Raw genomic sequence first — 45958 nt, 5'->3', positions numbered from 1 at the left:
CCTGTCTGTCCTAACATGGTTAAAAGGGCAAAGTTTTGAATATTTCTCGCTCCTACTTGGAACATATCAGTGTATTTGTAAACAAGATCTACATCTTTTGGATTTACTACTTCTGTGACCACTGGTAATCCCGTAATATCTCTTGCTTTGGCTAAAAGTTTTAGACCTTCTTCACCTAAGCCTTGAAAAGCATAGGGAGAGGTTCTTGGTTTGAATGCACCTCCTCTAAGCATTTTTGCACCGGCGGCTTTTACATATTCAGCAGTTTTTACTATTTGTTCTTCAGATTCTACAGAACATGGTCCTGCTATTACAACGATCTCTTCGCCTCCGAATTTTACATCACCTACTTCAACGATACTGGACTCTTTTTTAACTTCTCTGCTTGATAATTTGTATGGTTTTGTAATGGGGACAACTCTATCTACACCAGGTAAATCTTCAATTATTCTAACGTTTTCTCTATCTCCAAGGCCCACCAGTCCCACTACGTTGCGCTCTTTTCCATAAATAATATGTGGGGTAAAACCTAAAGACTCTGCTTTTTTGCAAACTTCATTTAACTCATTTTCTTTTGAACCAATTTGCATTACAACAATCATATATAATACCTCCTATAAGTTTATAGATATAAAAAAAAGAGCCGCAAGTGGGGATCTCCCGCCTGCGGCTCCTGTTTTCCAATGTAAACAGGTATCACCTCAAGCGGTATCCTCCAAAAAAGAAAAAGTAAAAGAAGAAGAAAAAGTAAGAATAGATATCTGAGTAACAGGGATTAATTTTACAGATTTTTGTTTTATGGGCTATATTCCAATTCATAGGCTACTTATATACAGTTTTGTCACTAAAGTCAATATCTATGTTGTTTAAAAAACGATAGACTTTTTGAATTTTTTATATAATATTTTCGTGGAAGTAAAATAGGGGGTAGCTCATGATGGATTATGGTATAAAAATCTGGTCTGATGAGGACTTTAAGATAGAAAAAGGTAAGATTGTGGTTAATTATGGGAAAAAACCGGCTATCATAGATATTGTAAAGGAGATAAGGGATGAAGGTTATAAAGGACCTTTACTAATTAGGTTCCCACATCTTGTGAAAGAGCAGATAGATATGCTTTTTAAAACATTTAAAAAGTCTATGAAGGAGTATGGTTATCAAGGTTCTTTTAATGCCCTTTTTCCTCTAAAGGTCAATCAGTTTCCAAATTTTGTGATTCCCCTAATGGAGATGACAAAAGGTATGCCTTATGGTTTGGAAGCTGGTAGTAAACCGGAGTTGATAATCGCTATGGCTTATAATAACAGTGGTTGTCCCATTATGGTAAACGGTTTTAAGGACAAAGAGATGATCTCACTTGGGTTTATCGCAGCAAAGATGGGGCACGATATAACCATTACAATTGAAGGATTAAACGAACTTGAGACCATTTTAACTGTAGCAAAAGAGATGGGCAAACCCTATCCAAAAATAGGCCTTAGAATAAGACTTCATAGTTCTGGTATAGGAATCTGGGCAAAAAGTGGTGGTATAAATTCTAAGTTTGGGCTTACATCCACAGAGTTGTTGGAAGCTATGAACATGCTGAAAAATGGTAATATGCTGGAATATTTTACAATGATACATTTCCATATTGGATCACAAATCAGTGAGATTTCACCTTTAAAGAAAGCTTTGAGGGAAGCTGGTAATATTCATGCAGAGCTATACAAGATGGGAGCCCACAATCTAAAAGCTATCGATCTTGGTGGAGGCCTTGCCGTGGAGTATGCTCAACACGAAGGATTGGCCCATAGACACTATACATTAGAAGAATATGCTAGTGACGTAGTTTTCCTATTAAAAACCATTGCCCATAACAAGCATGTCCCAGATCCAGATATTTTTATTGAAGCTGGTAGGTTTGTGGCTGCAAAGCATGCGGTATTGGTTGCTCCGGTTTTGGAGCTTTTTTCGCAGGAATATGACCAACGAGAACTTCAGCTGAAGCCAAAAAATCCGCCTTTGATTGATGAGCTTTATGAGCTTTACAATCTTATGAATGAAAAAAATGCGATAGAGTATCTGCACGACAGTTTGGATCATATGGAATCGTTGCTTACACTTTTTGATTTAGGTTACATCGATTTATTGGATAGAAGTAATACGGAGATATTGGTTCATCTTATTATCAAGAAAGCTGTAGATTTACTAAAAAATAAAAAATATGATGAGATACTCACTATCCAAAATATGATACAGGAAAAATATTTATTAAACTGCTCATTTTTTCAAAGTTTACCGGACTATTGGGGATTGGGTCAGACTTTTCCTGTTGCACCCCTTGATAGACTAAATGAAAAACCGACAAGGTCTGCTAGTTTGTGGGATATAACTTGTGATAGTGATGGAGAGATAGCATTTGATATACGCAAACCATTATTTTTACATGATGTGGATGTAAACAAAGAGGAGTATTTTTTGGCTTTCTTTCTTGTTGGTGCTTATCAGGAGATATTGGGTATGCAACACAATCTTTTTACGCACCCCACTGAGTTTTCTGTTGTATTCGATGATGAGGGTAATTACGAGGTAACCAATCTTTTGGAGGCTCAGAATATTTTAGATATACTTGACGATCTTGACTATGATATTAAGGACATAGAAAGAAGGCTTAAACAATTGATTGAAGAGTCTGACTATATAAGTGACGATAAAAGGAAGGATGTCTTGGGCAGGCTATATCTTTATTTAAGTGAGAATGCTTATCTAAAAACATTAGTAAGTTACAAAGAACAGAACTGATGTTAGACGATTTGAATCAGTCTCAAAAAGATGCAGTTCTTTATAATGATGGGCCATTGTTGGTTATTGCTGGTGCAGGTACAGGCAAAACTAAAGTAATTACTCATAAGATTGCTTATATTATCAAAGAGTTAAACATTGCTCCAGAAAATATTTTGGCTATGACATTCACAAACAAAGCTGCTGATGAAATGTCCAAAAGGGTAACAAATTTGACGGGAAACAGGAGTAGGGGTATCTGGATAGGAACTTTTCATTCAATAGCTTTAAAGATGTTAAGAAGGGATGGTTATCTTATAGATTTACCGCCTAATTTTGGGATAATAGATCAGGATGATAGAATTTCTATTTTAAGGGACATTCTTAAAAATCTTAATATAGATTCTAAAAAATACCCACCAAAAATATATCTCAGTTCGATCAGTAACTTTAAAAATACTATGGAATTTGTTAACGAAGTTAATTTATCTTTTGATGAGTACAAATTTGATGAAGTATTTGCTAACTATCAATCTGTTTTGAAATCTATGTCTATGATAGATTTCGATGATATGCTTTCCTTAGCCCTAAGAATATTAAAAAGATTTCCTGAGGTGAAGTACTTTTACAAAACACTTTTTAAATATATACTGGTGGATGAGTTTCAGGATACGAATGGGATTCAATTGGAATTTCTCATAAATCTATCCGATAGTGATGGAAGGGTTACTGCTGTTGGAGATGATGATCAATCTATTTATGGTTGGCGAGGTGCTGAAATAAAGAATATTTTGAACTTTGATCAGTATTTCCCAAGTGTAAAAATTGTAAAATTAGTAGATAATTACAGAAGCGGATTTAATATACTTCATGCAGCCAACTGTCTGATTTCTAATAATCGGTATAGAAGGGTTAAAGAGCTACAATCCTATAAAAAGGAGATGGGGCATGTGGTAATACAATGTTTTGAGAATGAAATTGAGGAAGCTGCTTTTGTTGCCAATAAAATTCAAGAGCTTGTTAACTTGGGAGTAGAACTCAACGATATTGCTATTCTCTATAGAGCAAATGCCCAATCGAGAAACTTTGAAGTGGAGCTAAACAATAAAAGATTACCCTATAAAGTAATAGGAAGCGTAGGTTTTTATGGAAGAAAAGAGATAAAGGATATACTTGCTTTTTTAAGGTTTTACTCAAACCCTTATGATATTCAGTCTTTTAAAAGGGCTATAAAGATACCACCAAGACACATCGGTGATGCAACCATTGAAAAGGTATCTGCTTTCACCTTAGAAAATGGTGTAGATATTTTGACATCTATAAAAGAGCTTTATAATACATTTACAGACAGGGTTAAAAAAAGTTTTGATGAGTTTATCGTTCTGTTTGACGGATTTGAACATTTAAAAGTTTCTGAGATGATCAAAAATATTGTGGACAAAATAGAGTATGAAAATTTTTTATCTCAGTATGAAGATATGTACGAAGTTGAAAGAAGGATGGACAATATAAATGAACTTATAAATGCTGCTGTGCAAAAAGAGGAAGATGGGGAACTTACACTAAAAGATTTTCTTTCGGATGCCACTTTGTATACAAGTAATGATGAGGATGCTACAGGTTTTATTAAATTGATGACGATTCATTCTGCTAAGGGATTGGAGTTTCATACAGTTTTCCTCACTGGGTTAGAAGAAGGTGTTTTCCCTCTATATAAGGCAATAGACAACGATTTGGAAATGGAAGAGGAGAGAAGACTGTGTTATGTAGGTATTACGAGATCGAAAGAAATGCTTTTTATAAGCCATGTAAATAGAAGGCTTTTTTATGGAAAACCCCAGATACTAAAACCGTCACCTTTCATTTTTGAGATCAAACATAATATGATAAAAAGCGATATCGGTTATGATAGGGTTTCCCATGAAAAATTTGGAGATGGGAAAATAATTAAAATTGAAGGTAGTGGTGAAAACTCTAAGGTAACTGTAAACTTTGAACATTTTGGGATAAAAACAATTATTGCAAAGTTTCTAAAATTTTATTCATCTCGTTAAAAATCTTTAGACATACCCAAGCATCGGTAGCTGCATATAATTTTTGTTTTTCTGTGAGGGGATGCCTATCCCAGTTGGATGTTTGGGATGATTTTATGATTCTTCTATTTAAAAAAACTGCGGTTAAATATTTTAGATTAGATTTTGGTAAATGTAATTTTTTTGCTAATTTTTGTATATCTAAAAATGAGATTTTATTTAAATTGGGTATGGCTTTGTTGTTTAGTTTTCTTAAATCATCATCTATTCCTGCACCTATTTTAGTTATACTGGTGTCTCTGAGGTAATCAAAGATCTTTTTATTGTTTTTAATTTTGGAGATATGAAAAAGAAAGGCTTCCTCATCAGTAGCTATTTGGATTAATGATATATCGTAGTGAAGGTTTTTCTTAAAGGAAGGTCTTGTTTCTGTATCAAAACCTACATGTTTTACAAGGGGTAAGGCACAAAGGTCTAATTTTTCATCGGTATCGATGTAATGAATAATACCTTCAAACCTTATTACATCAAGTCGATTTATATCTTCTGTAGATAGAAGGTGGTTATTATTTATTGGCTGTGTTAATGGATATGTCATTTAGATAGGTTTTTGCTCCCACATAGCGTTTTTTATAATAAGGTAGGTCCAGATCTTCTACTCTCACTTTTTGGTTTACTCTTGGGGCATGGATAAATTTACCATCACCAATATATATGCCAACATGGGATATGTTTTTCCCATTAATTTTAAAAAAAACTAAATCTCCACGTCTGAGTTCATCTCTTATGGTATCACCTTTGGCAAATTGTTCTTTGGATGTTCTGGGTAATTCTATACCGTTTAACCTAAATACAGTTTGGACAAAACCACTACAATCAAATCCATCTTCACTATTACCACCTCTCATATAGGGTGTACCTAAATAGTTCATGGCGGTATTTATGATCTGTTCCCTCAAGTCATTGTTATCTATCTTTTGATATCTAAAACTATCGGGTGTAACTATAACGTATTCCTCAATTACCAAATCTTCTTTTAATTTTTCAGCAGTCCATTTTGCAGCTTCTAATGTGTAAAAATTACCAAATCTTACCTTATATAAGCCATTGTCATCTTTAAAATAATAGGGGTCTAACCCTTTTGCAGCGAGCTTATCCATAAATTTTTGAACGTTGTCAAAATTAGAAAATGCTCCAGCTTGTATGGTATATTGAATCTTATCAGCTTTGACAAAACCTTTAGTGGAACAACCTGTACTTAAAAATATCAACAAAACAAAACTAAATAAAACCAAAACCTTAGTTTTCAATATTTACTCCAAGGTGTATTTAAAAAAATCCCGGCAAGCTTCTTAAAGGGGAGGATTATGAAGCATTAGATAGCCGGGCTATATTTTGAATATAACGCAATTTTATTTTAAATGCAAGAGTTTTTTGTATTTTATTGTTATGTAATGATTTTGTTTGTTATGATAGATGGTAGTAGTGTGGGTTTCTTTTTTTTATTATCAAAGGCGACCAATGTGGTTTCAGCGGAAGCGTAACTTACCCCTTTTCCATCGTGTATGTGGTATTGAAGTGTGAAAGATGTTTTTTTTATCTCTTTAGTCCAAAAAGAAACGAAAACATCATTCCCGAGATGTATAGGCTTTTTATAGTCACAGCTTGCACTTACTATTATGAGATGGATATCATTTTTAAGTAATTCTTCGAATTCATTGATAAAAATATTTGTCCTTACAGTTTCTAAATAGGTAAAGTAGGTAGCATGGTTTACGTGGCCATAAGCGTCCAAATCGGAGTATCTTACTTCAATCTTTCCAGTATATTGATATTGTGTCATAGCTTTTTATTACTTTTTATGGGCCTTTTAGTCAATAGGATTTTATGTAAAAAAAATTTCTTGCTAAAAGACTTAATTTCATTTAATTTGTTATGGGGGTAAAGATGTTAGGAAAGATCTTTAAAGCAAAGTCGATGTTTTCCCACAAGGATCCGATTATTAACTATGTTGTAAAAATATGTAATGTATACAACAAATCAGATTTTATGAATAAATCGCTGTTTGATGCCGAGTTTTGTGTGGTGGATACTGAGACTACTGGGCTGGATATAGCTACTGCAAAGATTATTAATCTGGCAGCTGTAAAAATAAGGAATTTTAAAATCATTGATTATTATAATGTTTTTATAAATCCAGGCAAAGAAATTGATAAAGAGTCGATAAAATGGCATGGTATAACGGATGAAATGGTAAGAAATAAGCCATTTGTTGTAGAGGTTATGCCTGAGTTTATGAAATTTATAAGGAAATCTATTCTGGTTGGTCACCATATAAAGTTTGATATCGATATGATATCCAAAGAGCTAATGGAGACCTTTGGTTGCGGCCTCAAACAAAAGTACCTCGATACTATGTTTATTTATACAAGGGGGATAGCAAGGAGAAATGATCACGTTAGCCTTGATTTCCTATTGGAGTTCTACAAAGTAAAATGCAATGGAAGGCACACAGCCTTGGGTGATGCCATGGCAACAGCTGAGGTCTTTAACAAGATGATTATTCAACTTTCTGATACTTATAGGACTGTGAGGGACCTTTATGCTTTACACAAGGAGCAGCTTCAGTGAACAAATTAAGTTTTATAGATCGTTTATTTAAAGATATTGAAAATACTATAGAAAAAGGTGATCTTGAAAAAGCAAACGATGAAATAACAAAAATGTTTGTTAGATTTGGTGAGGATGAGGAATTTCTTAAAAAGGTTTGTAGAGTATTAGGAAAATATCATCTTTTTAAAGGTGATCGGAGTAAATCCATTGATTATTTCGTTGCTTATGAAAAGGCGTTTTCCGATGACATAGAGGTAGTTTTTTTGATAGCTGATAGTCTTTTAGATGTGGGTAAAACAGAAACTGCTTTTAAATATATAGTAAAGCTTATGCAGTATGATGGGTATCAAAATGTTGCTCAAACATTATATATAACCTATAAAGTAATGATGGCCGATTTTGATAATGCATTGATGCTTTATAAAGAACAGCATTCTAAACATGCATTACGATATAAAGATTATATGCGTATTGCTTATGAGCTTTTATTGCACAAAAGGTTTGCTAATGCCAAAGAGATTCTGTTAAACGGTTTGTCAGTCTATCAGGGTAATACTGAACTTCAGGATGAATATGAGTTTATTTTAGATATTGAAAATTTTTATAAAGAAAATATTAAAAAGTATTATTTTTCTAATATACCCAGATTATCTTTCAAGCCTAAGGTATATTCAAATGCTTTAAGACACTTGGTTGAGATTCTGACACTTAGAAATTATGATGAGGAAGAGATAAAGCTATTTTCTGAAATCCTTATCGATTTGAATAAGTTTCAGTACTCTGCTTCTGATAAGGTATTAGCTGCTATTCCTGACACCTATTTTATGTTGCATCTCATAGGTGATGAGGACCTTTCGATCATTCTTGAGAGGTATTATAGTGTTAAATTAAAGACTGTTAAACATCATATTTCTACCCTTGAGAGCTCAGGTTTTTTTGATTATTATTTAAATAGCATAGATAATCTTTTAAAAGATAAATATTATATAGAGGATGAGCATGGCTAATAGAAATTTGGGTGTGATCTTAAAGGAGATGGGTTTGATAACAGATACAGATTTGGAAGAGGGGTTGGAATTTCAAAAAAAAGAGAAAATAAGGCTTGGAGAAGCATTGGTTAGGCTGGGTAAGATAACTCAGTCTCAGTTGGATTACGTTATAAGCAAACAGATAGATTTACCTTTTGTAATAATAAATAGGGAGCAGGTTGACTTAGAACTTATAAACAGATTTTCTTACTCTTTTATGAAAAAACATAAAGCTATACCTATTTTTGTTGATGATAAAACTATTACGGTGGTTACTGATGATCCCTTTGATAACGAGATTTTAGAATATTTCAATAAGTATTCAGGAAAACATGTTACCCTTGCTGTGGGATCTGCTGAAAATATAATGGAGATTTTAGATACCCTTAGAGATGTTCAGTTTGAGGAGGCTGTAGGTATTTTGTCAAACCTTAATTTTCAACTGAATACAAGGTACGACTTTTTTGTTGATGAACAAGGGTATTTAGCGATATATAGGTGGGCTCCATCGGGAAAAGAAAGGATTTTTTTAGATAAACACATAGACACTTTTGAGTCTATTCGTCATTGCTTAGCAAAGGATTGGGATCTTTTTTATGAGGAATATCATGGTAGTAATTGTTCATTTATGGTTATGATCATGGTTAGGCCGGAAAAAGGGTTAATTTTCACAAATATGAAGCATTGTGGTCCAAGTTATGTTTTTTATAGAGAAGAAAAGTTGTATGGTTATCCCTATGTAAGATTTGATGGTACAAATTTGGTTTTTGAGTAGGTGGCTTATGGCGAAGATAGATGCTTTTTTTAAGTATATGATGGAAAATAATTGTAGCGATTTACACTTGAGCAGTGGGTGTAAGCCATTAGTGAGAAAACATGGTGAGCTTGAAGAGATAAAGTATCAGGAACTAACAAATGAAATTCTACAAATGTTATTATTTGAGATCATCACAGAAGAACAAAAACAATATTTTTTAAAGAAAAAGGATCTTGATTTTGCCTATGAGATACCTGGATTAGCAAGGTTTAGGGCCAACTATTTTTATCAAAAAAGGGGTATAGCTGCTGTATTTAGGCTTATTCCGTCTAAGATTCTTTCAGCAGAGGATCTTGGTCTTCCACCTCAGGTTTTAAAATTTGCAAATCTATCAAGGGGTCTGGTATTAGTGACTGGACCTACAGGTAGTGGAAAATCCACAACGCTTGCTGCAATCATTGATTACATTAACAGAAATAGAAAAGATCATATTTTAACTATTGAGGATCCAGTAGAGTTTGTCCATGAAAGTAAAGGCTGTCTTGTAAACCATAGGGAAGTTGGGACAATGACAGAGTCGTTTGCATCAGCATTAAGGGCTGCATTGAGAGAGGATCCAGATGTTATTTTAGTGGGTGAGATGAGGGACCTTGAGACCATTGAGCTTGCAATAACAGCAGCCGAAACTGGTCACCTTGTGTTTGGCACACTACATACAAACTCAGCGCCTAAAACGGTGGATCGTATAATAGATGCTTTTCCGGCAGGTCAGCAAGCACAAATAAGAACAATGCTCTCTGAATCTTTGAAAGGGGTCATATCCCAACAACTTCTTAAAAGGTGTGATAAGCCTGGAAGAATTGCTGCTTTGGAGATTATGGTGGTGAACAGTGCTATATCAAACCTTATAAGGGAGGGGAAAATATTTCAGATCCCTTCAATTATGCAAACGGGGAAAGCAGATGGAATGCAGATGATGGATCAGGTAATATTGGACTATTTGATGAATAAAATAATATCACCAGAAGAAGCTTATTTAAAAGCTAATGATAAAAAGATGTTTGAAAAGTTTTTACAGCAGAAGTAATCTCTGAGTCAATTAAAAACTCTTTTTCTTTTATGATTAATATTTACAGGTGATTTGAGATGGATGGTTTATTGTTGTTCAAATTTATAAATTTTTTGAAGAAAAAAAATATAGAAAGTTTAAACAAGGTGCTTTTAAACCATAATATGCTCTGTCTAATATTTTATGTACGTTCAGAGAAGATTTATTTGGTTTTTGATGTTTCTTATGGGTGGATTTTTTTTAAAAAAGAGTTTGATGGTAAAGAGATATTTTCTAAAGTCAATTCCTCAAAGATAGTTGAAATAAAGCAGAAGGGTTATGATAGACTATTCTATATCAAGGTTGCAAAGCAGAAGATTTCTGGAGATTATGAGGTCTATAAATTGGTGTTTGAAGTGGTAGGTGGGAACTCCAATTTTTTTATTTTAGATGAAAAAAATATAATTTTATTCAATTTAACCGGAAAAAATATTGATGCAGACAGGGTGATAAATATTGGCACAAAATATCAACCTTTTAAGTCAAACAAAAGATTTAGTCTTGATAACACTGGTAATGAAAAAGATTTTAGTAAGTATGAAGGTTTTTACAAGAAAACTACAGATTTTGCTAATAAATTAGTGGAAGTGGTGGGGGATTTTGATGATGCTGTTGATTTGATGAAGTTGTATCTACATGAAGATACAATTTATCTGGATGAATTTGGCAAAGCCTATCCCTTTAATCTTACAGGGGATTTATTGGCTGTAAAAATAGATGAGTACATACCGCCTACTTCTACGAATGAGTCAAAAGATGCTCAACAACTTTTAAAACAGATAAAAAATAAGATCTCGCAAAAATTGTCTACCTTATCGAAGGTAGAGAAGGAGCTGGAAGCAGCAGAATGTTTTCAACATTTTCTTGATCAAGCTGAAATGATAAAAAATAATCTATATAGGATAGATGAGGCTTTAAAGAGCGGTGAATTTTTCATGTTTGATGAGGAGTTAATCTATAAAGTTAAGCTAGAACTTGAAGTGAAAGTCCCTATTCAAAAATACATTGAAGAGCTCTATAATGAAGGGAAAAGACTTGAGAGAGCCTTACCGATAATTCAAAAGAGGATAACATCAGTAAAACAGGAAATAGATTATTTAAATGAGTTAATCTACTTCATTGAAAATGGCCTAATAGATCATAATGCTGTTAATTCCATTTTAAAACCATCACAAAAGAAGGAGAAAATCCCTATTACAAGAGCAAAAAATTACTACAAATATAGAAGCAATGATTGGATACTTTTAGTTGGTAAAAATAGTTTGGGTAATGATGAAATATTAAAATTATCGGATAAGGATGATTTATGGTTTCATGTAAAAGATGCACCTTCTTCCCATGTGGTTCTCAAAATCACTAACAGTGTACCTACGGATGATTTAATAAAAACTGTGTGTAGTATTACTGCTTTTTTTAGTAAGTTTAAGAGTGAAAAAAATGTTCTTGTAGATTGGACTGAGAAGAGGTATGTTAGAAAAGTTAAAGGTGGAGCACCTGGTTTTGTAATATATGATAGGTTTAAAACAATGGCAGTTTCACCTACAGCACCAGAGGACTTGGGTTTTTATAGGGAGGATATTAGGTGAAAAGAAGAAGTTTTTTTCATTATTTTTTAAAATCTTCAGCAGGTATTTTGACCAGCCGATTGTTGGGACTTATAAGGGATTTGGTTGTGGCAGCTGTTTTTGGGGCAAATAAGGTTACCGATGCTTTTTTTGTTGCCTTTGCTGTACCAAATCTATTCAGAGCACTTTTTGCAGAGGGAGCTTTAAGTTCGGCATATATTCCTGTTTTGGCTGATAAATACAAGCATGATAAGGATGTTGCAATAAGGTATGTTAATCAACTTATAGTTGTTATTTCTACGATTATACTTTTTCTTATCGGAATTATTTATGTATTCCCTGAATTCATTCTTGGTTTGTTTATGCCTGGTAATGTAGATGATAAATATCTGATGGGTTTGGGAGCTATAATGCTTGCAATTGTTATGCCATACCTTCTTTTTGTAACTGCTGTGGCTATCCTTACTGGTTATCTAAACCTTTTGGGAAGCTACTATATCCCTTATTCATCCACAGCTATGTTGAATATATTTATGATATTAGGTGCTGTGGCTGGTTATTATAATGGTTGTAACATCTTATATTTAGCTTGGGGCGTATTTTTGGGTGGGGTGTTTCAATTTGTGTATGTTTTTTTATATTCTTTTAAGAAAGATTTTCGATTGGTTAGGTTTGGAGATAACGATCCAGATCTTAAAAAAACGTTTCTTCTTATTCTACCATCTATAGCAGGTCTTGGAATAAGCCAGATAAATTTTGTTGTAGATAGGATTTTTGCATCTTTTTTATCTTCGGGAAGCATATCTTTTTTATATTATGCTAATAGGTTATTTCAATTTCCATTAGGGGTTTTTTCTGTTGCTCTCAGTTCAGTATCTCTTACCGAAATGAGCAAAGCTCTTGCTGATGGGGATAATAAGAGAGCATATAAAATTATAGATAAGTCTATTATTTCTTTGTGTTTTATAGTCATTCCTGCTACTGTTGGTCTTATGTCGTTATCCTATGAGATCTCTGCCTTGATATACAAAAGAAAATCTTTTGGAGAGATGGAGACTATTTATACCTCGGAAGCCCTAAAAATGTATGCTGTGGGGCTTTTGTTTTATTCATTAGTAGGACTTTTTACGAGGGTTTATTACTCTAAAAAAGATACCAAAACACCTGTTAAAATAGCCTTTTTTATGATGTTTTTAAATGCACTTTTAAACTATTTGCTTATGATGAAATATAAACATGCTGGTATTGCACTTTCTTCTTCAATTGTTGCTATGGTGAATGCTTTTCTTCTTTATAAGATGATAGATGGGTATGTTTTTTCTTTTAAGGTATATGGTGGAATCCTTATAAGAATATTTTTGTCATCGGTTCTTATGTATCTTATGATAATCCTTTTTAGGTATTTTCATGTTCACGTTCTTATAACAGTGGTTATATCTGGAGCTTGTTACTTTTTATTTATAAGGTTAAGTGGTTTGAAAATCATGGAGGTTTTGAGATGATAGCGGTTGTTCAAAGGGTTATTGAGAGTGCTGTTTGGGTAGATGGTAAAATGGTTGCCAAGATAGGTAAAGGTTTAAATATCCTTATCGGTATGGAGAATATGGATGAGGAATCAAAATTAGAAAAAATGGCTAAAAAATGTATAGAACTGAGGATTTTTGAGGATGAACAAGGGAAGATGTCAAAATCTGTGATCGATGTTGATGGTGAGGTTATTATAATTAGTCAGTTCACCCTTGCTGGTGATGTCAGTAAAGGTAGACGTCCAGATTTTACTAATGCTTTAAAACCAGAAAAGGCTAAGCTTTTTTATGATAGCTTTATCACCTATTGTAAAAGGATAATAGGGGAAGATAATGTAAAAAGTGGTGTTTTCGGCGCTGATATGAAAGTGAGTATTTTTAATGATGGACCTGTTACAATGATAATAAAATTGTGAGGAGGTTATTATGGATTTTGCGGTTATACCCTCTGGGCCATTACAGGTAAATTGCATAATAATTTATAAAGATAAATATGCCCTTATTTTTGATCCAGGTGGTAGTTTTGAGAAGATAGATGAGTTTTTGTCCTCAAAAAATCTGATACCTGTAATGATATTGAATACCCATGGCCATTTCGATCATATAGGTGCAGTTAAAGAACTGAAAGATCGGTACAGTGTAAAATTTGCCATGAGTAAAAAAGATGAGTTTTTAGTCAATCAGGCATCTGCTCATGCCAGTTATTTTGGTTTACCATCTGTGGCATCACCGGAGATAGATATCGATTTAAATGGGGATGTTGTCCTAAATAATATTGTCACAGATATTGAGATTATTAGTACTCCTGGGCATACACCTGGTGGTCTGTCTTTTTTTGTAAAGAGTTTGAATTTGTTGATAACTGGTGATACTCTTTTTGCTGGTTCAGTTGGTAGAACTGATTTCCCTTATAGTAGCTTTCGCTTATTGGAAATTTCTGTAAAAAAGCTTTATAATTTAGCAGATGATGTAATGGTTATTCCTGGGCATGGTGAATTGACAACAATAGGTGACGAAAAAAAGTATAATCCTTTTATAAAAGGTTAGTTATCAGTGAAGATATTTTTAATTGAGGATGATACAACATTAGCTGAATCCTTGAAAGAATATTTAGACTTAGAAGGGTTTTACTGTGACATAATTAAGGATCTGGATCTAATAGACTATTATGAGTTAGATGGTTATGATCTGATTTTATTGGATCTGATGTTAAAGGATAAAAAGGGGGAGCATATACTTTGTGAAATAAGAAAACGGGGCATAAAACAACCAATCTTGATAATCACAGCAAAAAACGACATAACAACAAAAGAGGTCTGTTTCAGGTATGGAGCCGATGATTACCTGGTAAAACCCTTTGATCCAAAAGAACTGGCTTTAAGGATAAATGCTTTATTGAGGAGAACTTATTGTTGGGATAGATTAATCATAGATAATGTTGAAATAGATTTCTCTGCAAAATCTCTTAAGGTGGATGGAGTGGAGATAATTTTGTCTAAAATAGAATGGGAGCTTTTGTGTTTATTAGCTCAGCATAGGGGAAAAATAGTGACTATGGAAAAGATTTTAAACTATATCTGGAAAGATAAAAGTGTTGGTACCGACTCTATTAGGACTTATATAAAAAACTTAAGAAGGGTTTTGCCGGAAGGTTTTATTGTAACTTATAAAGGAAGAGGGTATAAGTTGAAATGAAAAATATAAGTTTTGAGACAAAAACGTTTGTTTTAATTCTTTTCATACTTATGCTTGGCTTATCAATGATAAATTTTATATTTATTCAATCGATAAAGATTCAGACAGAAGAGTTATTGCGTCAGGAGATCATATATTACAAAAGACTTTCTAAAAATAACATCCCTTTTGAATACCCAGATTACCTTAAAATATCTAAAAACGAGGTATCTGTTAGAAACTTTATCCTTTTTGAAGTGGATAAACCTAACTACTTTTATGTAAAAAAAGATTTTTTTGTTGAAAGGATTAGAAATAAGGTTTATTTGATGATCTATTGGGATTTCTTTATATTATTAGCCATATCTTTACTCTACTATTTTACAGTACATAAAATGCTGTTAAAACAAAAAAGACTTGCAAATAGCTTTGAGACAATATTGATGATTTTTTCCCATAAACTTAGAAATTTTCTTTCGATTCAAAAAATAAATATAGAATTGATTAAATCTTCAAACCTTAATGCAGCCAAAAGAATAGAAGAAAGCTGTAAAAGTTTAGGAACTGATTTGGAGGGTATGGAAAAATATATAAAGAAAATAAATCTATATTCTGAGAACGTTCAAGAGGTAGATCTTAAAACATTCATTTCTGGATTCATTAAAACATTTTTTACCAAAGAGTTGGTTATAAAAGATAGATTAAAAGATTTAAAAATAGAGGTAAATATTTATGATTTAGAGTTTTTGGTGTTTTTACTTTTTGATAACATATCTAAATATTCGGGAAAATTTTTCTTGGTAAAAAATGGTGTTTTCAGAGGGAAAAAATATTTAATCTTGGTAAATGATTATGGTGAAAATAACAGTAGTGGGTTAGGGGTTGGTTTATCCGTTGCTGAGATGCTGTGTAAAAAAAACAACTTTAAAATAAAGTGGAGAAAAAAGGAGAGTGTTTTTGTGGTGGTGATATTTTTAGGGAAATGAAAGTTGACAAAAGTTAGCTTAATGATTATTTTACTACCTTGTGATAGAAAAAAATTTAAGGAGAGTTATGTCGATTGGTGTCTTTGATTCAGGTGTTGGTGGTTTGACGGTTTTTAAATCGATATCTGATAGATTTAAAACGGTGGATATGTATTATATCGGTGACACAGCAAGGGTACCTTATGGTAACAAATCGATGGATACAATTATTCGTTATAGCAAGGAATTGACTGAGTTTTTGGTTAATAATTTTCATGTGGATTTAGTAGTGGTAGCTTGTAACACTGCCTCTTCTTATGCTTATGATTACCTAAGAAATAATTTTGATATACCTATCATTGGTGTTGTGGAACCTGGCTGTTTATCTGCATTAAACTCCACTAAAAATGGCAAAATAGGGGTGATAGGGACACAAGCCACCATTAGGAGTAGTTCTTATGCAAACACATTAAGGGCTTTGTCAAATGGTTCTGTAAACGTTTTTCAGAAGGCATGTCCCCTTTTAGTACCGTTAGTGGAAGAGGGGAAGATTGAGCACAAAGTAACGGAAATTATTATTAGGGAGTATTTAGATGATGTAATATCTGAGGGTATAGATACACTTATACTGGGTTGTACTCATTATCCTGTATTAAAGCCTTTACTAAAAAGATTGTATCCAGAAATTAAGCTTGTGGATTCTTCTGAGGCCATAATAGATTATATACTTAAACTTCATTTGAATACAAATGAAAAGGGGATAAGAAACATCTTCGTAACTGATGAATCATCATCCTTTGAAAACTTAAAAAATCTTATCATAGGAGACATACCAACATTTAAGATAGATCTAAATAGTATCAGTAAAGATTAACAACTCCCTGGGCGTAGATCTCTGCATCCTTGTTAAAATAGAAAAAATATCTTTTTTCTGTGGCCTTTAAAATAGAAACACTAATTTCATTGCTATCATAGACTATCTCTTTTTTAAAGGAGATATAGTATTCTTTGATCCTACTGTTTGTTCCACTGTTTTTTATTGTATCTTCAAGCATATTCAAATATGCTACATTGTTAAGATGTCCATTGCTATCTATATCACTGTACCTTATTATATGGTTTTTTTCAAAGAAAAAATCATCGATATTTGTAGGTTCCGAGTCATCAATTATAACACCTGTGGTGATGTCATGGTAACCGTACATTTTTTGCACTTCTTCCGGTACTTTTATGACTCTTTTTTTAGTTGTATCAATAAAAAACCAATACGATGTTGCATGGGCTATGAGCTTATCACCTTTAAACACCTCAAAATCTCTGAAAGCTCTAAAAGATTTTAGACCCCTTGACCAGGTTTTTATAGTTATTTGATCCCTAAGAAATGGGTATTCATAAATTACTATGGCAAACTTATTCAGCATCCAGGCGCAGCTATGTTTGTACATATAATCAGCATCAAAACCAATAAGTTCTGAATGTAGGATTGCTGACTCCTGTAGAAGGGAAACAAGAGCATCTATTCTTAAATATCTTGAAGCATCTGCATCCCTGTAGTTTACGGAGTAATTGAACTCATAGATCATATAAACCTCTCCACTTCGAGATGATCATCCATTACCGGAGAATTATCAAGTTTTACTCTATAGGAGACAAAATCTGTTTCTGTTGCTTTGGCTGGCAGATAATCATTCATAGAGTCACCTATAAACAAAGCATCTTTGTTGGTTAAGCTAAAGAAACTATATATTTTAAAAAGACCTTCCGGATCTGGTTTTGGTTTTTCCAAATCAATGGAGTTCACGGTGTAATCGAAGTATTGCTGCATTTCAAAATGTTTTAAAAGATAGTTAAGGGATGTGCCCCTGTTTGTAAAAACAGCAAGTTTGATACCTTTTGATTTTAATAGTTTCAAAGCTTTGTATATATTAGGCATTGGTACCATGAGATCTAAAAATTTCATAAAATTTTGTTTTTTAGCGTACTCTAAAATTTGAGCAACCTTTTCTTTATCATCTGTCAAAAGCCTAATGATCTCTTCATTGGTTTTTGTCATGGCTGCTTCGACCAAAATTTTATCATTACGGTCGATTTTCTTTACACCAAATACTTCACAGATGAAATCATAGTAAGCCATTACAGCATTATAACTATCAAATAGGACACCATCGCAGTCATAAATGACTAATTTCTTGTTCATTGGCATAATCTTAGACAATTTTTTCAAAATGGCAAGTTTTTTCTAAAGTTTTTTTTGGTGGAGTCGATTTAGAAAGTAACTAACAGGGAGGTTAGTTATGGACGCATTGAGGATTGGCGGCGCGATATCAGGGATGGATACAAACTCTATAGTTGAAAAACTTGTTAACCAGGCACGAATACCCCTTGATAATTTAGAAGCTAAATACAATCTTAAAAACCTTGAAAAAAACTTGTACAAAGAGATTTCAGATAAATTGAATACTATCAGAACTGACCTCTTTAATCTTAGATTAGAATCCACATTTAAAAATAAGAAAATAGAGTCTTCAGATCCAGCTTCTGTTTCAGCTACTGTTACACCCAATGCAAAAGTGGGTAGTTATTCTGTTCAAGTTTTACAAACAGCTAAAAATTCATATTCGTATAGCCAATACACAAGAGCAAAGTTACAACTGAACAATGTTGGTGTAAGTTCTATATCTGGTAAACCAACTGATTTTATAGAAGGAGTGCATAATGTAAAATTATACGACAATGGTACTACATTTATTTCTGAAGATAGTTTTAAATTCAATGAACTTAGTCAGCTTAAAAAGGTTACCGGTGGTAATATTGGTGTTGTTGATTCCTTAGGTAATTTTACTTCTTCATTATCTGGAACATTGCAGGTCACAGTAGATTCCACAAATTTTAATATAAATATTTCTATAAACAGCGGTGATGATATAAACAAGGTTACAAAGCAGATAGAAAACTCTTTAAATCAGCAGTTAAATGCTGAATATGAAACGTCAAATATACAATACTTTTCTGTTAGAGCTGATTATGCTGGCGGTAACTGGAAATTAGCATTCTACAGTACGTCAGCAGAACAATTGAATCTTGCAGTAACAGGTGGTACTTTGCAAACAGGTTTGGGTTTGAATACAACATCTACAAGTACGGTAACTGAAATGAAAAAATATCATGTAGATAGCTCCTATTCATCACTGTTGACAAAAATTAACAACTCAACAGGGGGGCTCATCCCGGGAGTAACTTTTAATGCTACATCTTTGACTTCAGGAATTATGACTATTGCTCAAGACTCAAGTTTGAATGTATCTGCTGCTACATATACAACCATATATGGAGCCCAAGTAACATCTGGTACTTTAAACACAAGTGTTGTTGGATTACAAAATGCGGGATTTTCCACTGTACCTTCCAGTTCCACAAATGGTACTTTTACAATAAATGGTAAGAAGATAACTATTTCAGACTATACCCAAATCTCTGTAAACTCTTTAATAGCTCAGATCAATTCCTCTGGTGCTGGAGTTGTTGCAAGTTACAATGCCACAACAAAAAGTTTTGAACTAAGGTCAACGACTACAGGTAATAACACTATCACCTTAGGAGACTTTTCTGATACGAGTAACATCCTTTCAATCATGAAATTAACGGTATTATCAGGTGCACAAACAGTTCCCGGAAAGACTGCGGGTAACATCGATCCATCTGCTAAACTTACTCAGTCTGGCATGACAGCATCCGTGACCAAAGGGATCTTTACAATAAATGGGATATCAATATACGTTGACCCAGCTGTGGATTCCCTGAACGATGTCATCAATAAGATAAATAATTCAGGAGCAGGTGTATCAATTAGTTATGAGCAGACAAGGGATAAAATCCATATTATCTCAAATAATAGTATCCAAAAAATTAAGTTTGGATCTACTTCTGATACAAGTAACTTTTTAGAAGCATTAAATCTTACCGATAATACCCAAATCGAGCAGTCTATAGGTTATGCTGGTCAGAACGCTATTGTGGAAGTAAATGGGGTTCAATATGTAAGAAACAAAAATCAGATTGACGATATAATAGAAGGTGTTTCTTTAAACCTGAAATCGGCTTCTAATCAACCAATAACTTTAGATGTAAAAGTGGATACCACAAAAGCTGTAGAATATACTGCTGTACTAATAAAGCACTACAATGAGTTACTTGAAAGGTTGAATCCACCAGAACTTTCAAAGGATGATAAAAAATATTTAGAAGCACTTTCTACTGAGAAGAAAAATAAAATGTCGGAAACGGAGGTGAAAAATTACGAGGAGAAATGGAAAAAATTTAACGAGTATGAATTAATAAGAAAAAGCGCCGAATTTAGAAATTTAAAAAACTCCCTGAGAGCCAACCTATTTTCAGATTTGATCGGAATAACCGGCAAATATACCAATCTCTCCCAGATTGGCCTAAAGATAGCAGGTAGTGGAGATTTAGAACTGCTTAAGAAAGGTTATTTAGTTAAGGATACTACAGATATCGATGCCATAAAATCAGAACTGCAGTCCAATTATACTTTTATCAATGCAATTACTAACAATCCCGATGATGTGTTTAAACTCTTTGCTGAAAATAGTTCATCTGCTCAAGGATGGACAAGAAGGTATGAAAATGTTATCAAGAGTTATACTGCTGTGGATGGTATAATCTATAACAAAGTTAAATCTTATGGTACTTTTGATAGACAGTTGCTTACTATAGCTAAGTCGATGGAAAGCACCCAGAGAAGAGTAGATAACTATTTTGAAAGACTTTGGCAGGCTTTTAGTAATATGGAATCTAATATAGCTAAACTACAGGCAAGAGGTAATGCCTTATCAAGCATTATATCTTCTATTACTGGTGGTAATAAATAAGATGGAGGTGATCTGTTATGTACCATCAAGCACAGAAAACATATCTCAAAAATGAAATAGAAGGTGCAACCAAAGGTAAGCTGGTATTACTCCTTTATGATGGTGCAATAAAATTTGTAAATATGGCGATAAAAGGGATTGAAGAAAAAAATATTGTTGCAGCTCATGAAAATATCATAAAGGCTGAGAATATAATATATGAGCTACTTAGCACCCTCAATATGGAAGCTGGAGAAATAGCTGAAAACCTTTTTAAGCTATACGATTTTATGATCTGGCAATTAGTGGAAGCTAATAAAACCAAAGATGTGGAAAAGTTAACTCCAGTATTAGGTATTTTGAAAACTTTGAGGGATGCATGGAAAGAGGTTGTGACAAAAGAAGAACAGGAAAGAAACAATGTAGGGCAAATTCAGGAAAACATAAAACTTAACGTGGCAGGTTAAATTATGGTCATAGGTGACGGTGGCCCCATAATTAATCTGAAGGATAGATTACAGAAGCTTGAAAAAAAGGAATCTCCTTCTAAGCACTCATCAGAGGGAGCAAAATCTTCTTCTGAAGGATCTGTCAAAAAAACAGATCTATCTTTAATAAATTTTTTAAAGGTGCGCGAGGAGAACATATTAGCTTCTAAAAGCGGTTTTATAAGGGATCAGAAAGAAGCTTATAGGTATATTGATGAGCTTAAAACGCTAATTGATAAAGATATATCTAAAGCTATCAATGCACATCGTAAAGCTGATCCCAATAAGGTGCTGAGATTCTATCCTTTTGAATAGTATGGAGGTTTTATGAATATTGAGCAGATCAGTAACTTTAAAATGTCTCAGTATCAGTATGCGTATGGAATAAATGTGGCAAAAAAGGCTCTTGACCTACAAAAGCAAGATGGTGACAATCTCTTGAGATTGATACAGTCTGTACCAAAACCTGTAGCTCAAAAAAATCTCATTGACCTTTACGCATAATAGTTGTAATACCGGGGCATGGAAAAGGAAGCAGAGATCATTTTAAAACAACTCAGTGATGTTGCGACCAAAATCATAAATACAAACTCTATAGAGATAATCGAGGAACTTATCCCTATCTATGACAACTTTTTTGATCAACTTATCACCATCATAACATCCAATCAAGTAATTACAAAAGAGCTCTTAGCTGGTAAAATGGAAGAACTGAACAGGAATGTAATAGAACATCTATCCATCATAAAAGGGGATATCCAACAAGATATGGTTAAAGAAAGGGGGAAAAAAGATATTGCTGAAAAGTTTAAGTTGATTAAAAATGATCTCAATTTATTTGATAAGAAAGCTTAATTTGTAATAGTTTCCATATTTTTTATTGTTTTTTTAGCTTTTTCTGTTAAGATTTACAAAAATAGAGCATTAAGGAGGTTATTTTGAAAAGATTATATCCAATCTATATCAATAAATTAAGTCCCTGCTATTCAAAAGACCATTTGGGTAACAACGGATGTCCTGCTAAAAACGATATTCCACGATTTCTTTATCTTGTTTCCTTGAAAAGATTTGAGGAGGCTTTTTATATATTAAAGGAGACAAACCCTTTTTCAGCTGGTTGTGGTCGATTTTGTGACCATCCTTGTGAGAAGGCATGTAATAGGGCTAAATTTGACTATCCAGTGGATATAAAATCTCTTGAAAGGTTTGTTGCTGATTGGGGGTATTCAAAAGGGCTAAAACCTAAAAATATTAAAAGCCCGAACGGTAAACAGGTTGCAATCATAGGATCAGGACCTGCTGGACTTAGCTGTGGGTACTTCTTAGCTAAGGAGGGTTACAGAATAGACATATTTGAAAGACATGCAGTAGCTGGTGGAATGCTTTCTGAAGGGATACCTGCTTATAGATATCCTAAAAATATTTTCCAAAAAGAACTGGATTATATTAAAGAAACAGGTGTGAATATATATCTGAACAGAAACATCGATAGAAATAGTTTTTTAAATCTCTCCGAAGAGTATGATGCAGTTATAGTGGCAACTGGTGCACAAAAACCGGGAATTATGAATATACCAGGAGAAACCTTAGATGGGGTGATAAATGGTATTGAATTTTTAAGGGAGGTAAACACAGGTGATATTGGGACCTTGGGGGTGATGAAGGGTGAAAGTATTGGGGTTATTGGGGGAGGATATACAGCTTTTGATGTGGCAAGATCTGGAGTAAGGTTAGGTTTAAAAAGTACAATAGTATACCGAAGAACAGTTTCAGAGATGACAGCCCATCCCGGTGAAGTAAAGGAATGTGAGGAAGAGGGCATTAAATTTGAATTTTTGATGCAACCTATCAAAATAGAAAAGGAGAATAACAAGCTCAAGCTTATCTGTCAGGTTATGAAATTGGGTCCGGTTGATGAAACGGGTAGATCCAGACCCATTCCCATAAAAGGTAAAACAAAAGATTTCTATTTTGATAAGATAATATTAGCTGTAGGGGATAAACCTGATCTTGAGTTTGTGGGGGACCGTTTTGTAAATGAATTCCCCAAATTAAGTTGTCACGATATACCAGAAAGAGATAGAAACAAAATATTTATCTCTGGTGATGCTGCAATGGGTAGTTCCGAACTAGTGGGGATGGTTGTAAGGGCGGTTGGTTCTGCTCAGAGAACGGTTTTGGCTGTTAGGGAGTTTTTAGGGGAAGATGTAAAACATCTTCACGAAAAAAATATAGCTTTTTACAACGATCTAAATACAAAATATTTTCAAAAAAGATTTAGGTATGTAGAGGAAAAGTTATCAGCAAAAGAGCGGGTGAAAGGTTTTGATGAAATAATTTCTACTATGGATGAAGATACGGCAGTTTATTTTGCTTCGAGATGTTTTTATTGTGGTATCTGTGTACAGTGTGATTGGTGCTATTTTTATAGTGATGGTTCAATTGTTAAGTTGAGCAAACAATGGGATAAAGCTGTTGACGTTTATTTTTATAAGTTTGATGTTAAAAAACTGAGTGGCTCCACATTTAAAAGTGTGGAAGCCTGTCCAAGATCTGCATTGTCAGTGGTTTCTGAAGATTCAAACCTTAAAGATCTCATCGGTATCCAGTATGAAAAATTCGATAAGGAGTCTTTATGAATAACATAGAGTTATCTGTTAGAGATTTTTGTGGTGGTGAAGAGGGTTTACCTTTCGGAGCATGTGGTCTTTTGGCTGCTGCAGGTGAATTTAAACTTAGTGCGCTATTGAAAAGTGCAAGATGTTTGCAATATAGAGGTAGAACTGGAGCCGGCGTTACCTTAAAAGGGTTGTATAAAGGTAATCATTTTTACGTATTCCATATAATGTATAGAAGTCATTCGAAGGTCAAGGAGTTAGAGTCAGTAATTGAAAGCTGGGGAGTCCATATCATCGAAGAACATGATATGATACCGAAAAGATACTATTATGAATATGATCTGCCAATAATTAAAAGATATTTTGTTACTCCACCTTCTGTTGAAGAGATGATGTATAGGGAAAGGATAAGGGATGATTACGAATTTATCTTAAAGAACGTTTCTAGGTTCAATAAAACTTTCATGGAGGATGCCAGAATATTCTCAAGCTCAAAAGAGAATGGGACATTCCTTACAGCATTTGAGCTTCATGATACAATTAAAATATATGATCTTCTCCAATATGAAAACCACTATTACGAAGCTTGTTTAATTCACCTTAGATGGCCTACCAGTTCTGGCAGAGGCTTATGGTGGGGGCCACAGCCCATATCATTAGGTGAGATAGCAGGTATTCACAATGGACACCTTTCCAGTGACAAATCCAATGCCATAGCCCTTGAGCAATTGGGTATCCATCTACATGTTGGTACCGATTCAGAAGCTATTTTTAGAGAGGTAGACTATCTACTAAGAAACGGATTTTCAGTTAATGACATCGAATGGATTATTGCAAGAAGATTTCCCCAAGAGGTTGAAAATATGCCTAAAGAAGATAGAGAAAGATATGATAAGATAATGAAAAACCCTATCTTAAGGAGAATGAATATAAGTGGTCCGGCAACAGCGATAGTATTGGTGGGGGACTATCTGTTGGGGTTTACAGATAGGGATCATTTGAGATCTTTTAGTGTTGGATATAATGATAGAATTGTTTTGATGGGTAGTGAACAGAGGGCTATTGTTTCCGCAGCTTATTTTATGGAAGAGGAACTTGACAATCTCTACGACCCAGATGCTGGAAAGGTCTTAGGCTTTAAGATAGATAACAAAAGTATAAAAAGGCTTCATTGAGAGGTTAGATATGACAAAAGAAAAGTGTGAGATTACTATAAAAAGAACTATAAAATATACCGAACCAACCCAAACAGGTATCTATGCAAAAGGAGCAAAGTATTGGGTAAAAGTGACCGATGAGCAGGAGGAGCCTGGTAGGGGTTGTGTCCATTGTGCTACTTGTGTGGAGGCATGTACCCATAATATTTCAAATCCTGAAGCTGGGTTTGGTGTTTTTAGGATGGAGGTAGTTTATTACGATAAAGATGGCTTCAGAGTATCTAAAGATAATGATGATGAAATATCCCTTATTGAAAAAATATTGTGGATCAATCCAGATGAGTGTTGTAATTGTAAACGTTGTGTTAAAATGTGTCCCCAAAGAGCTATCAAAGTTTATAAAAATCCCGATTATCATGATATAGGTGTAAAACTAACTAATGTTGAAGTTATTAACAACTGTCTTATTAGGGCTGAAGGGCAATCAACCTTGAGTAGTGCCCATTTGGGTGGATCACCATCCAAACTTAGTGAAGATTGGCTTATAGATGCTGCAGAGATATTATCTCCACAAAGAGATCACTTACATGAGTATGCTGGTAACTTAGATAATATTTTTTTGGGTAAGAAAACAGCAAGGTATCTTTGCCATTCTCCAATATTTGACTGCCATATGAGCTATGGTTCTAATAGTCATGAGGCATTTTTGGCAAGATTAATGGCTTCCATAAAATTGGGTAGACCTTTCTTTACTGGAGAAGGTTATATCCATCCAGATATGATGGCAGCAGCAAAGCATTGCATAATTCAATTTGGTTCCGGTGGGTATGGGCCTTGGGTTGAACTTGATAAATTTGCAGGGGTATCGATGAAATATGGTCAAGATGCAAAAAAAGGAAAAGGAGGGAGACTACAGGCCAAAAAAAATGACCTTGAGATAGCTCTTTTGCGATGTGTGGAAGCATTGAGAAATCTTACAGCACCTAATCCCCAACATTTGCAGTATTCTATCGAAGAACTTCCAATGAGGGTAGAGTCCCTTAGGGCCCTTTTGGGTGATGAAAAACTTATAGGTGCTGATGTTTATGGAACAGCTTGGAATTTTCCTGAGATAGTTGTTGCCCTTGCCAAGGCAGGCTTTGATTACATTACAATAAAGGCTGGAGATGGTTCCACCGGTGCAGCACATCTGGTTGATCTTCAAAATAGAGGTCTAAATGTTGTTTATCTCACCCATATGGCAGATTTAGCACTCAGAAAGGAAGGGTTGAGGGAATATGTTTCGTTGATTGCAGAAGGTGGCGTTTTGGATAGTTTTCAAGCGTTTTTAGTGCTCATGGCAGGTGCAGATTTTGTGGGGATGGGTATGAGGACTCTCCACCCACTTGGATGTACCCTTTGTCAACGTTGTCACACAGGTCAATGTGCGTGGGGGATAACATCGAGAAAATATGGTGAAAGAATTGATCCAGAGGTAGGTAGTGAATATATAGTGAGTATGGTAAAAAGCTTCATTAAAGATATGGAAGGGTTTGCTGCTGGACTTGGGATGAGCACTCATTCGGATGTGGTAGGTTCAAGAAGATTTAGATATCATGGTAGTGATCCTCTTTTATTTGAAACATTTGGTAGGATGGAAATAGAAAAGCAGGTCCCCCATGTTAAATTAGGGGAGGCAAATCACAAGCTATTCAAGTCTCTTGTTCAGATCAAGCAAGATAACATAAAATTTTTTAATAAGACATTAGAAAATATAAACGGTGATACCCTTACAATAGATGTAGGAGTAGATCAGATAGACAGTATAGGCTTAAATACCCTCATGAAAGAAGCTGCATCAAAAGGGGTAAAAAGGTTTATATTAGAAAATGTGGTGGGGCAACGAATAATAGGTACAGGTGTGAAGTGTGAGGAGATCATTGTAAAAGGTCTTGTGGGTAATCATTCCTTTGCATTTGTGAATGGGACAAAGATTACCGTTTTACCCAATCACTCTTTAAAGACAACGATTCCAGCCAATGCTCAGGTTGGGGTTGCTAATACTTCCAATCCTTCGGAGATTAATATTGCAGGCTCAGTGGGAGATCTTTTTGCAGCTTATTCTGTCAGTGGTAAGTTCAGGGTGGCCAAAAGTGGTGGTGAGAGGAATCTTCTATTGATGAAAGCTGGCTTACCAGATGAATGGAAAAATATAGATTATGAAAAATATTTAGAGATGAAAGATGAGGAGATTCTCAATGATCTTAGGATTAAGTATCAAAAAAGGATATCAAAGATGAAAAGTATGGGTTGGGTAAGATTTATAAAAACATTTGAAGAAAAGATCAAGAAAAGGATGCCACCCGTTGCTATATATGGTCTTTGCGCTGAAAAAGGGTTGGGGGATTACTTTATGGAATATGCTCAGGGAGGCATTGGTATTGTTTTAAATATAGCTGATTTGAAAAATCCTATAGGGTATTATATCTGTAGTGGTATGACAGCCGGTGCTGCATTTATAAGGGGTGACATAAAGAAAAATCAATTGGGAGTTGGAGTTAAAATGCTGGATTATATTACCCAAGAGGATGAGGAATTTTTAGATAAGGAAATCAAGGATTTTATCGCTGTTTTTGAAAAAATAGATATTGATAAAAATTATAATGATATGTTAAAAGAGTTTAAAAATAAGTATACAAAGCATAGAGATAATATTTTAGAAGGTTTTAAGAAGATTATCCCAATAACTAATGTTTGAGGAAACAGATGAGTGAGTTAAGTCCTAATGCACTGATACTAAAAGATATTATTAAACCAGACAAAATAATAGAGACGCATATCTCATATGTCTTTGTGAAAGATGATTTTGTATACAAGCTTAAAAAGGCTGTAAACTTTGGATTTTTAGATTTTACCCTTGCCCAGTATAGAAGAAGCTATTGTTATCTGGAAAAGGAATTGAATGAGAGATTTTCCAAAGGTATTTATCTGGATCTTTTAAAAATTGTTAGAAAGAACAAATCCTTCGATCTTGTTCCTATTACTAGTACGTTACCTACGGTGGATTATGTATTAAAGATGAAGAGGATAGATAACAAAAATTTTTTCTCAACAAGATTAAAGAACAATGAGATAAGCGAAGAATTAGCCTTTGATATTGGTAAACAGATTGCTTTACTTTTTAAAAATATCAATACCAACAGTCAAGCAGCAGGGGAAAACGGCTCCTATGAGATTATAAAGAAAAACTGCCTGGAAAACTTTGAACAAACTGAAAAATATATCGACAAATATATTAGCAGATCAGATTACGATTTTATCAAGCAAAGTACGATAAGATTTTTAGAAGAAAATAGAGAACTTTTTGAAAAAAGGTTAAAAGAAGGATTTATTATAGACGGACATGGAGATCTAAGGACTGAGCATGTTTATTTTGATGGAGACAAAATAGGGTTGATCGATTGTATTGAGTTTAATAAAAGGTTTAGGTACAATGATGTGGTTTCAGATTTTGTTTTTTTATGTATGGAAACTGATTATGATGGTAGAATAGATATATCTGATGCTTTATTAAAGGGTTTTTTAACAGTTTATGATGATAATAATACTAAAAAACTTATCAATTTTTATAAGTGCTATAGAGCTTATGTCAGATTTAAGGTAGGTTGCTTTATGCTTGATGATAAAGACGAATCCTGGGAGTTTTATACAGATAAGTTAAATGAAGTAAAGAAAATGTCAAACCTATCTCTCTCTTATGCCTTAAATATGTTTGAAACCAAAGCTATAATTTTCTATGGTACGATTGCTTCAGGTAAGAGCAAAAATAGTAAATTTTTTTCAGATAGATTTGCTTCTAAATATGTTAATAGTGATATTTTAAGGAAAAGATTAGCTGGTATTGAACCCTATGAAAGAGTATTAGACGATTACAATCAAGGTTTATATTCAAAGGAGATGTCTTTTAAGGTCTACAAAAATATGGGGGAGCTTGCTAAAGATGCTGTGAACATCTCTAGAATGATAGTAGTGGATGCAAGTTTTGCAAAAAAAGAATTTTTAGAAATCTTTTCCAGATCTTATGGAGGTCAGTATTTCAAGGTGAAATGTTTTGCTCCAGAGAATATAGTGTATGAAAGGATGAAAAAAAGATTTGAAAAAGACTCTGCTTCAGATGGTCGACCTGAGATTTATGAAAAACAGAAAAAAGAGTTTCAGGATATTGGAGCAGATATAGAGATAGAAACAATTGGTGATCTGGAGGATAATATTCAGATTATTGTGGAAAAATTAAAGCAAAAAATCAGAAATGAAGCATAATTATATAATAAAAAGAGTTAATTCTCCATTTGACGATACAGCATTTTTTGTTAGAAATATTTATAAAAAGGATGCAATCCTTTTTGATTGTGGCAGATTAGGGGAGTTGACGAATAGTGAGATGCTCGATGTGAGGGATATTTTCATATCCCATACCCATATAGACCATTTTTACGGATTTGATAGAATATTAAGAAGTACATTAAGGTCAGAAAAACCTATCAGATTCTACGGTCCCCCTAATTTTATTAAAAATGTTATGGGTAAGCTTGCTTCTTATACTTGGAATCTTATAAAAAGTTATCCTTTAGTCCTTGAGGCTTATGAACTCTCTCCTGATGGTATTAAAAAAGCTCTTTTCTCTGCTTCGGATGGCTTTAACCCAGTCTTTTATGAAAATGTCAGCAATAAGGAGCTATTAAGTGATAGATTTGAGTTTGAATATGAATTCTTTGATCATAAAACTATCTCTGTTGGTTATCGTATTAAAGAGCCTATTCATGTAAACATTAAGAAAGGGGTTTTGGAAGAGATGGGGCTTAAAGCTGGACCATGGTTGACCCAATTGAAAGATAAGTTATTAAAGGGTGAGAGGGAAGGGGAGATTAGGATTGATGAAAAGATTTTTTCAATAAAGTTTTTGGAAGAAAAACTTGTTATGTACTCAGAACCTCAAGACATCACCTTTATTACAGACATAGCGCCTAACTATGAAAACTTTAAGAGAGCAATAAAATTTGCAGAAAAAAGCTATATCCTTTTGATAGAGTCGATGTTTATGAAAAGTGATATTATACATGCAATAGATAAGAATCATCTTACAATCCCTCTAGCCAAAGAGATCTTTTGGCAATCTGGTTCTAAATTTGTAAAATTTTTTCACTTTGCACCGAAGTATGAGTCATGTAAAGATATTTTTTTTCAGGAGCTTGAAGAGGGAATAAAAGAAAAAATTATTTGATAAAATCATGTTTTTGTAGTATCTCAATACTAAAAAATATTGGAGATTTTTAGATGGATGAATTAACAAAGAGTCTCGAGGATTACCTTGAGATGATACTAATACTCCAGGGCAATGGAGGAACAGCAAGGGTAACAGATATTGCAGAAAAGCTTAATGTCAAAAAGCCGGCGGTTACAAGTGCATTAAAAATACTATCTGAAAAAGACTTAGTAGTATATGCCCCCTATAAAGAAGTTAAACTTACAAGTAAAGGGATCGAAATTGCTACAGCAGTGTTAGAAAAGCATAATATAATAAAAGATTTTTTTATAAATGTATTAAATTTGGATCCACAAAAAGCTGAAGAAGATGCATGTAGAGTAGAACATGTGATAAGTGAGGAAACATACAAAAGATTTTCATCTTTTTTAAAATTTTTGCTGGAATCAGATTTAAAATGTCTTAATATTGAAAAATTCAAGAAAGATTATTGCCATTAGATGAGTAACAAAAAGGCTATTTTAAAATGGTTTTTAATACCATGGGTATTCTTTTTGATAATAATTTTTGCGGTAATTATAATGAATAAAAAACCACCATATAAATTGGAAAGATACCCTGAACTGTCAAATGTAAGAATAGATGAGTTGATATCCATTGATTTTAAAAGGTCGATTTCAGAAGGTGTCACAAACGAGAAAAATCATCCTAAATATCTCAAAGGTATCAACAAAACAGGAATACTTTTAATACACGGCTTCACAGCTTCACCTTTTGAAATGCAGGAGCTTGCTGAATATTTAAACAAGAAAGGATATCATGTGTACAATGCCAGGATTGTTGGTCATGGATCTAAATCTGAGCATCTTAATAAATTATCCTATAGAGATTGGTACGATTCTTTGAAATACGGATATTACACACTTAAAAATGTCTGTGACAAGGTTTTTATTGTCGGGCAATCAACAGGTGCATTGTTGGGACTAAATATTGCATATTATAATAAAGTGGATGGTCTCGTATTGCTTTCACCTGCATTTAAGATTCTGGATGAGAGATTTAATTTAGTTCCGATTGTTCAATATTTTGTTAACAGTATAGACAAAGAATACTCAGACACAACAAACCTTAAAGAGTTTTATTACAATGAGAGATCAGTTAAAGGGATGGTAAATCTTAAATACCTCATAGACTACACTTGGGATAATGTTAAGTTATTAAATACGCCTATTTTTATTGTACAGTCTAAATATGATGATGTAGTGGATTACAATGGAGCCTTAAAATTTTATAATATCTATCATGGAAGTAAAGAGCTCTATCTAATCGATAACCCGTCAGTAAAACATATCTTATCCAATTTTTTAAATAGAGATCGAGACATCGTGTTTGAAAAGATATATAAATGGTTGGAGGCAGGTGATGCTAAAAAATAAAAAGATAGGTTTTATAGGTTCAGGTAATATGGCAACAGCACTGATTAAAGGGCTCCTTAAATCTGAAATGATCCCAGCTGAAAATATCTATGCCAGTGATGTGGATATGGAGAAATTGGAAAGTTTGAGCAATGAATATGGGATAAATATAATCTACAAAAACAACAAAAAGTTGGTGGATGATTCTGATATAGTAATACTTGCTGTCAAACCTCAGATCATGGGAAAAGTTCTAAAAGAGATATCAGATAGGATAAATGATAATAAGCTACTTATATCCATAGCAGCTGGGATATCCTCGGAATATGTAGAAGAGATGCTTGGTAAAAAAGTAAGGTTTATAAGAACGATGCCAAATACTCCTGCACTTGTATTGGAAGGAGCTACTGGTATAGCTGCAGGAGAATATGCTACTGAGGATGATTTAAAGATAGCGCAGGAGATCTTTTCTGCTGTTGGAATTTCTGTGATTGTGGATGAATATCAGATGGATGCTGTTACAGGTTTGTCTGGTAGTGGTCCAGCTTATATCTTTATGATAATAGAAGCTTTAAGTGATGCAGGTGTGAAGGTGGGGTTATCAAGAGATATTGCCATGAAGTTGGCTGCCCAAACAGTTTTGGGTGCAGCAAAATTACAGATCGAAACTAAAATGCATCCAGGTACTTTAAAAGATATGGTTACTTCTCCAGGTGGAACTGCAATCGCTGGGATACATACATTAGAACAAGGTGGGTTAAGGACTACGCTAATAAATGCTGTAGAAACGGCCACAAAAAGATCTATTGAATTGGGCAAAAAGAAATAGAGATGTTATCTATTTTTGAAATATTTCTAATAGCCTTTGCTATGAGTGCAGATGCTTTTAGTGTTGCTTTTGGTATTGGCTGTAGCTTTCATACACCAAGACATTACTTTAGACTTGGTTGGCACTTTGGGCTATTTCAATTTTTGATGCCGGTTATTGGAGCCTTTATAGGGAAAGTTGTAATGAAATGGACAAACCATCTGGATTTAATTGCTGCAATCATCCTTTTTTATATAGCTTATCATATGATAAAGGAGGCACTAAAAAAGGAGGAGGAGAGATGTTCCCTTGCAGATCCCACAAAGGGTTTATCCCTTGTAATACTTTCTCTGGCGACAAGTATGGATGCTTTAGGTGTAGGGGTTTCGTTAGCATTGTATAATGGTAACATATTGTTACCTGCATCTATTATAGGTGTTGTCTGTGGTATTGCAACTGTTGTCGGTGTATATTTCGGGAAGATAAGTAAAAAGTTTACTGGTAGATTTGCTGAGATGGCAGGAGCTTTGGTACTTATAGGTATTGGATTTAAATTTATTTTGGTGTGATCATGCTTACAATAGGGGAGATTCAATACGCAAACGTTTACCCTATTTTTCATTATCTAAAGAAATTAAACAAACCTGATTATCATTTTATAAAAGGTGTTCCTTCCTATTTGAACAAGATGATGTTGGAGGGTTGTCTTGATACATCTGTGTTAAGCAGTATTGTATATGCAAAAAATCCTGATAGTTTTTTAGTTATTCCGGACATATCCATCAGTTCCGTGGGAAAAGTTAAAAGTGTCTTGTTGTTAACCGATCATGAGTTAACATCATTAAATGGAAAAACTGTCTTTGTGACAGAAGAATCAGGCACAAGTGTTATCTTATTGAAGATAATTCTTAATAAATTTTATAATATTGGTGTGAATTTTACAAATGAGGAAAAAGCAGCAGATGCGTTTATGTATATTGGGGATAAGGCACTATTTAGCTACTATAACAACAGATTTAAATATCTGTATGATCTCGGAGAAATATGGTATAGATTTACAGGATACCCTTTTGTATATGCCCTTTGGTTGTTGAGAAAAGAAAAGGTGAATAATGCGTACCAATTTATAAACGACCTTCTTTTAATTAAAAATCTTTCAAAAGAAAATCTTTCTGTCCTTATAGAGAAATATATTTTTGAAGGGCTTAGTGCATATCAGATAATAGATTATTGGGAGATAATAGATTATAACCTCACCAACAAGCATATAGAAGGGCTATTACTATTTTACAGATATGCCTATGAGATGAGTTTTATAAAAAGAGTACCAATGTTGGAGTTTACAGGTCAATAAAAAACGTCCCCGACACGATTCGAACGTGCGACCTACAGATTAGGAATCTGTTGCTCTATCCTGCTGAGCTACGGGGACAACGGGGTGATTTTATAATACATTTTCTGACAAAAGTAAATATTTTTTTAAATATTTTATGCTTAATTATTTCACTTATTGCCTTCCGATAATAATTGATATACAATTATTTTATGAATATGAAAGACTGTGGTTCTGATCTGCAATCTTCAGTACTTAAACTTTCTATTGTTAGTTCCTTTATGACACCATTTATGATTTCTGCGGTAAATGTTGCTTTACCATCTATTGCAAAAGAGCTACACTGTAATAGTATTATTTTAAGCTGGATAGCTGCCTCTTATCTTTTAACAACTGCAATGTTTCTCCTGCCATCAGGTAAATTGGCAGATATAAAAGGTAGAAAAAGGGTCTTCAAGTATGGGATCATGATCTTTACTTTTTTTTCATTACTGTCTTCGGTGGCTATTAATAGCTCTATGCTTATACTTTTTAGAATGTTACAAGGTATTGGTGGGGCTATGATCTTTAGTACAGCTACTGCGATATTAACAGCCGTTTTCCCCCCTGATGAAAGAGGGAAGGTTTTAGGTTTTACTGTTTCATCGGTTTATATAGGGTTGTCTGTTGGACCTTTTTTTGGTGGGTATATCTCCCAAATATTGAGTTGGAGAATGATCTTTTTAATCATTGTGCCGTTGGGTGTATACCTTTTATATTTAATTGATAGAAGAGTAGATATTGAATGGATCTTTAACAATGAAAATAGTTTCGATTTAATAGGTTCCATACTTTATGGAATTGCTATTTTCATGGTTATGTCAGGTCTAAGTATGATAACAGATATAATTGGAAAAATGTTCCTCATAGCTGGATTAGTAGTATTGGTTATATTTTTATTTTACGAAAGGGGTCATAGCAACCCAGTTTTAAACATAGATCTGTTCTTAAAGAACAAAACATTCTTTTTATCTAATATTTCTGCGTTGATTAATTATTCTGCAACATTTTCTGTAACTTTTTTGTTGAGCCTTTACTTGCAATACATAAAAGGGGTATCATCTACTGAAGCAGGGTTAATATTACTATTTCAACCTGTTGTTATGGCTACAGTTTCCCCGATAGCTGGAAAATTATCAGATAAGATAAATCCTGGTTTGTTAGCATCCTTAGGAATGGTAATAACTTCTTTGGCACTTTTTCTTTTTTCCTTGTTAAGTTTTAGAACCCATGTATTATATATTTTGTTGGTATTAATGTTTTTAGGGCTTGGCTTTGCTTTTTTTTCATCTCCCAATGCCAATGCTATTATGAGTTCTGTGGAAAAAAATATGTATGGAACTGCTTCTGCCATGATGGGTACAATGAGACTTTTGGGACAGATGTTTAGCATGGGAATGGCTACATTTTTTATTTCTATTTTCTTAGGTGACAAAAGGATAATCGATAATCCATACATATACCTTCAAGTTATGAATTATAACTTTATTGTGGTATCTATACTTGCCTTTATAGGCATTTTCACATCTATTTTTAGAGGGAATTTAAAGAAATCAGAGTAAACCTTGTTGTTTTAAAAACTCATCCCTTGCTTGCCAATCTTCTTTAACTTTTACAAAAAGATCAAGATATATCTTAACACCAAAAAAATTTTCTAGTGTTTTTCTGGCGTTTTGACCTATCTTTTTTATCGTTGATCCCCTTTTACCAATAATGATTGCTTTTTGGGACTCACGTTTTACAAATATGCTTGCAGCTATGAAAAGTAGATTATCAGATCTATCCTCTACCATTTCGCATTCAACAAAAGAATCATAAGGGACTTCATCTTTAAGTATTTCAAAAACCTGTTCCCTTATAAACTCTGCAATTATAAATCTTTCACCGGCGTCAACCAACTCGTCGGTAGGGTAGAGGGGGTCACCTTCGGGAAGTAGTTTTTTTGTCTCTTCGATTAATAGATCGATGTTTATTTTTTTAACCGATGATATTGGTAATACGAGATCAAATTGATGATCATCAAAGACTTTTTTAGCTGTTTCATAAACCTTCTTTTTATCGAAAATATCTATTTTGGTTATTATCAAAATCTTTTTTGCAGTTTCTTTTTTTATAATTTCCAGTATCTTGTTATATTCAGGTCCTCTTATTTCACCTGGTTCTACTAAAAAGTAGATAACATCTACCATAGCGATGGCTTCTATAGCCTTTTCTACCATTAGCTTGTTGATCTGATCCCGGGCATTATGTATTCCTGGGGTATCTATGAATATTATCTGGCAATCTTCTGAGTTATAGATACCTTTTATTTGGGTTCTTGTAGTATTTGGTTTGTTTGAAGTTATAGTGATTTTTTCCCCTAAGATGGCGTTTAACAATGTAGATTTACCTACATTTGGTCTTCCAATTATAGCAACAAAACCGGTTTTAAAACTCAACTAACAAACTCCTTTATCAGTCCTGTTTTGGTTCAATTTTTATCATTTTTATCTTTTGTATCTTTCGACCATCCTTTTCTACAACGATATATTTATAGCCATCATAAACATATTCTTCTCCAACTTCAGGTATTTTATCAGCCAGATCGTATATTAGCCCACTAATGGTTTCATACTGTTCCATATCTTCTGTTTTTTGAATACTAAAATACTCACAGAAATCGTCTATATTTAGCCTTCCCTTTATAATATACTGACCTTCCCCTATCTGTTTTATATCTTCTTCTTCCTCTTTGTCGTATTCATCCCGGATTTCACCAACTATTTCTTCCAGAATATCTTCCAGTGTGATAAGTCCATCTATGCTCCCATACTCATCTACTACCAGAGCAAGGTGTATCCTATTTATCTGAAACTCCCTGAGTAGATCATCTATTCTTTTAGTTGATGGAACAAAATAGGGTTTTTTAAGAATATTTTTAATATTGATCTTGTCTAAGCCCTTGTTCACGTATTTTATGATGTCTTTTGAATACAATATACCTATTACATTGTCAGTGTTGTCTTCATATACAGGTATTCTGGAGTATTCGGTTTTGGCTATTACGTTTATTATTTCATCAATGGGTGTTGAAAGTTCAATCATTGTAACATCATTCAAAGGTACCATAATCTCTTTCACCGACGTTTCACTTATTTCAAATATATTATGAAGCATCTCTTTTTTCTGATTTTCCAAGACACCTTCTTTTTCACCTATAGAGATTAGAAATTCTAACTCGTCTTCGGTTATTTTAGGTCCTTCATTTTCCACTTTACCACCAAATAATTTTATGAGTGCCTTAACAACCTTGTTTAACGTCCAGGAAAAGGGGTAAAAGAGCCAAAAAAATATTTTAAGAATATACATAGTAAAGATGCTGAATTTTTCAGCGTTATGTTTTGCATAGGTTTTGGGGAATATTTCTCCAAAAAATATTATCAAAACTGTCATTATTCCTGTAACAATAGCAATGGAGCTATCTTTAAATATCTTGTAAGCTACATCAGCTGCTAATACTGAACTCAATATATTTACTATATTATTACCAATTAAAAGGGTGTACAGAACTTTATTAGGATGTAAAAGCCACAACTCTAAAATTTTACCCCTTTCCCCCATCTCCTGTATCATGTGTTTTGCTTTAAGTTCGCTTAATGAGGTTAGGGCAGTTTCACTAGCAGAAAAGTATGCAGATAGTAGTAAACACAAGAATATTGCTATAAAATAACCCGAGCCTACGTCCACTTTTTTTCACCTCACAATATAATTTTAAATATAGCAAAAGTTACACCAGCTCCCAATATGCCACCAATGATTACTTCTGCTGTACTATGTACTTTTAATCTGACTCTTGATTCAGCAACCAATACACATAGTAAAAATACCAGAAGGGACACTGCTACATCTTTCGTTAGATAAATTATCGAAATAAGTATTGAAAAGGATACCGCTGCATGTCCCGAAGGCATACCACCATGTAATGGTTCCCCTCTACCTAATATAGATTTTATTACAACCACTAAAGCAACAGTTATTACAAGGGAAACTACCGCTATGTGATGTGGAAGGTTAGGTAGTTTTTGTAGGTTAAAGCTTAAAGCACTTTTAATTCTCTCGAAAAGCACAAAATATCCAACAAATACTGCTCCAAAAGCTGTAATCAATACTGCCCCAGCACTAACATCCTTGACCCTTTTTGCAAGATCAGATTTTTCTTTGATTAAAGCATCCACTAAATATTCAAGGGCAGTGTTAAATAACTCGGCTGCAATAACTAATGATATAGTGATGGTAAGTATGATATATTCCAAAAATTTTAGATTGAAGAACAAAGCTAAAAATAGTATGGCTATTGATATAGATATATGAATTTTTAGATTTTTTTCTGTCTTGGTGGCGTATAAAACCCCTTCGATGGCATAGCCCAGGGACCTCCACCAGCTTTTAGACTTCATACTATGCGGTTCTATTAACTTCCTCCTTGATTAAATATTAACATATTTTTCAAGAAATTCTATAATATTTTTATGAAAAATATTTATCGAAGAAGTAGTCTTGAAGTTCAAACATCTCCTCTTCATCCTTTTCGCTCACCTCATGGTCATAACCCAATAGGTGCAAAAGCCCATGAATAAAAAGGAACGCAAGCTCCTCTTTTTCTGTACAATCATTTTCTATTGCCTGACTTTTAACTTTGTCCATAGAGATCACTATGTCACCTAAAATTTGAGAGCTTAGTTTTTTTGATTCATTTATTGGGAAAGATAACACATCAGTGGGTTTGTCCATTTTTCTATAGAGTCTATTTATTTCTTGGATCTCGCTATCATCTGTTAGGACAAGTGATATTTCAGCTGTATTGTAAGGGTAATTTATTTTTTCATCCTTCAAAATAGTGTATGCAATATCGTGAAACATATCTTCATCATAAGAATAATTTTTTTCGTTGTCTATAAATATTACAATATCCATCTTTAATCCATTCTACGGTTTATTTTCATATATTTCATAAGCTTTTATAATTTTCTGTACTATCGGGTTTCTCACCACATCTACCTTTGTAAATTCAACGAAATCTATGCCTTTAATATTTTTTAGCACATCTTTAACCAAAACAAGACCAGATTTTTTTTCCTGGGGCAGATCTATTTGGGTGATATCCCCTGTGATAACTGCCTTTGAATTAAATCCTAACCTTGTTAAAAACATCTTCATCTGTTCCATAGTGGTATTTTGGGCTTCATCCAGAATTATGAATGCATCATCAAGCGTCCTACCCCTCATAAAGGCAAGGGGTGCAAGTTCTATTACCCCTTTTTCTATTAAAGCTGATACCCTTTCAAAATCCAACATGTAGTAAAGAGCATCGTAAAGTGGCCTCAAATAAGGATTAATCTTATCAGCAATATCACCGGGTAGAAAGCCTAATTTTTCACCTGCTTCCACAGCGGGTCTTGTTAATATAATCCTATTTACTTTTTTTGTAATATAATAATTAACTGCCATGGCAACTGCGAGATAAGTTTTACCAGTACCTGCAGGGCCAATACCAAAAACAATATCGTTCTGTCTTATGGATTCTATGTATTTTTTTTGGTTTTTCGTTTTTGCAGTAACTTCTTTGGCTCTACCAGAAACTTTTATTTTCTCAGTTAAAACTTCTTTTATAACAGATGTATCATCTGCATCTGCCATATTGATGGCATGTTCAATGTCAGATATTGTGATAGCTTTTGCTAAGGCCATATCTTTAATCTGAAGCAAAAGATCTATTGTTTTTTTGGTTTTGTCTGTATCACCAGTTACAGCAACTTCATCACTCCTAATAAAAATTTCAACCCCCATTTTTGACATAATCTTTCTGATATACTCATCTCCCGGCCCTGTAATTTGGGGTATTATAGACTCATCAACGTAAATTTTCTTTGTTACCATTTTATTTTTCCTCGTAAATTTGCTTGGCAAACTTTAGTTCATCTTCTTTACTTTTTATTATTCCATCAAGCTTCATAATTGTCAATCTTTTAAATATCTCTTGGAACTTTTTAGATGGTTTGAGTCCTATGTTTATCAGATCATTACCATTTATCTCAAGCCTTATGTTTCTAATCTCAGTTAAATAATCTCTAATATGATGTTCATATTCATCACCTAACACAGATGCCATAAATAAAATATATTCATCTTTTAAACCGTCAAGTAAATGATACAGGTCTGATTTTTTTAGGTTTGATGATTTCTTAATTTTATTTGCAATATACTTGCTTCTGGAAAAACCGTTACAAATCTCTTTTTTAAAGTCTTTTGGCATATCAAACCTATCACATATCTTTTCAAACTCTGAAAGTTTGAGATCTGAGAAAAGTATTAGTAATCTCACAAGGTAGGGCTCTATAGATTTTTGGCATTGAACAGAATACCAAATATAGTATTTTTCAAAGTTTTCAAAGGTTTGTATCTTTAAGTCATCTAACTTAAATTTTTCTATATAAAATTTCATAATTCCATAATTATTCAACATTTTCACACCGTCTAAGTAGTTGTCTTCACTAAGGATATATTTAGTTTCTAGGAAGAATCTGCTACCAATTATTTTATCAAAAAGTTTCAAATGAACAGCATGTTTTAAAAGTTTATTAGTGTGGGGACCTATCTCAAAACCATATCTGACGGCAAATCTTATCGCCCTTAATCCCCTTGAAGGATCGTCGATAAAGCTCAAATTGTGAAGTACTCGTATCTTTTTATCGATAATATCCCTTTGTCCACCATAAAAATCAAGAAGTGTACCAAAAGATTTATGATTTATCTTTATTGCCATAGCATTTATGGTAAAATCCCTTCTAAACAGATCATTTTTAATTGAAGATATCTCTATTTCCGGTGCAGAAGCTGGCATGTTATAATATTCGGTTCTTGCGGTTGCAAAATCTATTCGTATTTTGTCGGGTAGAATAACAACAGCAGTTTTGAATTTTTCATGAACAGAGACTCTACCATTTTTCTTTTTGGCAAACTCCTTAGCAAGGTGTATGGCATTTATTTCCACTACGATATCTATATCGAAATTTTCATTTTTCATAAGTAGATCCCTTACGAACCCTCCCACAACATAGGCATTTAAACCTAACTCGTCTGCGATGATCCCTATCTCATTTAAAATATTGAAGTATACCTCTGGTAGCCTATCTTTTAAAAGCTCACTTACATTTCTGGTTTTAAAAAAACCTGCAATTTCAGCTTTTTCATTAACAAAACGGGGCATCTTTATCATCTCTTCTTTCATCAATCTCAATAAATCTGTTCGGGTCACAACCCCCACCAATTTACCGTTTTCTTCAATCGGCACCATCTTTTGGTTTTTCAATAACATGATATCCTTTATCTCTTCCACTGATGTATTGGGAGAAGCTACTTCAAACTCAATCTGCATCACTGAGTCAACAGGTTCTTCATGTAGTTCATGTTTTATGGCATGGAGTATATCTCTTCGTAAAATTAACCCTAATGTTTTGTTATCTTTAACCACAGGCATTATATTGAGATTGTATTTCATAAAAAGTTCTAAAGCATCAGACATCTTTTGACCAGTGTGAACATACTTTACTGGTGAAGTCATAAGATCTTTGGCAAACTTTATTGGGTTAATCTGTTCGTTTAATAGATTTTTTAGTTTAGGTATGGCTTCATTAAGGGTTATATCTTTTATAATGGCACTACCTGCAGTAGGATGACCTCCACCACCAAAATAGTATAAAATTCTTGAGACATCAACCTTATCAGCTCTACTTCTTCCAACCAATACAATTCTATCACCTGCCCTTACTAAAACAAAAAGAGCATCAAAGTTTTCCATCTCCATTAATTTATGAGTTAGAAAAGCTATATCACCCATAAACTCATCGGTATTAGCATAGGTGATCCCAATAAAAAGTTTATCAATCATCAATATTGTAGTGTTAATTATAAGTTCGTTGAGTATTAGTACCTGTTCTTTACTAAGTTCTCTTTTTACATATTCTGATACAAAATTTAGATTTGCGCCTCTTTCGAGCAGGTATGCAGCACATATAAGATCCATTGGAGTGGTTGTGTTAAATGTTAAAAATCCGGTATCCTCATAGATCCCCATCATTAGCAGTGTAGCTTCATCCTTTGTAAATGGAATTTTAGCATCTTTTAGCTTCCTAATAATTATAGAAGTTGTTGCACCAATCTTTTCTAAGTTCAACTCATTAGCCGTAATATCGATGTTATCAGTATGGTGGTGATCATATATTATAACTTTTTTTGATTTATCAATAAGATTTGCAAGATACTTCAATCTACTTCTCATTTTGCAATCGGTAATCACTAATAATTCGATATCTTCTGAGAAATCAAGTATGTTTTTTTCTGATACCCTTGCATATGGTATCCCAAAATCTAAATCTTCCAAGTACTTTGCCAAATTGCTTTCTACTGTATTACTGATGAATATTTTATCGCAGTTGTGGTATTTAAGGGCTGCATAAGCACTGGCAAAGGCGTCAAAATCTGGATTATGATGGGTTATCACTATCTTCATAATCTTTTTTTAAATCTTGGATGAAACTGTTCTAAGATATTTCTTGCTTTGTTGTCTGTTATGTGTGTGTATATTTCAGTTGTGGAAATATCTGAATGTCCAAGTAAAAGTTGGATAGTTCTTAAATCTGCCCCATTGGTTAAAAGATGAGTTGCAAAAGAGTGTCTTAGGGTATGAGGGGATATATCTTTGGATATTCCAGCTTTTTGACAATACTTTTTTATAAGCATCCAACAAAAAACCCTTGTCAATTTTGTTCCGTTTTTGTTTAGAAAAAGGTAGCCGTTATCACTATTTTTTACAAAATACTGAAGTCTAACTTCTAAATAGCATTTTAACTCCTCTTGAAGGGACTCATAAATGGGTAAAAATCTTTGCTTAGATCCTTTTCCCACAATAGACACAATACCTCTTCTTAAGTCTATATCAGATATCTTTATATTAACAAGTTCACTAACCCTAGCTCCGGTAGAATAGAATGTCTTTAATATCATGCAATCCCTAAATCCTATTGGAGAACTTTTGTCAGGTGCATTTAACAGGGCTTCTACTTCTTCAAAATTAAGAAAGTGAGGTAGCTTTTCCCATTTTTTAGGCTTATTGATATTTTCAACAGGGTTTTTATCAAATAGCTTTTCTGTGATTAAAAAGTCAAAAAAAGTTGATAGGCCGGACATTTTTCTAAGTATCGATTCTATTGATAATCCAGATCTTCTAAGAAAAGTCATGAAAGAGATTATGTCATCATTACTTACTTTATAGGTGCCTTTATATGATAAAAAATTTTCTGCATCTTTAAGGTAGGCTATAATAGAATTTTCTGATAACGAAAGATCATATTTTAAATAGCTTTTGAAGTTCTTTAAGAGCTTATCAAATTCATTCATACCCTGGATATTATATCCGAAACATCACTCATGCCTAATCTGTCAGCACCAGCTTCTATAAACCTTTTAGCCATTTCGTATGTTTTGATACCTCCTGATGCTTTTATTTTAATTATACCATCAAAATTTTTTTTAATCAATACTATATCTTCTATCCTTGCTCCTTCTGGAGCGAACCCTGTTGAAGTCTTTACGAAATCTGCATTTGCTTCTGCGATTAACTCTACAGCTTTTAACAATTTAATATCTCTTATATAGTAAGTTTCGACTATTATCTTTGTTGTTTTATCTTTAGTTAAACTTAATAACGATTCAAGTTCATTTTTAATATACAAATAATCATTATCTAAAAATTTAGCTATATTGAAAACAATATCAAGTTCATCTACCCCTTGATCAAGAGCATCAATTATTTGTTTTTTCTTTGTTTCGATACATTCGTAACCAAAAGGAAAACCTATTACAGTGCATAGTTTCTTATTTTTATTTTCAAGTTTTGCTTTTACATCAAACAAATAATTTATAGGAATACATAATGATGCAAAATTATATTTCCTAAAAAGATCTTCGTAAAGTGCAACCTTATCTTTTGTAAAGTCTGGTTTAAGATAAGTTATATCGATTTTTTCTATAATACTTTCAGCTTCATTCATAAGAATCTCTCTTTAAAATTTTTTTAATCAGCAAAGATTTTTTCCTTTACATTTTGTTAACTTTAATATAATATCCCTATATAATAGATTATACTACAAAAATGGAGGTTTGAATATGGGTGTAAAAAAGCTTACTAAGGAAGAAGCTTTATTGTATCATTCTACTGGTAGAAAAGGGAAAATAGAGGTGGTTCCAACTAAGCCTACTCTTACCCAGAGGGATCTTTCTTTGGCTTATTCACCAGGAGTAGCATATCCATGCTTAGAAATAGAGCAAAATCCAGATCTGGCATACGAGTACACTGCTAAAGGTAATCTCGTAGCCGTAGTTTCAAATGGAACTGCTGTTTTGGGTTTGGGTGATATTGGTGCCCTTGCTGGTAAACCAGTAATGGAGGGTAAAGGTGTTCTTTTTAAAAGATTTGCTGATGTGGATGTTTTTGATATCGAGTTAAACTCTAAAAATCCCGATGATATCATAAAAGCATGTGAACTGTTGGAACCAACTTTTGGAGGGATAAATCTTGAAGATATTAAGGCACCTGATTGTTTTTATATAGAAGAGGAGTTAAAAAAGAGGCTAAATATACCTGTGTTTCATGATGACCAGCACGGAACTGCAATTATTGCAACAGCGGCTTTGATTAACGCCTTAGAATTAGTACATAAAAAGATCGATCAAATAAAAGTTGTTATAAACGGTGCAGGTGCATCCGCTATTGCCACTGGACATCTGATTATAAGAGCCGGAGTAAAGAAAGAAAACATCATACTATGTGATACAAAAGGGGTAATTTATAAAGGTAGGGTAGAGGGGATGAACAAATACAAAGAATTTTTTGCAGCGGAGACTGATAAAAGGACCCTTGAAGAAGCCATGGATGGCGCTGATGTGTTTTTGGGATTATCCGTTAAAGGAGCTGTCACAAAAAATATGGTCAAATCGATGGCTAGGGATCCTATCATAATGGCTATGGCAAACCCTGATCCGGAGATTACACCTGAGGAGGTCTATGAGGTGAGAGGTGATGCTATAGTTGCTACCGGTAGATCAGATTACCCAAATCAGGTAAATAATGTTCTTGGTTTCCCATTTATTTTTAGAGGTGCACTGGATGTTAGAGCAAGGCAGATAACAGAAGAGATGAAGATGGCTGCTGTTTATGCTTTAGCAGAGCTTGCCAAACAAGATGTTCCTGAATCTGTATGTAGAGCCTATGGTGTAAAAAAATTGGAATTCGGAAGGGACTATTTGATACCCAAACCCTTTGATCCAAGAGCACTTACCACCGTAGCACCAGCAGTAGCAAAAGCTGCTATAGAAAGTGGCGTAGCAAGGGTTGTTATCACAGATTGGGATAAGTATAAAGATCAGTTGGAGGCAAGGCTCTCTGTTGCCAGAGAGTTTACAAGGCAGATCATTCAGAGGGCTAGATTTACTCCAAAAAAGATTGTGTTCCCAGAAGGTGAGTATGAAAAGATTATTAGAGCTGCTGTTAAGGTCTTGGATGAAGGTTTTGGTAAACCTATTTTGTTGGGTAATGAAGTCAAGATCACAGAGATGGCTGATAGGTTAAATATAAATCTGGAAGGTATTGAGATTATAAATCCAGAAAAATCTGATCTATTGGATAAATATGCTAAAGATCTTTTTAAACTAAGGCAAAGAAAAGGTGTTACTGAGGTGGAAGCTTATCGTTTGCTTACAAAGGTAACCAACTATTTTGGTGCAATGATGGTATTAAATGGTGAAGCAGATTGTTTGGTGACTGGGTATTCGAGGGACTATGGTAACTCTGTCAGACCATTACTTGAGGTTATGCCTTTTGAAAAAGATTATAAGACGGCTTCAGGATCATATTTCATGGT

The 45958-nt window shown here is 33.6% G+C and carries 44 protein-coding genes, 1 tRNA gene and 1 pseudogene; 31 read left to right on the top strand and 15 right to left on the bottom strand.

The annotated features are described in order from the left end of the window. Window positions 1-602 (bottom strand): 3-deoxy-7-phosphoheptulonate synthase (locus tag N3C60_04105; protein MCX8084085.1); only part of this gene is annotated, 602 nt, incomplete at its 3' end. 332 nt (window positions 603-934) lie between these two features. Between N3C60_04105 and speA the strand changes: the two genes are divergently transcribed. Beyond that, window positions 935-2785: a biosynthetic arginine decarboxylase gene (gene speA, locus N3C60_04100; GenBank protein ID MCX8084084.1), complete on the top strand. Its 1851-nt coding sequence runs from the start codon at window positions 935-937 to the stop codon at window positions 2783-2785. After that, the gene (locus N3C60_04095; protein ID MCX8084083.1) at window positions 2785-4818 is read left to right on the top strand and encodes a UvrD-helicase domain-containing protein; all 2034 of its coding nucleotides are present in this window, start codon (window positions 2785-2787) and stop codon (window positions 4816-4818) included. The genes speA and N3C60_04095 overlap by 1 nt, the downstream gene beginning before the upstream one ends. Here the strand turns inward: N3C60_04095 and N3C60_04090 are convergent. From N3C60_04090 to N3C60_04080, 3 genes are all read right to left on the bottom strand, one after another. Then, the gene (locus N3C60_04090) at window positions 4781-5395 is read right to left on the bottom strand and encodes a 3'-5' exonuclease domain-containing protein 2 (GenBank protein ID MCX8084082.1); all 615 of its coding nucleotides are present in this window, start codon (window positions 5393-5395) and stop codon (window positions 4781-4783) included. The genes N3C60_04095 and N3C60_04090 overlap by 38 nt on opposite strands. Then, complete coding sequence (locus N3C60_04085) at window positions 5364-6107, bottom strand: NlpC/P60 family protein (protein ID MCX8084081.1); 744 nt, start codon at window positions 6105-6107, stop codon at window positions 5364-5366. The genes N3C60_04090 and N3C60_04085 overlap by 32 nt, the downstream gene beginning before the upstream one ends. A gap of 137 nt (window positions 6108-6244) precedes the next feature. Further along, window positions 6245-6640, bottom strand: a complete 396-nt coding sequence (locus tag N3C60_04080) for an acyl-CoA thioesterase (protein ID MCX8084080.1) — start codon at window positions 6638-6640, stop codon at window positions 6245-6247. A gap of 104 nt (window positions 6641-6744) precedes the next feature. Here N3C60_04080 and N3C60_04075 point away from each other — a divergent pair, with 104 nt between their 5' ends. From N3C60_04075 to murI, 11 genes are all read left to right on the top strand, one after another. Continuing rightward, the gene (locus N3C60_04075; protein ID MCX8084079.1) at window positions 6745-7428 is read left to right on the top strand and encodes a 3'-5' exonuclease; all 684 of its coding nucleotides are present in this window, start codon (window positions 6745-6747) and stop codon (window positions 7426-7428) included. Next, complete coding sequence (locus tag N3C60_04070; GenBank protein ID MCX8084078.1) at window positions 7425-8417, top strand: hypothetical protein; 993 nt, start codon at window positions 7425-7427, stop codon at window positions 8415-8417. The genes N3C60_04075 and N3C60_04070 overlap by 4 nt, the downstream gene beginning before the upstream one ends. Continuing rightward, a complete protein-coding gene (locus N3C60_04065; protein MCX8084077.1) occupies window positions 8410-9213 on the top strand; it encodes a hypothetical protein in 804 nt (267 codons plus the stop codon). Before N3C60_04070 ends, N3C60_04065 begins: the two co-directional genes overlap by 8 nt. Before the next feature lie 7 nt (window positions 9214-9220). Beyond that, entirely contained in the window at window positions 9221-10282 is a 1062-nt protein-coding gene (locus N3C60_04060) for a type IV pilus twitching motility protein PilT (protein ID MCX8084076.1), read from the top strand. Between the two features lie 59 nt (window positions 10283-10341). After that, entirely contained in the window at window positions 10342-11889 is a 1548-nt protein-coding gene (locus N3C60_04055) for an NFACT RNA binding domain-containing protein (protein ID MCX8084075.1), read from the top strand. Continuing rightward, complete coding sequence (gene murJ, locus N3C60_04050) at window positions 11886-13370, top strand: murein biosynthesis integral membrane protein MurJ (protein MCX8084074.1); 1485 nt, start codon at window positions 11886-11888, stop codon at window positions 13368-13370. Before N3C60_04055 ends, murJ begins: the two co-directional genes overlap by 4 nt. Beyond that, window positions 13367-13810: a D-aminoacyl-tRNA deacylase gene (gene dtd, locus N3C60_04045; protein MCX8084073.1), complete on the top strand. Its 444-nt coding sequence runs from the start codon at window positions 13367-13369 to the stop codon at window positions 13808-13810. Before murJ ends, dtd begins: the two co-directional genes overlap by 4 nt. A 10-nt stretch (window positions 13811-13820) precedes the next feature. Next, window positions 13821-14441 (top strand): MBL fold metallo-hydrolase, encoded by a 621-nt coding sequence (locus N3C60_04040; GenBank protein MCX8084072.1) that lies wholly within the window; start codon window positions 13821-13823, stop codon window positions 14439-14441. 6 nt (window positions 14442-14447) lie between these two features. Beyond that, window positions 14448-15089 (top strand): response regulator transcription factor, encoded by a 642-nt coding sequence (locus tag N3C60_04035; GenBank protein MCX8084071.1) that lies wholly within the window; start codon window positions 14448-14450, stop codon window positions 15087-15089. After that, window positions 15086-16054, top strand: a complete 969-nt coding sequence (locus N3C60_04030) for a hypothetical protein (protein ID MCX8084070.1) — start codon at window positions 15086-15088, stop codon at window positions 16052-16054. Before N3C60_04035 ends, N3C60_04030 begins: the two co-directional genes overlap by 4 nt. A gap of 67 nt (window positions 16055-16121) precedes the next feature. Beyond that, entirely contained in the window at window positions 16122-16907 is a 786-nt protein-coding gene (murI, locus tag N3C60_04025; protein ID MCX8084069.1) for a glutamate racemase, read from the top strand. On the opposite strand, the gene N3C60_04020 is transcribed toward murI, so the two are convergent. Continuing rightward, window positions 16894-17616 (bottom strand): thioesterase, encoded by a 723-nt coding sequence (locus N3C60_04020; protein ID MCX8084068.1) that lies wholly within the window; start codon window positions 17614-17616, stop codon window positions 16894-16896. The genes murI and N3C60_04020 overlap by 14 nt on opposite strands. After that, on the bottom strand, window positions 17613-18230 hold the full coding sequence (locus N3C60_04015; GenBank protein ID MCX8084067.1) for an HAD family hydrolase: 618 nt from the start codon (window positions 18228-18230) through the stop codon (window positions 17613-17615). The genes N3C60_04020 and N3C60_04015 overlap by 4 nt, the downstream gene beginning before the upstream one ends. Window positions 18231-18327: 97 nt before the next feature. Here N3C60_04015 and fliD point away from each other — a divergent pair, with 97 nt between their 5' ends. The 15 genes from fliD (at window position 18328) to N3C60_03940 (ending at window position 33983) form a co-directional block, all read left to right on the top strand. After that, window positions 18328-20922, top strand: coding sequence for a flagellar filament capping protein FliD (gene fliD / locus N3C60_04010; GenBank protein ID MCX8084066.1), 2595 nt, complete (start codon window positions 18328-18330; stop codon window positions 20920-20922). Between the two features lie 17 nt (window positions 20923-20939). Continuing rightward, window positions 20940-21368 carry a flagellar export chaperone FliS gene (fliS, locus tag N3C60_04005; protein ID MCX8084065.1) on the top strand — a complete coding sequence of 143 codons (429 nt, stop codon included), beginning with the start codon at window positions 20940-20942 and terminating at the stop codon, window positions 21366-21368. A 3-nt stretch (window positions 21369-21371) separates the two neighbouring features. Continuing rightward, window positions 21372-21704: a hypothetical protein gene (locus N3C60_04000; GenBank protein ID MCX8084064.1), complete on the top strand. Its 333-nt coding sequence runs from the start codon at window positions 21372-21374 to the stop codon at window positions 21702-21704. Between the two features lie 12 nt (window positions 21705-21716). Next, window positions 21717-21893, top strand: coding sequence for a putative motility protein (locus N3C60_03995; protein ID MCX8084063.1), 177 nt, complete (start codon window positions 21717-21719; stop codon window positions 21891-21893). An 18-nt stretch (window positions 21894-21911) separates the two neighbouring features. Continuing rightward, a complete protein-coding gene (locus tag N3C60_03990; protein ID MCX8084062.1) occupies window positions 21912-22244 on the top strand; it encodes a hypothetical protein in 333 nt (110 codons plus the stop codon). An 83-nt stretch (window positions 22245-22327) separates the two neighbouring features. Then, the gene (locus N3C60_03985; protein ID MCX8084061.1) at window positions 22328-24028 is read left to right on the top strand and encodes an FAD-dependent oxidoreductase; all 1701 of its coding nucleotides are present in this window, start codon (window positions 22328-22330) and stop codon (window positions 24026-24028) included. After that, window positions 24025-25182, top strand: a complete 1158-nt coding sequence (locus N3C60_03980; GenBank protein ID MCX8084060.1) for a hypothetical protein — start codon at window positions 24025-24027, stop codon at window positions 25180-25182. The genes N3C60_03985 and N3C60_03980 overlap by 4 nt, the downstream gene beginning before the upstream one ends. A 10-nt stretch (window positions 25183-25192) precedes the next feature. Beyond that, window positions 25193-27901, top strand: a complete 2709-nt coding sequence (locus N3C60_03975; protein MCX8084059.1) for a glutamate synthase-related protein — start codon at window positions 25193-25195, stop codon at window positions 27899-27901. A gap of 8 nt (window positions 27902-27909) precedes the next feature. Continuing rightward, entirely contained in the window at window positions 27910-29463 is a 1554-nt protein-coding gene (locus tag N3C60_03970; GenBank protein MCX8084058.1) for an AAA family ATPase, read from the top strand. Then, window positions 29453-30424 (top strand): ribonuclease Z, encoded by a 972-nt coding sequence (locus N3C60_03965; protein MCX8084057.1) that lies wholly within the window; start codon window positions 29453-29455, stop codon window positions 30422-30424. Before N3C60_03970 ends, N3C60_03965 begins: the two co-directional genes overlap by 11 nt. Before the next feature lie 53 nt (window positions 30425-30477). Next, window positions 30478-30906, top strand: coding sequence for a metal-dependent transcriptional regulator (locus N3C60_03960; protein MCX8084056.1), 429 nt, complete (start codon window positions 30478-30480; stop codon window positions 30904-30906). Continuing rightward, a complete protein-coding gene (locus N3C60_03955; GenBank protein MCX8084055.1) occupies window positions 30907-31842 on the top strand; it encodes an alpha/beta fold hydrolase in 936 nt (311 codons plus the stop codon). Next, entirely contained in the window at window positions 31829-32650 is an 822-nt protein-coding gene (gene proC / locus N3C60_03950) for a pyrroline-5-carboxylate reductase (GenBank protein ID MCX8084054.1), read from the top strand. The genes N3C60_03955 and proC overlap by 14 nt, the downstream gene beginning before the upstream one ends. Before the next feature lie 2 nt (window positions 32651-32652). After that, window positions 32653-33198, top strand: a complete 546-nt coding sequence (locus tag N3C60_03945) for a manganese efflux pump MntP family protein (GenBank protein ID MCX8084053.1) — start codon at window positions 32653-32655, stop codon at window positions 33196-33198. Window positions 33199-33200: 2 nt separating this feature from the next. Further along, window positions 33201-33983, top strand: coding sequence for a menaquinone biosynthesis protein (locus N3C60_03940; GenBank protein MCX8084052.1), 783 nt, complete (start codon window positions 33201-33203; stop codon window positions 33981-33983). A 4-nt stretch (window positions 33984-33987) separates the two neighbouring features. Here the strand turns inward: N3C60_03940 and N3C60_03935 are convergent. Next, window positions 33988-34061: transfer RNA gene (locus tag N3C60_03935), tRNA-Arg, on the bottom strand. 113 nt (window positions 34062-34174) lie between these two features. On the opposite strand from N3C60_03935, the gene N3C60_03930 reads away from it, so the two are divergent. Continuing rightward, window positions 34175-35563 (top strand): MFS transporter, encoded by a 1389-nt coding sequence (locus N3C60_03930; protein MCX8084051.1) that lies wholly within the window; start codon window positions 34175-34177, stop codon window positions 35561-35563. Here the strand turns inward: N3C60_03930 and era are convergent. From era to deoC, 8 genes are all read right to left on the bottom strand, one after another. After that, window positions 35555-36439, bottom strand: a complete 885-nt coding sequence (era, locus tag N3C60_03925; protein MCX8084050.1) for a GTPase Era — start codon at window positions 36437-36439, stop codon at window positions 35555-35557. The genes N3C60_03930 and era overlap by 9 nt on opposite strands. A gap of 16 nt (window positions 36440-36455) precedes the next feature. Beyond that, window positions 36456-37727 (bottom strand): hemolysin family protein, encoded by a 1272-nt coding sequence (locus N3C60_03920; protein MCX8084049.1) that lies wholly within the window; start codon window positions 37725-37727, stop codon window positions 36456-36458. 11 nt (window positions 37728-37738) lie between these two features. Continuing rightward, the gene (locus N3C60_03915; GenBank protein ID MCX8084048.1) at window positions 37739-38437 is read right to left on the bottom strand and encodes a diacylglycerol kinase; all 699 of its coding nucleotides are present in this window, start codon (window positions 38435-38437) and stop codon (window positions 37739-37741) included. 70 nt (window positions 38438-38507) lie between these two features. After that, complete coding sequence (gene ybeY, locus N3C60_03910; protein MCX8084047.1) at window positions 38508-38954, bottom strand: rRNA maturation RNase YbeY; 447 nt, start codon at window positions 38952-38954, stop codon at window positions 38508-38510. A 12-nt stretch (window positions 38955-38966) separates the two neighbouring features. After that, window positions 38967-39917 (bottom strand): PhoH family protein, encoded by a 951-nt coding sequence (locus tag N3C60_03905; GenBank protein MCX8084046.1) that lies wholly within the window; start codon window positions 39915-39917, stop codon window positions 38967-38969. Window position 39918: 1 nt separating this feature from the next. After that, window positions 39919-42549: a CBS domain-containing protein gene (locus tag N3C60_03900; protein ID MCX8084045.1), complete on the bottom strand. Its 2631-nt coding sequence runs from the start codon at window positions 42547-42549 to the stop codon at window positions 39919-39921. Continuing rightward, complete coding sequence (locus N3C60_03895) at window positions 42546-43436, bottom strand: tyrosine recombinase (GenBank protein ID MCX8084044.1); 891 nt, start codon at window positions 43434-43436, stop codon at window positions 42546-42548. The genes N3C60_03900 and N3C60_03895 overlap by 4 nt, the downstream gene beginning before the upstream one ends. After that, complete coding sequence (gene deoC / locus N3C60_03890) at window positions 43433-44089, bottom strand: deoxyribose-phosphate aldolase (protein ID MCX8084043.1); 657 nt, start codon at window positions 44087-44089, stop codon at window positions 43433-43435. The genes N3C60_03895 and deoC overlap by 4 nt, the downstream gene beginning before the upstream one ends. Window positions 44090-44204: 115 nt before the next feature. Here deoC and N3C60_03885 point away from each other — a divergent pair. Next, window positions 44205-45437: pseudogene (locus N3C60_03885) on the top strand (NADP-dependent malic enzyme). 105 nt (window positions 45438-45542) lie between these two features. Further along, on the top strand, window positions 45543-45958 hold a 416-nt coding region (locus N3C60_03880), incomplete at its 3' end, for a phosphate acyltransferase (GenBank protein MCX8084042.1).

The organism is Calditerrivibrio sp. (genome assembly GCA_026415135.1).
GTDB lineage: Bacteria > Chrysiogenota > Deferribacteres > Deferribacterales > Calditerrivibrionaceae > Calditerrivibrio.
This window is presented reverse-complemented; position numbering and strand designations above follow the sequence as displayed.

What these genes read in the sequence shown, in the direction of transcription:
- speA (MCX8084084.1), top strand. Translation starts at nt 935, where the DNA reads ATGATGGATTATGGTATAAAAATCTGGTCTGATGAGGACTTTAAGATA.
- N3C60_04095 (MCX8084083.1), top strand. Translation starts at nt 2,785, where the DNA reads ATGTTAGACGATTTGAATCAGTCTCAAAAAGATGCAGTTCTTTATAAT.
- N3C60_04090 (MCX8084082.1), bottom strand. Translation starts at nt 5,395, where the DNA reads ATGACATATCCATTAACACAGCCAATAAATAATAACCACCTTCTATCT.
- N3C60_04080 (MCX8084080.1), bottom strand. Translation starts at nt 6,640, where the DNA reads ATGACACAATATCAATATACTGGAAAGATTGAAGTAAGATACTCCGAT.
- N3C60_04075 (MCX8084079.1), top strand. Translation starts at nt 6,745, where the DNA reads ATGTTAGGAAAGATCTTTAAAGCAAAGTCGATGTTTTCCCACAAGGAT.
- N3C60_04065 (MCX8084077.1), top strand. Translation starts at nt 8,410, where the DNA reads ATGGCTAATAGAAATTTGGGTGTGATCTTAAAGGAGATGGGTTTGATA.
- N3C60_04060 (MCX8084076.1), top strand. Translation starts at nt 9,221, where the DNA reads ATGGCGAAGATAGATGCTTTTTTTAAGTATATGATGGAAAATAATTGT.
- N3C60_04055 (MCX8084075.1), top strand. Translation starts at nt 10,342, where the DNA reads ATGGATGGTTTATTGTTGTTCAAATTTATAAATTTTTTGAAGAAAAAA.
- dtd (MCX8084073.1), top strand. Translation starts at nt 13,367, where the DNA reads ATGATAGCGGTTGTTCAAAGGGTTATTGAGAGTGCTGTTTGGGTAGAT.
- N3C60_04040 (MCX8084072.1), top strand. Translation starts at nt 13,821, where the DNA reads ATGGATTTTGCGGTTATACCCTCTGGGCCATTACAGGTAAATTGCATA.
- N3C60_04030 (MCX8084070.1), top strand. Translation starts at nt 15,086, where the DNA reads ATGAAAAATATAAGTTTTGAGACAAAAACGTTTGTTTTAATTCTTTTC.
- murI (MCX8084069.1), top strand. Translation starts at nt 16,122, where the DNA reads ATGTCGATTGGTGTCTTTGATTCAGGTGTTGGTGGTTTGACGGTTTTT.
- N3C60_04020 (MCX8084068.1), bottom strand. Translation starts at nt 17,616, where the DNA reads ATGATCTATGAGTTCAATTACTCCGTAAACTACAGGGATGCAGATGCT.
- N3C60_04015 (MCX8084067.1), bottom strand. Translation starts at nt 18,230, where the DNA reads ATGAACAAGAAATTAGTCATTTATGACTGCGATGGTGTCCTATTTGAT.
- fliD (MCX8084066.1), top strand. Translation starts at nt 18,328, where the DNA reads ATGGACGCATTGAGGATTGGCGGCGCGATATCAGGGATGGATACAAAC.
- fliS (MCX8084065.1), top strand. Translation starts at nt 20,940, where the DNA reads ATGTACCATCAAGCACAGAAAACATATCTCAAAAATGAAATAGAAGGT.
- N3C60_04000 (MCX8084064.1), top strand. Translation starts at nt 21,372, where the DNA reads ATGGTCATAGGTGACGGTGGCCCCATAATTAATCTGAAGGATAGATTA.
- N3C60_03995 (MCX8084063.1), top strand. Translation starts at nt 21,717, where the DNA reads ATGAATATTGAGCAGATCAGTAACTTTAAAATGTCTCAGTATCAGTAT.
- N3C60_03990 (MCX8084062.1), top strand. Translation starts at nt 21,912, where the DNA reads ATGGAAAAGGAAGCAGAGATCATTTTAAAACAACTCAGTGATGTTGCG.
- N3C60_03980 (MCX8084060.1), top strand. Translation starts at nt 24,025, where the DNA reads ATGAATAACATAGAGTTATCTGTTAGAGATTTTTGTGGTGGTGAAGAG.
- N3C60_03975 (MCX8084059.1), top strand. Translation starts at nt 25,193, where the DNA reads ATGACAAAAGAAAAGTGTGAGATTACTATAAAAAGAACTATAAAATAT.
- N3C60_03970 (MCX8084058.1), top strand. Translation starts at nt 27,910, where the DNA reads ATGAGTGAGTTAAGTCCTAATGCACTGATACTAAAAGATATTATTAAA.
- N3C60_03965 (MCX8084057.1), top strand. Translation starts at nt 29,453, where the DNA reads ATGAAGCATAATTATATAATAAAAAGAGTTAATTCTCCATTTGACGAT.
- N3C60_03960 (MCX8084056.1), top strand. Translation starts at nt 30,478, where the DNA reads ATGGATGAATTAACAAAGAGTCTCGAGGATTACCTTGAGATGATACTA.
- N3C60_03955 (MCX8084055.1), top strand. Translation starts at nt 30,907, where the DNA reads ATGAGTAACAAAAAGGCTATTTTAAAATGGTTTTTAATACCATGGGTA.
- proC (MCX8084054.1), top strand. Translation starts at nt 31,829, where the DNA reads ATGCTAAAAAATAAAAAGATAGGTTTTATAGGTTCAGGTAATATGGCA.
- N3C60_03945 (MCX8084053.1), top strand. Translation starts at nt 32,653, where the DNA reads ATGTTATCTATTTTTGAAATATTTCTAATAGCCTTTGCTATGAGTGCA.
- N3C60_03940 (MCX8084052.1), top strand. Translation starts at nt 33,201, where the DNA reads ATGCTTACAATAGGGGAGATTCAATACGCAAACGTTTACCCTATTTTT.
- N3C60_03930 (MCX8084051.1), top strand. Translation starts at nt 34,175, where the DNA reads ATGAATATGAAAGACTGTGGTTCTGATCTGCAATCTTCAGTACTTAAA.
- N3C60_03915 (MCX8084048.1), bottom strand. Translation starts at nt 38,437, where the DNA reads ATGAAGTCTAAAAGCTGGTGGAGGTCCCTGGGCTATGCCATCGAAGGG.
- ybeY (MCX8084047.1), bottom strand. Translation starts at nt 38,954, where the DNA reads ATGGATATTGTAATATTTATAGACAACGAAAAAAATTATTCTTATGAT.
- N3C60_03905 (MCX8084046.1), bottom strand. Translation starts at nt 39,917, where the DNA reads ATGGTAACAAAGAAAATTTACGTTGATGAGTCTATAATACCCCAAATT.
- N3C60_03900 (MCX8084045.1), bottom strand. Translation starts at nt 42,549, where the DNA reads ATGAAGATAGTGATAACCCATCATAATCCAGATTTTGACGCCTTTGCC.
- N3C60_03895 (MCX8084044.1), bottom strand. Translation starts at nt 43,436, where the DNA reads ATGAATGAATTTGATAAGCTCTTAAAGAACTTCAAAAGCTATTTAAAA.
- deoC (MCX8084043.1), bottom strand. Translation starts at nt 44,089, where the DNA reads ATGAATGAAGCTGAAAGTATTATAGAAAAAATCGATATAACTTATCTT.